Source organism: Streptomyces sp. NPDC020884 (genome assembly GCF_044333935.1).
Taxonomy (GTDB): Bacteria; Actinomycetota; Actinomycetes; order Streptomycetales; family Streptomycetaceae; genus Streptomyces.
Genome location: NZ_JBIRRY010000014.1, coordinates 1 through 57,671, shown reverse-complemented (window position 1 = coordinate 57,671; position 57,671 = coordinate 1). Strand labels below are relative to the sequence as shown.

At 69.5% G+C, this 57,671-nt stretch carries 49 protein-coding genes (1 of these 49 running past the window's edge); 32 read left to right on the top strand and 17 right to left on the bottom strand.

The features are described 5' to 3' along the window. The 6 genes from ACH4UK_RS34465 to ACH4UK_RS34440 all read right to left on the bottom strand — a co-directional run. On the bottom strand, positions 1-874 hold the 5' end (the start) of the coding sequence (locus tag ACH4UK_RS34465) for a ThuA domain-containing protein (protein WP_398362828.1). It extends 2,600 nt beyond the left edge of the window; the window shows 874 of its 3,474 coding nt (coding positions 1-874); it begins with the start codon at positions 872-874; its stop codon lies beyond the left edge, outside the window. A gap of 87 nt (positions 875-961) precedes the next feature. Next, positions 962-1,870: a sugar phosphate isomerase/epimerase family protein gene (locus ACH4UK_RS34460; protein ID WP_398362826.1), complete on the bottom strand. Its 909-nt coding sequence runs from the start codon at positions 1,868-1,870 to the stop codon at positions 962-964. Then, positions 1,867-3,102, bottom strand: a complete 1,236-nt coding sequence (locus tag ACH4UK_RS34455) for a substrate-binding domain-containing protein (RefSeq protein ID WP_398362824.1) — start codon at positions 3,100-3,102, stop codon at positions 1,867-1,869. Before ACH4UK_RS34455 ends, ACH4UK_RS34460 begins: the two co-directional genes overlap by 4 nt. Continuing rightward, positions 3,099-4,127 carry an ABC transporter permease gene (locus tag ACH4UK_RS34450; RefSeq protein WP_398362822.1) on the bottom strand — a complete coding sequence of 343 codons (1,029 nt, stop codon included), beginning with the start codon at positions 4,125-4,127 and terminating at the stop codon, positions 3,099-3,101. The genes ACH4UK_RS34455 and ACH4UK_RS34450 overlap by 4 nt, the downstream gene beginning before the upstream one ends. Next, positions 4,124-5,146, bottom strand: a complete 1,023-nt coding sequence (locus ACH4UK_RS34445; RefSeq protein WP_398363015.1) for an ABC transporter permease — start codon at positions 5,144-5,146, stop codon at positions 4,124-4,126. The genes ACH4UK_RS34450 and ACH4UK_RS34445 overlap by 4 nt, the downstream gene beginning before the upstream one ends. 62 nt (positions 5,147-5,208) lie before the next feature. Further along, positions 5,209-6,693, bottom strand: a complete 1,485-nt coding sequence (locus ACH4UK_RS34440; protein ID WP_398362821.1) for a sugar ABC transporter ATP-binding protein — start codon at positions 6,691-6,693, stop codon at positions 5,209-5,211. Positions 6,694-6,828: 135 nt separating this feature from the next. Here ACH4UK_RS34440 and ACH4UK_RS34435 point away from each other — a divergent pair, with 135 nt between their 5' ends. Beyond that, positions 6,829-8,061 carry an ROK family protein gene (locus tag ACH4UK_RS34435; protein WP_398362820.1) on the top strand — a complete coding sequence of 411 codons (1,233 nt, stop codon included), beginning with the start codon at positions 6,829-6,831 and terminating at the stop codon, positions 8,059-8,061. A gap of 323 nt (positions 8,062-8,384) precedes the next feature. Here ACH4UK_RS34435 and ACH4UK_RS34430 read toward each other — a convergent pair whose 3' ends face one another. The 7 genes from ACH4UK_RS34430 to asnB all read right to left on the bottom strand — a co-directional run bounded on the left by ACH4UK_RS34430 (position 8,385) and on the right by asnB (position 17,118). Further along, positions 8,385-10,289 carry a DNA/RNA helicase domain-containing protein gene (locus tag ACH4UK_RS34430; protein ID WP_398362818.1) on the bottom strand — a complete coding sequence of 635 codons (1,905 nt, stop codon included), beginning with the start codon at positions 10,287-10,289 and terminating at the stop codon, positions 8,385-8,387. A 201-nt stretch (positions 10,290-10,490) separates the two neighbouring features. Further along, entirely contained in the window at positions 10,491-11,405 is a 915-nt protein-coding gene (locus tag ACH4UK_RS34425; RefSeq protein ID WP_398362816.1) for a helix-turn-helix domain-containing protein, read from the bottom strand. Between the two features lie 102 nt (positions 11,406-11,507). After that, positions 11,508-12,287 carry a nucleotidyltransferase domain-containing protein gene (locus ACH4UK_RS34420; protein ID WP_398362814.1) on the bottom strand — a complete coding sequence of 260 codons (780 nt, stop codon included), beginning with the start codon at positions 12,285-12,287 and terminating at the stop codon, positions 11,508-11,510. 37 nt (positions 12,288-12,324) lie between these two features. Next, complete coding sequence (locus ACH4UK_RS34415) at positions 12,325-12,537, bottom strand: PqqD family protein (protein WP_398362812.1); 213 nt, start codon at positions 12,535-12,537, stop codon at positions 12,325-12,327. A gap of 122 nt (positions 12,538-12,659) precedes the next feature. Beyond that, complete coding sequence (locus tag ACH4UK_RS34410; protein WP_398362810.1) at positions 12,660-13,904, bottom strand: MFS transporter; 1,245 nt, start codon at positions 13,902-13,904, stop codon at positions 12,660-12,662. Then, positions 13,901-14,938, bottom strand: coding sequence for a diiron oxygenase (locus ACH4UK_RS34405; protein WP_398362809.1), 1,038 nt, complete (start codon positions 14,936-14,938; stop codon positions 13,901-13,903). The genes ACH4UK_RS34410 and ACH4UK_RS34405 overlap by 4 nt, the downstream gene beginning before the upstream one ends. An 11-nt stretch (positions 14,939-14,949) precedes the next feature. Beyond that, the gene (gene asnB / locus ACH4UK_RS34400) at positions 14,950-17,118 is read right to left on the bottom strand and encodes an asparagine synthase (glutamine-hydrolyzing) (protein ID WP_398362807.1); all 2,169 of its coding nucleotides are present in this window, start codon (positions 17,116-17,118) and stop codon (positions 14,950-14,952) included. A gap of 575 nt (positions 17,119-17,693) precedes the next feature. Between asnB and lanM the strand changes: the two genes are divergently transcribed. The 13 genes from lanM to ACH4UK_RS34335 all read left to right on the top strand — a co-directional run bounded on the left by lanM (position 17,694) and on the right by ACH4UK_RS34335 (position 35,871). Beyond that, positions 17,694-20,648, top strand: a complete 2,955-nt coding sequence (lanM, locus tag ACH4UK_RS34395) for a type 2 lanthipeptide synthetase LanM (RefSeq protein WP_398362805.1) — start codon at positions 17,694-17,696, stop codon at positions 20,646-20,648. Between the two features lie 686 nt (positions 20,649-21,334). Further along, a complete protein-coding gene (locus ACH4UK_RS34390; RefSeq protein ID WP_398362804.1) occupies positions 21,335-22,156 on the top strand; it encodes a methyltransferase domain-containing protein in 822 nt (273 codons plus the stop codon). 132 nt (positions 22,157-22,288) lie between these two features. Beyond that, complete coding sequence (locus tag ACH4UK_RS34385; protein WP_398362802.1) at positions 22,289-23,101, top strand: methyltransferase domain-containing protein; 813 nt, start codon at positions 22,289-22,291, stop codon at positions 23,099-23,101. A 20-nt stretch (positions 23,102-23,121) separates the two neighbouring features. Next, positions 23,122-24,255, top strand: a complete 1,134-nt coding sequence (locus ACH4UK_RS34380; protein WP_398362800.1) for a TauD/TfdA family dioxygenase — start codon at positions 23,122-23,124, stop codon at positions 24,253-24,255. 199 nt (positions 24,256-24,454) lie between these two features. After that, positions 24,455-25,237, top strand: coding sequence for a metallophosphoesterase (locus ACH4UK_RS34375; protein ID WP_398362798.1), 783 nt, complete (start codon positions 24,455-24,457; stop codon positions 25,235-25,237). Positions 25,238-25,373: 136 nt separating this feature from the next. Next, complete coding sequence (locus tag ACH4UK_RS34370; RefSeq protein WP_398362797.1) at positions 25,374-26,588, top strand: hypothetical protein; 1,215 nt, start codon at positions 25,374-25,376, stop codon at positions 26,586-26,588. Then, a complete protein-coding gene (locus tag ACH4UK_RS34365) occupies positions 26,585-28,450 on the top strand; it encodes an aminotransferase class I/II-fold pyridoxal phosphate-dependent enzyme (RefSeq protein ID WP_398362795.1) in 1,866 nt (621 codons plus the stop codon). Before ACH4UK_RS34370 ends, ACH4UK_RS34365 begins: the two co-directional genes overlap by 4 nt. 152 nt (positions 28,451-28,602) lie before the next feature. Continuing rightward, a complete protein-coding gene (locus ACH4UK_RS34360) occupies positions 28,603-29,547 on the top strand; it encodes a nucleoside-diphosphate kinase (protein ID WP_398362793.1) in 945 nt (314 codons plus the stop codon). After that, a complete protein-coding gene (locus ACH4UK_RS34355) occupies positions 29,540-30,499 on the top strand; it encodes a hypothetical protein (RefSeq protein WP_398362791.1) in 960 nt (319 codons plus the stop codon). The genes ACH4UK_RS34360 and ACH4UK_RS34355 overlap by 8 nt, the downstream gene beginning before the upstream one ends. A gap of 155 nt (positions 30,500-30,654) precedes the next feature. Next, entirely contained in the window at positions 30,655-32,253 is a 1,599-nt protein-coding gene (locus ACH4UK_RS34350; protein WP_398362789.1) for an isocitrate lyase/phosphoenolpyruvate mutase family protein, read from the top strand. Further along, entirely contained in the window at positions 32,250-33,368 is a 1,119-nt protein-coding gene (gene aepY, locus ACH4UK_RS34345) for a phosphonopyruvate decarboxylase (protein WP_398362787.1), read from the top strand. Before ACH4UK_RS34350 ends, aepY begins: the two co-directional genes overlap by 4 nt. Next, the gene (locus tag ACH4UK_RS34340; protein ID WP_398362785.1) at positions 33,365-34,477 is read left to right on the top strand and encodes a pyridoxal-phosphate-dependent aminotransferase family protein; all 1,113 of its coding nucleotides are present in this window, start codon (positions 33,365-33,367) and stop codon (positions 34,475-34,477) included. The genes aepY and ACH4UK_RS34340 overlap by 4 nt, the downstream gene beginning before the upstream one ends. 398 nt (positions 34,478-34,875) lie before the next feature. Further along, positions 34,876-35,871, top strand: coding sequence for a hypothetical protein (locus ACH4UK_RS34335; protein ID WP_398362783.1), 996 nt, complete (start codon positions 34,876-34,878; stop codon positions 35,869-35,871). 73 nt (positions 35,872-35,944) lie between these two features. On the opposite strand, the gene ACH4UK_RS34330 is transcribed toward ACH4UK_RS34335, so the two are convergent. The 4 genes from ACH4UK_RS34330 to ACH4UK_RS34315 all read right to left on the bottom strand — a co-directional run bounded on the left by ACH4UK_RS34330 (position 35,945) and on the right by ACH4UK_RS34315 (position 40,813). Then, positions 35,945-36,403, bottom strand: coding sequence for a nuclear transport factor 2 family protein (locus tag ACH4UK_RS34330; protein ID WP_398362781.1), 459 nt, complete (start codon positions 36,401-36,403; stop codon positions 35,945-35,947). A 10-nt stretch (positions 36,404-36,413) separates the two neighbouring features. Next, positions 36,414-37,385, bottom strand: coding sequence for an NAD-dependent epimerase/dehydratase family protein (locus tag ACH4UK_RS34325; RefSeq protein ID WP_398362779.1), 972 nt, complete (start codon positions 37,383-37,385; stop codon positions 36,414-36,416). 46 nt (positions 37,386-37,431) lie between these two features. Next, entirely contained in the window at positions 37,432-40,233 is a 2,802-nt protein-coding gene (locus ACH4UK_RS34320; RefSeq protein WP_398362777.1) for an AMP-binding protein, read from the bottom strand. 139 nt (positions 40,234-40,372) lie between these two features. Continuing rightward, the gene (locus tag ACH4UK_RS34315; RefSeq protein WP_398362775.1) at positions 40,373-40,813 is read right to left on the bottom strand and encodes a 4'-phosphopantetheinyl transferase family protein; all 441 of its coding nucleotides are present in this window, start codon (positions 40,811-40,813) and stop codon (positions 40,373-40,375) included. A gap of 735 nt (positions 40,814-41,548) precedes the next feature. On the opposite strand from ACH4UK_RS34315, the gene ACH4UK_RS34310 reads away from it, so the two are divergent. The 18 genes from ACH4UK_RS34310 to ACH4UK_RS34225 form a co-directional block, all read left to right on the top strand. Further along, positions 41,549-42,328: a response regulator transcription factor gene (locus ACH4UK_RS34310; RefSeq protein WP_398362773.1), complete on the top strand. Its 780-nt coding sequence runs from the start codon at positions 41,549-41,551 to the stop codon at positions 42,326-42,328. An 87-nt stretch (positions 42,329-42,415) separates the two neighbouring features. Then, positions 42,416-43,186, top strand: a complete 771-nt coding sequence (locus ACH4UK_RS34305; RefSeq protein WP_398362771.1) for a LuxR family transcriptional regulator — start codon at positions 42,416-42,418, stop codon at positions 43,184-43,186. A 307-nt stretch (positions 43,187-43,493) separates the two neighbouring features. After that, complete coding sequence (locus ACH4UK_RS34300; RefSeq protein WP_398362769.1) at positions 43,494-44,225, top strand: IclR family transcriptional regulator; 732 nt, start codon at positions 43,494-43,496, stop codon at positions 44,223-44,225. Positions 44,226-44,472: 247 nt separating this feature from the next. Then, positions 44,473-46,020, top strand: a complete 1,548-nt coding sequence (locus ACH4UK_RS34295) for an acyl-CoA carboxylase subunit beta (protein WP_398362767.1) — start codon at positions 44,473-44,475, stop codon at positions 46,018-46,020. 403 nt (positions 46,021-46,423) lie between these two features. Beyond that, complete coding sequence (locus tag ACH4UK_RS34290; RefSeq protein WP_398362766.1) at positions 46,424-47,194, top strand: thioesterase II family protein; 771 nt, start codon at positions 46,424-46,426, stop codon at positions 47,192-47,194. Between the two features lie 294 nt (positions 47,195-47,488). Beyond that, positions 47,489-47,740 (top strand): acyl carrier protein, encoded by a 252-nt coding sequence (locus ACH4UK_RS34285; protein ID WP_398362764.1) that lies wholly within the window; start codon positions 47,489-47,491, stop codon positions 47,738-47,740. Positions 47,741-47,779: 39 nt separating this feature from the next. Next, complete coding sequence (locus ACH4UK_RS34280; protein WP_398362763.1) at positions 47,780-49,036, top strand: beta-ketoacyl-[acyl-carrier-protein] synthase family protein; 1,257 nt, start codon at positions 47,780-47,782, stop codon at positions 49,034-49,036. Beyond that, positions 49,033-50,175 carry a beta-ketoacyl synthase N-terminal-like domain-containing protein gene (locus ACH4UK_RS34275; RefSeq protein ID WP_398362761.1) on the top strand — a complete coding sequence of 381 codons (1,143 nt, stop codon included), beginning with the start codon at positions 49,033-49,035 and terminating at the stop codon, positions 50,173-50,175. Before ACH4UK_RS34280 ends, ACH4UK_RS34275 begins: the two co-directional genes overlap by 4 nt. Continuing rightward, entirely contained in the window at positions 50,172-51,125 is a 954-nt protein-coding gene (locus ACH4UK_RS34270) for a beta-ketoacyl synthase N-terminal-like domain-containing protein (RefSeq protein WP_398362759.1), read from the top strand. The genes ACH4UK_RS34275 and ACH4UK_RS34270 overlap by 4 nt, the downstream gene beginning before the upstream one ends. Positions 51,126-51,130: 5 nt before the next feature. Next, the gene (locus ACH4UK_RS34265; RefSeq protein WP_398363013.1) at positions 51,131-51,991 is read left to right on the top strand and encodes an alpha/beta fold hydrolase; all 861 of its coding nucleotides are present in this window, start codon (positions 51,131-51,133) and stop codon (positions 51,989-51,991) included. 19 nt (positions 51,992-52,010) lie between these two features. After that, positions 52,011-53,012, top strand: a complete 1,002-nt coding sequence (locus ACH4UK_RS34260) for a hypothetical protein (RefSeq protein ID WP_398362757.1) — start codon at positions 52,011-52,013, stop codon at positions 53,010-53,012. 82 nt (positions 53,013-53,094) lie between these two features. Beyond that, on the top strand, positions 53,095-54,189 hold the full coding sequence (locus tag ACH4UK_RS34255; protein ID WP_398362755.1) for a beta-ketoacyl synthase N-terminal-like domain-containing protein: 1,095 nt from the start codon (positions 53,095-53,097) through the stop codon (positions 54,187-54,189). 57 nt (positions 54,190-54,246) lie between these two features. Further along, positions 54,247-54,522 carry an acyl carrier protein gene (locus ACH4UK_RS34250; RefSeq protein WP_398362753.1) on the top strand — a complete coding sequence of 92 codons (276 nt, stop codon included), beginning with the start codon at positions 54,247-54,249 and terminating at the stop codon, positions 54,520-54,522. Further along, positions 54,519-54,923, top strand: coding sequence for a 3-hydroxyacyl-ACP dehydratase FabZ family protein (locus tag ACH4UK_RS34245; protein ID WP_398362751.1), 405 nt, complete (start codon positions 54,519-54,521; stop codon positions 54,921-54,923). The genes ACH4UK_RS34250 and ACH4UK_RS34245 overlap by 4 nt, the downstream gene beginning before the upstream one ends. Further along, positions 54,920-55,426: a 3-hydroxyacyl-ACP dehydratase FabZ family protein gene (locus ACH4UK_RS34240; protein WP_398362750.1), complete on the top strand. Its 507-nt coding sequence runs from the start codon at positions 54,920-54,922 to the stop codon at positions 55,424-55,426. The genes ACH4UK_RS34245 and ACH4UK_RS34240 overlap by 4 nt, the downstream gene beginning before the upstream one ends. Positions 55,427-55,450: 24 nt before the next feature. Further along, positions 55,451-56,197, top strand: coding sequence for a 3-oxoacyl-[acyl-carrier-protein] reductase (gene fabG / locus ACH4UK_RS34235; protein WP_398363011.1), 747 nt, complete (start codon positions 55,451-55,453; stop codon positions 56,195-56,197). A 29-nt stretch (positions 56,198-56,226) separates the two neighbouring features. Next, positions 56,227-56,943 (top strand): 2-hydroxychromene-2-carboxylate isomerase, encoded by a 717-nt coding sequence (locus ACH4UK_RS34230; RefSeq protein WP_398362748.1) that lies wholly within the window; start codon positions 56,227-56,229, stop codon positions 56,941-56,943. 207 nt (positions 56,944-57,150) lie between these two features. Next, a partial coding sequence (locus ACH4UK_RS34225) for an AMP-binding protein (protein ID WP_398362746.1) occupies positions 57,151-57,671 on the top strand: 521 nt, incomplete at its 3' end.

The following is a 57,671-nucleotide window of genomic DNA, read 5'->3' as shown; positions in this document are numbered from 1 at the left end:
CGTCGTCGGCGATGTCCAGGGCCGCGGGGCCGGTGGTGTTCTCGTCCAGCGGGACCTTCTCGTAGTCGGCCCAGGTCGTCGGGCCGCAGTCCGCCTCGACCTTGCCGCCCGCGGTCTCGACGCCGCCCACCACGTGGTCACGGAACTGCGGGTCCGAGTAGCTGCCCGCGTCGTGGCCCATGGCGGTCGCCCATACGCTGCCGCCCTCGGCGTCGCGGCACCAGGAGATCGGGTGGTCGGCCCCCATGGCCTCGCTGCCCGGGTCGTACGTGGTCTCGTCGGCTGTGACCAGTACGTGCACATCGCCGCGCGGGTTCGGGTCGAAGTTGTACCACTCCTCCGTGCGTACCCAGCGGTCGGGAAGGTGCGAGGTGGAGGGGTGGACCCGGTCGGCGACCTTGGCGGTGCCCTGGAGACTGCCGGGCGAATGCGCGGGCATGTGGGCGCCGCCGTTGACGAGCTCGTCCCACCAGGGGAAGTCGTTCTCGATGCCCATGTCGAGCGTGTTGTGGACTGCCGCGATGCCGCCGCCGTTGTGCACGTATTCCTGCACGGCCTGGCGCTGGGCGTCGGTCTCCCAGACCATGCCGGAGGTCTGGACCATGGCGACCACGTCGTACTCGGCGAGGTCGGCGTCGTTGAAGACGGCTGCGTCCTCGCTCTTGGTCAGCTCCCATCCGCGGTCGGCGGCGACCTGGTCGAACATCGTGATGGCGGCCGGGATGGAGTCGTGCCGGTAGGCGCCCGGCGCGGTCTTGGTGAACAGGAGGACGTGGAAGCCTTCCGGATGGGCGCTGGCCGGTGTGGCCAGGCCGGCCACGAGGAGGGCGGAGCTGACTAAGCTCAGCACCCATCTCGTCGTCGTTGATCTCATGTGCGGCTCCTGCGGTCGTGGATCGGACGGGGGAAATCTGGGGGAATCCGGACTGGACGCGTGAGACATGAGCGACTGGCCGGCGTGTCAGGCCGACGGCGGGTGGGAGAAGGCCGGTCGGGCGGGGCGGCGTTCAGCCTTCCGGAGAAAGGCCAGGCCCCGGGTGGCGAGGGCGTCCTGGCTGGGGGCGAGCGGCCGCCACACGGAGGCGGCGACCGCGATGGTCGCGTTGTGCGCGGTGAACGACTCGATGCACAGCGGCCCTTGGTGGCCCTCGTCGTCCAAGGCGTCGAGGAAGCCCGGCCAGTCCAGATGGTCGTCCCCCGGTGCGCCCCGGTCGTTGGCGCACACCTGGACGTGGAAGATGCGGCCGGTGGCCCGGCGTACGGCGTCGGGCAGTGAGCGCTCCTCGATGTTCTGGTGGTACGTGTCGAGAGCGATGCCGATGGTGCCGGCGGGCAGCCCGTCCATCGCCGCCACCGTCTGGTCGACGGTGTTGAACAGGCTCGTCTCGTACCGGTTGAGCGGCTCGACGGCAATCCGGACGCCCGCCTCGGCGGCGTGCGCGACGACCGGCGCGATGTTCTCCCGCCACTGCTCGTACGCCGACGTCCGCTCGGCGTCGTCCATCTGCCAGGTGCGCCCGACGGCGGTGTAGACGGGGCCGGCGACGACCGGGGCACCGATCCGCGCGGCCGCGTCGACGCACTGCCGCAGATAGTCCTGGGTGGCGCGGACCACGGAGGGCCCGGCGCGGACGAGATCGCGTCCCGGTGGCATCACCGCGAGCACCGCGGCGGGCGTGAGGCCCTGGTCGCCCAGGAGCTCGGCTGCGGTGGCGGGCTGCCAGTCGCCGGGCTGCTCCAGCGGGATCTCGACGCAGTCGAAGCCCCACGCGGCCAGGCGCGGCAGCACTTCGGCGAGGGCCTTCTCGGTGACCGGCGAGTGCCAGATCCAGGGGTTGGCGCCGATCGCGCGCCGCGTGGCCGGACTCACTTGCCCCCCCAGTCACCGGGGTACCCGGGCAGCTTCTCGCAGCCGCAGGCGCCGTAGTGCAGGGGCGGCATGCCCTCCTTGTAGTACTGGTCGAAGTTGTCCTCGGTCACGACCGGCTGCGGCAGGGTCCACTGCTTCGGGACCTCCTGACCTTCCAGAACGCGCAGTGCGGCGATGACGGGCGTCCGCCACTGGAAGGTCGGGTACGCCGGTGCGATGGCGGTGAGGTCCTTGTCCTTCCATGCCTGGAGGAAGTCCTGCTGGTCCTCACCGGTGATCGGTGGCACGTCCTTGCCCGCGTCCTCGAATGCCTCGACGGCCGCGACGGCGGTGGCACCGGAGTCCATCCAGACCCCGTCGATCGTGCCGTGCCGGGCGAGTGCGTCGGCGACGATCGATTTGGTCTTCGAGGGGTCGCCGTCGGTGAACTTCACCTCGGCCACCTCGAGTCCGGCCTTGTCGAGGGCCTTCTCCGCGGCGGCCCACCGGTTCTCCAGGACGTCCACACCGGGCGAGATGCGCAGCGCGACGATCTTGCCACCCCGGTCCACCTTGTCGACCAGGAAGTCGGCTGCCGCGGCACCGTAGGCATAGCCACCGATGGGGCTGATGAAGGTGACCCCGCAGTCGGTCTGCACGCCCCGGTCGAAGACGATCACCGGTATCTTTCCGCAGGCCTCCTGCACCGCCGGAGTGAGGGTGGCGGTGGTGTTGGGCGAGACGATCAGCGCGTCGCAGTCCTGGCCCGACAGCTCCTGGATGTCCGAGATCTGCTTGTCGTCCTTGCCCTGCGCGTCCAGAACGGTGAAGTCCGTGATCTCCTCGTGCAGTTTCACCTCCGCCTTCATGTTTCTGAGCCCCACCTGCCGCCACGGGTTGAAGACGCCGGCGTTGGAGAAGCAGAGGTGGACGTCCTTGGCACCGCCCGCCTTGGCGTACTTCGACGTGTCGGTCATCTCCGGGTTCAGCATCTGCTCCCACGGCTTGTCCGCCGGTCCCTGAGGCGTCGCCCCGGCGAGCGCGAGCTGGCGCTCGTACGCCGCCGGGTCGAAGAACTTCGACTCCCCACCGGACTTCTGGGACTGCGCCGAGGCGGTGGCGCCGCCCGCCGCGTCGTCCTCCGGCACGTCGGACGAGCAGGACGACAGCAACGCCGCGGCCAGCAGGGCGGCGAGTGGGACGGCTGGACGGGCGTAGCGGCCGGATCGTGCGGTGCGAGGTGCGCGACTCATGAGGAGGTGCCTCCCGATGGTTGTGAACGGTGACGGCGTAAGCGCTTCAGTCCCGGCCGCCCGGTGGCTCCGAGACCGACGGCCGTGATGACGATGACGCCCTGGACGGTGGACTCCAGCGCGCCCGAGACGCCCTGGAGGTTGAGGAGTGTGAAAAGCGCCTGGAGGGAGAAGGCCCCGGCCATGGCGGCCACCACGGACCCGCGCCCGCCGCCGAGGAGGACCCCGCCGAGCACGACCGCGGTGATGGCCTCGAACTCCAGGCCGCGGCCGGCCTGGGCGGAGACACCGGAGAAGCCCGCGACCAGCACCGCCGCCAGGGCGGCGGCCGTGCCCGAGAGCACGAACGCGAGAGTGCGGACGCGGGGGACGCGAACGCCCGCGAGGTTCGCCGCGCGCTCGTTGTCCCCGGTGGCGAGGAGCGTGCGGCCGAAGTCGGAGCGCATCAGCCACACCGCTGCGGCGCCGACCACGACGCAGGCAGGCACGGCCCAGGGCAGCCAGCCGCCCGCGGTGCCACGGCCGAACTCTCTGAAGCTCTGGGGCAGTACGCCCTGCGGGGAGCCGCCGGTCCAGTAGAAGACGGCACCCTCGAGGATCAGCATCATGCCGAGGGTGGTGATGAAGGACGGCACCCGGAGCCTGGTGGTGATGAGCCCGTTCACCAGCCCCACCACCGCCCCGGCCGCCAGGAGACCGGCGGTGACGAGCAGCCAGGGGGCGTCCGGGTACGAGCCGTAGAACTCGGCCCCTACCACCACTCCGGCGGTCACCACCGCGCCGACGGAGAGGTCGAAGCCACCGGAGACGATGACGAGGTACTGGCCCGCGGCGAGGATCACCAGCGGTGCCGCGCGTTTGACGAAGGCGAGGAAACTGTCGGGCCCGTAGAAGCCGGGGTCGGTGATCGCCAGGGCGGCGAGCAGGACGACGAGGAGTCCGTAGACGGGAGCGCCGGTGCCCAGGCGGCGGACCGCCCGGACAGCGGTGTTCGGGGTGTGGGTCCCGGTCGTGGTGGCGGTCATGCGGACTGCTCCTGCCCCGGGGCGCCCGGCGCCCCGCCCTGTTTCGCCGGTCCCCGGCCACCGCGGCGCGGCCGTCCGGAGGCCCGGCCCCGGCGTGGCCGGGCGTAGAGGGCGACGGCGGCGATGATGACGACGCCGCGGACGACGTTCTTGAAGAACGGGTCGACGGAGAGCTGGTTGAAGATGCTGTCCAGCACGGAGAGGACCAGGACGCCGCCGAGGGTGCCGGCCACTCCGCCGCGTCCCCCGGCGAGCGCTGTGCCGCCGAGCACGACGGCGGCGATCGACTCCAGGTCGTAGCGGGCGTCCGTGCCCGCCCAGGGGGCGCCCGCGCCGAGCCGAGCGGCGAGGAACAGGGCGGCGGCCCCGACGCACAGCGAGCACAGGACGTGCGCGAGAACGACGGTGCGTCCGGTGCGGACGCCGGACAGCCGGGCGGCGTGCTCGTCGCCGCCGGTGGCGTACATGTGGTGGCCGACGCGGGTGCGCCGGGTGATCAGCCAGGCGACGACGGCGACCGCGATCAGCAGGAGCACGGAGACCGGCACGAAGCCGATGCGGTCGTAGCCCAACCGCCGGAAGGAGGCGGGGACATGGCCGGCAGGGCCGGTGTAGGTGTCCTCGATGTAGCCGCGCAGGATGAACGCCATGCCGAGCGTCGCGATGAACGCGTTGACCTTCAGCCCGGTGACGATCAGCCCGTTCGCGACGCCGACCGCGGCGGACAGCGCGAGGACCGCCAGGATCGCGGTGAGGACGCTGCCGCTCTCCATCATCTCCGCGGCGACCAGGGTCCCGAGGCTGACGAGGTACGCGACGGAGAGGTCGAGGGATCCGGTGACGATCACCACCGACTGGCCTACCGCGACCAGGCCCAGGGCGACCGAGTTCTGGAGGATGCCCGTGACGGTGGATCGCGTCATGAACTCGCCGCCGTCCGCGGTCACGACGATCCAGCCTATGAGGGTGACCGCGAGGGCGGCCAGCCACACGGCGACCACGGGGTCGCCGAGGCGCATGCGGCCCAGGGCGTTCGGCCTGCGGGGCGCGACCGGTGCCGCGGATCCGCCGGGGACGGCCGTCATGCGGCACTCCCCTCGATCCGGCCGGCGGTGTCCTCGGTCGCCAGCCGCATGACGTCCTCCTCGGTGGCGCCCGCAGGCAGTTCACCCACCAGCGCTCCCTCGGCCATCACCAGGATCCGGTCGCTCATCCCGATCAGCTCGGGCAGTTCGGAGGAGATGATGAGCACGGCCAGGCCCTCCCCGGCGAGTTCGCGCACGAGCGTGTGGATCGCGGACTTCGCGCCGACATCGACACCACGGGTCGGTTCGTCGAACAGCAGCACCCGGGGACGGGCGGCGAGCCATTTGGCGATGACCACCTTCTGCTGGTTGCCCCCGGAGAGGTAACGCACCTCCTGGTCCAGGCCGCGGGAGCGCAGCGCGACCCGCTCCAGTAAGCCGCCGACCTCCTGTCTTCCGACGCCCGACACGGCCCGGGTGACGAGCAGGGCGTTGTCGAGCACGGACTGACGCAGCGCCAGCCCCTCGGCCTTGCGGTCCTCGGTGACCAGCGCGATGCCGGCGCGGATCGCCTGCCGCGGACTGCCGGGCAGCAGCGGCCGGCCGGCCAAGGTCATCCGGCCGCGGGTGAAGGGCGCGGCGCCGAACAGGGCCCGCACCAGCGCGGTACGGCCCGAACCCTGCAGACCGGCGACCCCGGTGACCTCGCCGGCGCGCAAGGTCAGCCCGATGCCTGTGAGGCGCTCGTTGCCGGCGTCGGTGACGGTCAGGAGCGGTTCGCCGATCTCTCCGGGCTCGGCGCGGGGCGGGTAGTAGGAACCCAGTTCACGACCGACCATGGCCCGCACCACCTCGTCGGGTGTGGTCTCGGCGGTGGTGAGGGCGGCGACCTTGCGGCCGTCCTTCAGCACGGTGATGCGCTGGGAGAGGTCGAAGACCTCTCGCAGGCGGTGGCTGATGTAGAGAATGCCGATGCCGCGGGCGGCGAGCCGGCGGATCAGTGCGTACAGCCGCTCCACCTCGTGGTCGGCGAGGGGCGCGGTCGGTTCGTCCATGACCAGGACGCGAACCTCGGAGGCGGCCAGGGCCTTGACGATCTCCACCGTCTGCTGCCGGGCCACCGACAGCTCCTTGACCTGTGTACGGGGGTCGATCCCGGTCTCGTCCAGCTCGGCGAGCAACTCGGCGGTGCGCCGCTCCATGGCCCGCCTGTCGACCAGTCCCCGGCGCACCGGCTCACGGCCCAGGAAGACGTTCTCCGCGACCGTACGGTAGGGGAGGAGGGCGAACTCCTGATGGATGAGAGCGATTCCGGCGGCTTGTGCCTGTACGGGGTGGGCGAAGGAACGGGTGGTGCCGTCGAGGGTGATCGTGCCCTCGTCAGGGGCGTGTTCCCCGGCGAGCACCTTCATCAACGTGGACTTGCCCGCGCCGTTCTCTCCGACCAGGGCGTGGACCTCGCCCGGTTCCAGGTCGAGTGATACCCCGTGTAACACCCTCGCCCCGAGGAAGCTCTTCGAGACACTGCTCATCGTCAGCATGCTCGGCAGGATTGCGAGCCAACTTTGTCCTGTCAATAGATAAAGCAAGAATTGCTGCGACGAAATAACCATGGCTTTGCTTGGTCATCGAACAAAGTATGGTCCGCGATCGAGACGATCTCTAAAGTTGCTTTGGTGAATGCATCCTTCTTCTCGCCGCTGTCTTCGGACCACCGCTCCGCGTCGGGTTCGCCCGCCGGGCAGACGCCCGGCGAGGTGTTGGCGCTGATCGGTTCCGGCGTAGCCGTCACACGCGCCGAGATCGCCCGGCGTACCGGACTCGCCCGCTCCACCGTCTCCCAACGTGTCGATGTCCTCATCGCTCATGGCTTCGTCGACGAGGACACCGATGCGCCCTCTACCGGGGGCCGCCCACCGCGCCGACTCTCCCTGCGCATGCGCGACCACGCCGTCGCCGGTGTCGACATCGGGGCCTCGCACTGCCGAGTGGGGCTGCTGGACATCAGTGGCACCCTGCTCACGGTCTGCGAGGACCCGCTGACCATCGCGGACGGGCCCGAGGCGGTTCTCGGCCACGTCGAGCGGACCCTGCGCACGCTGCTCGAAGAAACCGACGGGACGGCGTCGCGGACGCTGCGGGCCATCGGCGTCGGCGTGCCCGGCCCGGTGGAGTTCTCGTCCGGGCGCCCGGTGGATCCGCCGATCATGCCGGGCTGGCACCACTACCCCATTCCCGAGTTCTTCGAGGAACGCTTCGGCGTCCGGGCACTGGTGGACAACGATGTGAACGTCATGGCCCTGGCCGAGCAACGCCGTGCCCTGCCCGACACTCTGCACCTGCTGTACCTGAAGGTCGGCACCGGCATCGGCTGCGGCATCGTCGCCGACGGCCGTATCCACCGGGGTGCGCAGGGGTCGGCCGGAGACATCGGGCACATCCGCGTCGGAGAGCGGGACGAGCCGTGCCGCTGCGGCAACTCCGGCTGCCTGGAGGCCATCGCGGGTGGTTCGGCCCTGGCCGAGCAGCTGCGCGATCTGGGGCTGGAGGCCGCGGGGAGCCTCGACATCGTGCAGCTGGTCAGGGAGGGCAACCGTGATGCCGTCAGGACGGTCCGGGAGGCCGGTCGCGCGGTCGGCGAGGTGCTGTCAGGGCTGGTGAACTTCTTCAACCCGGAGACGGTCGTCGTCGGCGGCGCCCTCGCCGCCGTGCACGACCAACTCCTCGCGGGCGTCCGCGAGGCGGTCTACCGCCGGTCCAACCCGCTGGCGACCGACGTCCTGCGGATCGAGCCGAGCCGGATCGGCGAGAACGCGGGCGCGATCGGCGCCGGCACCCTGGCGATCGAGCACGCGCTGTCCCCCGCTCAGGTCGACCGCGCCGTCACGGCGGACGCGACAGCGCTCTGAACGCGACGGACGGACGCTCGGGCGCGCGAACCCGACGACCGCCGTGGAGGACACGACGGGGTCAGGATGCGCGGATGCAGAATTCGATCGAGTGCGGGGAGAGTGACTGTAATGGTGGGGCCGCTCTTATCGATGGTGTAAGTGAACAATTCGGTGGACCGATTGATGAGGGCGATCACGGGCTTCCCGCCTGGAGTCCTCGCTCGCCCCGCGAAACAGGCCGACGCCGTGGAACGCCACGAAACCTTGTGGCGTGGAGTCGACGCTCACATCTCGTCCCGGCTCATCCGAGGTGACGGACCACTGCTTTCGCGATCACCGGATCACGCGGGAACGGCCACCCTGACCCCCGTCTCCGGGTGGACGAGTGAGCGCAGCTTCTCGCGGGTCTCGGGATCAGTGGAGTAGATCATCGTCCCGACCATCCCGCGGGTCAGCAGCACCTTGTACGTGTTGCGGATGAGACGGTGGACCTCGGCGTCCGGGGTCGCCCTGGTGAAGATCGGATCCTTCGAGGCGGTACGGTCCACCACCCACCGGTCGGTGCGCCACACCAGGTCAGGTCCCATGATCACGCCCGACCAGTCGTATTCGAAGCCCTGGGCGGTGTACACGCAGCCCACCTGGCCGAAACCGGCTGGATCGTTGGCCCAGAGCGGTGCCGACGGGGCACCGAACAGGGACCGGTCGCCGGGTACGTTCCAGGGCCGTGACCAGTCGCCGATGACGACGTCGCGAGGCAGCTCGGTCATCTCCGGTGTGATCTTCGTGGTCCACTTCCAGCAGTACCCGGCCGCCATGCGCGCGCTGTACTTCTTCCCCTCGCCCTCCTCGCGGCGGGCGACGAGGAAGTCCTCCAGCTCCTGCGGCCTGTCGGCGATGAGCAACTCCACCTTGCCGTCCGGCTTCCAGGCGGTCGGCTCGTCGCCCTCGAGGCCGAGCAGGTTCGCTACCCACCGCACATAGGCTTCGCTCCCGCCGCAACGGAACTGGCTGTCCAGTTCCACCACGACGCAGTCGAGGCCCTGCGCGGCGGCGGCGTCCTTGATCTGCTCCTTGGTGCCCATCTCGCCGGGGCGCACCACCTGGTGCTGGTCGAGGAGGAACACCGGCACCCGGGCCGCGTCGATCAGTTCCGCCACCTGCGGGCGGTCGGAGCGCAGTTCGGCCCTGGTGTAGCGGTTGGCGGACGTCCTGCGGAGCCGGTGGGCCTCGTCGCAGATGAGGACGTCGAGGTCGTTCGGCTCGGCCGCCATGAAGCTGTTGAAGTACTTGAACAGCTGCTGCACCTCGGGCTTCCGGGCGCCGGCCACCTTGCGCATCGTCTTGGTGAACGACGCCGAACCGGTCGCGTGCAGAGCGGTATCCCCGCGCCGGAACAGCTCGCCGAGGAGCGACAGCGCGATGACGCTCTTGCCGGAACCCGGGCCGCCGGTCACCACGACCACCTGTTTGTGGTTCGACCGCTTGGCCTTGCGCACCGCGGAGAGGACCAGTTCGTAGGCGATCCGCTGCTCGTCGAGGAGGACGAACTGCTCACGGTCCCGGACCTCGGCCGCCGCCACGGCCATCAGCTGCTTCGACGGGCGCGTCCGGCCCTGAGCGAGCAGGTCGGCGGCGCCCGCACCGGACTTGGGCGCGAGCCGCGAACGCAGGAAGTCGAGGAACGCCCCGCGCTGCTCGGCGGTGAACATGCGGCCCTGGAGGTCCTCGGGGACCTCACGCAGGGAACTGATCCCGAACTCCGTCGCGTTGTGCAGGAACGCCACCCCGGCCAGCGCCTCCGGCGTCCGCTCCAGCGCGCCGTTGAACGAGACCAGATAGGAGCAGTAACCGCGGACCTGCTCGATCGGGTTGAGGACCGGACGCGGGTAGGCGTCTATCCGGCAGAGGAGGGGGTTCTCCTCCTCGGCGAAGGCCTGACTCCACTGCTTGAGCTCGACCACGACGTACGACGGTTCCCCGGTCGACGGGTGCACCCCGGCGAGGAGCACATCGGCACGCTTGCTGGTCAGGGGGAGGGTGTACTCGATCAGCATCTCGACGTCGCCGAGTCCGGCATCGAGCAGCGCACCGGTGAGGGCGGGGATGCTGCGTTCCCAGGACCGCACCTCGGATGCTCCGGGCCGGTGGCCGTGCGCGTGCTGGAAGTTCTCCATCAGGTGCGCCGCCAGCGTCCCTTCGAGGTTGCGGGCGGCAACGGTCGCGGCGGACTCGCGGAACAGCAAGGAATGCCCCCAGGCAGCACGAAGTAGCTCGTGCGGGTGGGGGCGTGTCCTCTTCAGTCCGCTGTCGCGGAACGGAAGCCCGTCGGGCCGCAGATGATCTCGTACATTCTAGGACAGGGGCAGAGGGGAGAGGCCGGATCGGGCGGCAGAGGTTCCGGTCGGGCAGGCCCGCCCCGACCCCCGGCCCGCCTCGAACCCCCGTCAGCCCAACTGCCTCAGCAACGCGAGCCCGCTCTGGTCGAGTTGGTAGAAGACGCTCGCGCCGATGCGCTGCTTCCACACCAGTCCGCTGCCGGACAGCACGGCCAGGTGCTGCGAGACGGTGCTCTTCGCCAGCCCCAGGGACTCCGCCACGGCGGTGGTCGTCATCGGCAGTTCGAGGGCGCGCACCACCTGTGCGCGGCCCTTCCCCAGCAGCAGTGCGAGCCGGTCCTCGTCGCGGCCGCCGTCGGCTCCCGCTGTCAGGACCCGCAGGCGGCCGGTGGCCCGTGCCTGGTAGGACATGGCCACCCCGTCACGGTCCTCGACCAGCAGTCTCAGACCGCCGGAGAACACGGTGGGGACGAGGAGCAGCCGGGACTTCGTGATCGTCAGGTCCAGGTCCCGGTGGTAGGGCACGGTGAGGCGGGGTCTGGTCCACAGGACCCGGCCGCCCAGCTCGCCCAGCATCGCCTCGGGGCCCTCGACGGCGAGCGTGCGGCCCCGGAGTTGGATCTCCTCCTCCAGGGAGGCGCGGATGCGGTTCCAGTGGGGGGCGAGCGCGTAGTCCCAGTACCGGGTCAGCAGGGAGTAGAGGTGCCGTTCCTCCGGGCGGTTGCCCTTGGCGCGGCGCAGGTGGTCCAGTTCGGCTGCGAAGGTGCTCCGCGCGGGGTCGGGCAGGGGCACGAAGCCGGAGACCAGACGCGACAGCCCGGAGTCACGCAGCACCCCGGACAGGTCCCGGGCCAGCGCCGTCGGCATGGTGAGCCGCACCGCCCGCGCCCACTCCGTGTACGGCGCGGGAGTCTCGCCCCGGTAGCGGGCGAGGAGACCGATGCTGCCGAAGGTCTCCCACAGGGGGCTGAAGGTCAGACGAACGGTGCGCAGGGTGTCCTCGTCGACGTCGATCCTGATCACGACGCCGCGTACCGACCACGAGTTCGTAGCGCCACTTCGTCATCCCCTGTTCGTTACTCCGTGAGGTAGGTGTCCGGGACCCCGGCGCCCGGCCGTGCGCCGTCAGGAGACGTCCACCCGCATGGCGATGTCCTGGCACAGGGCGAGCACGTTCTTGATCCAGGGGAGCGGGTCGGAGCTGTCGTACGCCTGGAGGGTCTCCACCGCCCAGTACTCGTCGAAGGTGAGCACCCCGGGAGTGGCGGCCTTGAACCTGTTGGCCCGCCACTTGGGCTGGTGGCTGCCGAACTCCCCCTCGCCCTCGAGGAGGGCGTCGACGGCATGGCCGAAGGCCAGCCGGGCCGAGAGCACCGCGCTCTCCAGGTCGCCCGCCTCCATCTGGCCCAGCGCGTCCTCGACGTACGTGTCCGCCTCCCCGAGGGAGCGGGCGATGACGAACGAGCGGAACGCCGTCCCGGCGAGGCGGCCCCGCCGCTCCTCGATCCACGCGGTGCCGATCAGGGGAAGGCAGTGCACGAGACGGGCGAGGGTGAGTTCCTCGATGGGTGCGAGAACGTTCCCCGCGATGGTGCCCCGTTCGTACGCCTCCCACGAGACCTTGTCGAGCATCTGGTCGATCTGCGCGTCGCACCAGTACTTCACCTCCCACCGCTTCTCCTGCGCGTAGAAGACCTCGACGCTCAGGAACGGGGGATCCAGCGGCACCGGCGTGGCGTCGCTGGTCTCCGCGGTGTGGAGCGGGTTCGAGACGACGTAGATGTCGTAGTCGCTGCGCGGGTTGTGCCAGCCACGGGCGACGGAGCCGACGACGAACGCGGCCTGGGTTCCTTCGGGGATCAACTGCCGCTCCCGCAGCGGAGCCAGCCAGTCTTCCTCGGTCATATTCTCCATGCCGTACGCCTCTCTCCTGCAACGATTCTCACCATTCGACGATCCCCTGGTCGGCCAGGTCGCCGAGGAACTCCACGACGTCCGACAGCGCCTGCTTCTCGTCGATGCCGTACTCCTGGGCCACCTGCCGTGCCACGTCCAGGGTGGTCCGGCGGCCGTCCAGCGAGGCGAAGATGAACGCGGCGATGTCCTCGATGAGCAACGCCCGGTCCTCGTCCCCGATCAGGAAATCGTCCTTCATCCGGCGGATTCTGATCCCCAGCACCCGACGCGGCACGGAATCGCTTCGCTCGACGACCTCATCCATGGGGATTGTTCTCTCCTTATTCGCGACGTTTCCACAAGGGCTGGACGTGTCCGGTGTCAGACCCGAACCTCGCTCAGGTCGTGGAGCTTCCGCACGGTGCTCATGATGAGCACCAGCGGTGCCAACAGGAAGCCCGCGCATACCATCCACAGCGCGGGGCGCAGACCGAGCGCGGAGGCGAGCACACCGCTCAGGAGGGCTCCCAGGGGCAGTGCGCCCCAGGAGATGAAACGCACCGTCGCCATGACCCTGGAGAGGAGCTCCGGCGGTGACTCCACCTGCCGGTGCGTCCGGGTGATGATGCTGCCGATCACCACGGCCATTGCCACGGCGGCGTTGCCGCCGATGAAGTAGCCGATGCTGCCCAGCGTGGTCGTCATCGGAATCACCAGCGCCAGGACGCCGCCGACGATCCCGGAAACGATCATGGCACGCGCGGTGCCGAGCCGTGCCGAGAGCCGGGTCGCCACCATCGAACCGATCAGCGATCCGACTCCGTCCGCGGCGATCACGAGCCCCACCACGGTGGAGGACGCGCCCACCTCCCGCACCAGGTAGAGCGGGGTCAGCGCCATCAGGGCCGCGGTGAAGAAGTTGCTCACCGTCGCCCAGATCACGCACGGCCGCATCACGGGGTGCCGCATCACGAAGGCGCAGCCCTCGCGGATGAGCGCCGCCACCGGGACCTGCGGCAACGCCTTGGGCCTGCGCTCGGGAAGCGTCCACAGCACCACGGCCGACACCAGGTAGGTGACGCAGTCGATGACGAGAACGTTGACCGCGCCCACGAACTTGATGAGCAGTCCGCTCACGGACGGGGCGCCGGTCTGGGTGACCGCCTCGGTGCCCGAGATGAGGCTGTTGCGCGCGGTCAGTTCCTCCTTGGAGACCAGCGCCGGCAGGAAGGTGGAGTTGGCGATGTCGAAGAGCACGCTCGCCAGGCTCGTGATCAGGGCCGTCAGCAGCAGATGCTCGAACGTGAGCCGGTCCAGCCACCAGGCCACCGGGACGGAGCCCATGGCCACCAGGCGTACCAGGTCCATCGTCACCTGCAGGCCGCGCAGCGGCACCTTCTGCACGATGACTCCGGCCGGCAGCCCCAGGAAGAGCCAGGCGGCCTGACTCGCCGCGGCCAGCAGCGTCACCTGGAAGGTGGTGGCGTTCAGGTTGGTCAGCGCCACGAGCGGCAGGGCCACCGCCGTGATGTTCGTCCCGGTGCGGCTCACGGTGGAGGCGAACCAGAAGCGCCAGAACGTGCGGGAGTCGGTCCGGGCGCCCGTGGCGGCTGGGCTGGTCGTCATCCGGCGAGCTCCCTGGAGGCGTCGCTGAGCTTCTCGTACCCCGGTCCCAGCAGCTCGGCCTCCTCGAAGGCGGCGAGGGTGGGCTCGTCCCGCAGTGCTCCGACCTCGTTCAGATAGCGCGTCAGCTGGGACGCCGCGGCGGCGACACTGCTCCGGAGCCGGCCGGGCGGCCAGCTCTCGGTGATGGCCTGGTCGATCTCCTCACCGGTCAGACCGATGTCCCGCAGGTGACGGGCCGTCTGCGCGTAGTCGGGCTCCAGGAAAGCGTAGACGACCTCGGGGATCAGCGGACCGACGGCCTCCCGTTCGGTGCGCCCGAGCGCCGGCCACAGATGGGTGAGCAAGGACCTGAAGTACACGTGGTGGCGGCCCTCGTCCTCCGCGTGATCACGGATGATGTTGCGGACGGACAGCGGCAGTCTGTCGTCGCGCGGGATGTGGGACAGCATGCCCGAGATCAGGGTCTCGCTCACTATGGCGAACAACAGGCCCTCGACGCCCCGTACGTTGTGCGGCAGCCGACCCCGTATCTCATCGAGACGCAGCAGGAAGGCCGGGGGAGTACGGGCCCCTCGCAACGACCACTGCACGCGGGTCTCGACCTCGATCTCGCAGGCGAACTCGTGCGAGAACTGGGCATGCCAGGCCTCGTCCGTGACGATCTTGTACGCGTCCGACCTCATGCGGCCGGGAAGGAAGAGCCCCGAACGGCCCCGGCTGATCTTCGTGGCGACCGGGATGACCGCGAGGGTCTCCAGCTCCGTCGTGAACTCCAGGTAGTCGTAGAGCCGTTGGAGGAGCAGCCCCTTCACGACGGCGCTCCCCTTCGCCGCGACCAGGGGATGCCGCACCACCGGGTACAGCTCGGGCGGGAAGTACAGCTCCAGCTCGGCGGCGGCGAAGTGCCGGCGAGGTCGACGGCGCACGCTCGCCAGGTCGTCCCAGCGTTCGAAACGGCTCACGTACTCCGGACCGCGCGGGCGTTCGGTGGCCTCTCCACGGAGCAGCTGCTCCTCGAACCGTTGGACATACATGCGCGCTCCCGTTAGGCGACGAAGAGGACGAGCCGCTGGTCGACGAGCGTATCCAGCTCCTCCGCCACCGCATCGAGTCCCACGCCCGCCTCGCGGAGCACCGTGGCGAGCGTGGACGTCCCGTCGATCCGCTCCAGCACGCCGACGATCGGACTGTCCGCCTCGAGCACGAACTCGATCTGCCCGTCGTTCGCGAGATACCGGTCGCCACTGGCGTGCGACAGGAGCAGGAGCCCCTTGGCGGACACGGGGACCGCGTCCAGGTCGTAGCCGCGGGCCGGTTCGAAGATGTCCTGGGTATCGGCCACCGGGTCGCTGTGCACGCGGAGTTCCGGGCGCACCGGGCCCGCGTCCATCGACTCCAGCCGCGGCGCGGACGTCGCCATCTCGGCGAGCAGGCCCATGTTGACGATGCGCATCAGCAGTTCCACGGAGGGCGAATCGCTCGTCCCCTCCGCGAAGTCGCTCAGCCGTCGCCGGATGCCGTCGGCGTCCAGGAAGGCATCGGCGCCCGGGGCCGCCAGGGCGCGCTCGACCAGTTCGCCCCCGTTGCCGTTCATCAGCCGCACCAGCATGCCGTAGGCGTGGTGGGTGCCGTCTCCGTAGAAGAAGGCGACCTTGGGCCGTTCGGCTATCCGGCGCGGAACCCGCGAGCCAACGGCGTCGCGGAGGATCCGCTTGTCCCACAGGAGTCGGGGACGGAGGCGCTCGGGAATGGACGAGGTGAGTTCCACGATCCGGTGGTCGAGGAACGGCACACGGGCCTCGACGCCGCTGCCGGCCGCGGTCCGGTCCTCGTGCCAGACGTTGTACTGCTGGACCTTGCGGTACTCGGAGCGCACGTAGGAGGCGTAGAGGTCGCTCTCCCGTTCGGATCCCGGGGAGTTGAGCGCGTCGTCGGAGAGGAACGCCTCGCCCTCGCCCCACCAGTACCGCAGGCCGGGCATCCGGTCGAGCTGCGTGCTGCGGTTCATGCCGCGCAGTCCGGCGAGGAAGCCGGTCCAGTCGTCGCCCATGCCGTCGGAGTAGCCGCCGTTGAACTCGTCGCTGGCGGCGCCGAGCAGCATGCCGCGCAGCTCCGGCCGCACCTGACGGGCGAACCGGTGGAGCTCGTGCTTGTAGTACACCTCCGGCCCGACCATGGGGCTCTCGGTGAGCCAGACCAGGCGCCGCCACTCCTCGGGCGTGGGCGTGAGGCCGGGCTCGAAGAGGACCTGGTGGTTGGGGAGGTCCCACTGGCGGGCCAGCCAACTGGAGTGCTCCGCATCGCCGTTGGCGCGGGTGCCGCCGCTGAGGGCGGTGAACGTGTGGATCCCCTCCGCCTGCTGCCGCGCCAGGGCCAGGACGATCGAGGAGTCGATGCCCCCGGACAGGAAGAGGCCCAGCTCGGTGTCGGCGGTCGCGCAGTCCCGGACCGACTCCTCCAGCAGGTCGCCGTACCGCTCGATGAAACCCTCGACGCTGGTCGACTCGTCGGCCTCGGTGGGCAGTTCCCAGTAGCGGTGCCGCGTCGTCCTGCCGTCGCGGAGGTCCACCCGGAGCACCGTGGCGGCGGGCACGCTCTCCACGCCCTCGAACCAGGTGCACATCTGCTCCGCGCTGAACCGCGGGGCAGCGGAGACGGTGGGTACGGACAGGGCCCTGTCCCAGGCGAACCGGCGGGGGGTCGCGGGATCGGCGAAGAGGGCCTTGATCTCGGACGACAGCACAATCCGCTGGTCGGTGCGGTGGTAGTACAGGGGCTTGATGCCGAAACGGTCGCGCGCCAGGACGAGTTGTCCACGGGCCCGGTCCCAGAGGACGATCGCGAACATGCCGCGTACGTCGCGCAGGAAGTCCAGGCCGTGCTGGCGGTAGAGGTAGAGCAGGACCTCGCAGTCGGAACCGGTCTTCAGCCGTACGTCCGAAGGGAGCCCGGCGGCCAGTTCCTTGTGGTTGTACACCTCGCCGTTGGCGATCAGCACGAGGTTGCCGTCGTCGCTGACGAGCGGCTGGGTGCCGTCCTGCGGGTTCACCAGGGACAGCCGGGTGAAGGCGAGGCCTACCGGGCCGCTGCGCAGCAACTCCCGCTCGTCGGGGCCACGGTGGTGCAGCAGGTCGGCGAAGTTGTCGAGGAGGGCGTCATGCTCTGGACCGAGGTCCTGTCCGTCGATCCGGGCAAATCCTGCGAGTCCACACATGTGTAGTCCTTCAGCGGCGCGTCAACCGTTTGTCCGACTGGGGGTGGTAGGTGCGCCCGAAGAACGGGCGCACCTACCGACGGCCATGATCAGGCCGTGCCACGCAGAACGGTGCCCTGGGTGACGGTCTTCGCGGCGGGCTTCGTGTACTTGCGCATGGAAGTGCCTCTCTCTCGATGGAGTGCCGGCCTGGGTCCGGCGGCGTCGGTACCACCGTTTCCGTTCTCACCGGCGACTGGAGTCAACCACGGCGGCAGCGGCCACGACCAGATGTTTCGTCCATCACCGAATCGACTTTCCTTTTGTCCGGTTCGAACGTGGATTGCCAGGAGTGCGGCGACTGTTCCTCGTTTTCACGCGGCGTCAGAACGGCCCCCGCCATCGCGTGCGGTCCGTACTTGTCGCATGGAGTGAGGAGTTGTATAGATGGGCATTCTCCCGGGCGTGTGCGGCGTCCCCGGCCGAAGGCGTCGAATACCTGGTACGGCCTTTCTCCCGCGCCGATTCCGCCCGGACACCGGCGGTATGCGAAGGCCGTGCCCGCCCTTATGGAATCACTGCTTCCGGAGTGAAATGTGACGCACAGCCAGGACCCCTCGTCCTCGGGCACCACGCACGCGACCGGCGACCTCCATGACGTCTGGCACCGCCTTCCGGGCCGTGCCTGGCCGGGTGAGGCGGCCGACGAGGACCTGGCGCTCCTGGGGTGGATCGGTCCGCTCGCCGTCTCGGCACAGGAGAAACTGCGCCGACAGCTCGGTGAGGCGTGTTCCGGAACGCCCCTGCCGGAGCATTCCCGCGCGATTCACGCACTCCCTTCCGACCGTTTCCTGGCCATGGTGAAGCCGGTGCTGGTGGAGGAGCTGAAATCGGCAGCGGGGGACCCTGACTCCGACGGTCCGAACGGGTCGGACACGGGGGCCCGGGGTTTCGAGCGTTTCACCGCCTCGCTCCGTGACCCGGAGACCGCGGTCGCCCTGCTGCGGAGATATCCCGCGCTGGCCCGGGAACTCGTAGCGGAATTCGACCGCTGGGCCGCCTCGCGGCTGGAATTCATGACGCGCCTGGAGACTGACCTGCCCGTGCTCCGCGAGGAACTGGCGGTGACGGCGGCTTCCGCGGCCGATGTGGAAGACGTCGACTTCGGGGCGGGGGACTCCCACAACGAGGGAAGGGCGGTGGCCGTCGTCTCCTTCCGCGGGGGACTCAAGGTGGTCTACAAGCCCCGCTCCCTCGCCTGCGACGCGGCGTTCGCGGGATTCGTCGACTGGCTCGGCGACCGGGGCCTGACGCACCGACTGCGGCCGGCGCGCGTCCTCGACCGCGGCACCCACGGCTGGTCGGTGCACTACGCGCCGGCCCCGTGCCCCGATGACGACGCCCTGCGGCGCTTCTACTGGCGGCAGGGCGCCTTCCTCGCCGTGTTCCACCTGCTGCGCGGCTACGACATGCACTTCCAGAACCTGGTGGCGGTGGGTGAGGACCCCGTCTACTTCGACCTGGAGGCGCTCTTCCACGCGGAGTCCTCGGACCCCGGCTGGCTGGACGACGCGGAGGACGTGGTGGCGCGGCGGCTGCGCGACTCCGTGCTGGCGGTGGGCCTCCTGCCGCACCGGCTCGTGCGCACCGACGAACACGGCGTCCGCGCCATGGAGATGAGCGGTCTGGCCGGCGGTGCGGCGCCCGGTGAGTTCTGGGCCCACCCCCGCACCGAGTACCGCGATCCCGGTACCGACCGCATGACCCCGGTCCCCGCGTTCCACCCGGTCGAGGAGTACGGCAACCGCCCCACCGTCGAGGGCCGCCGCCACACCCCGGAGGAGATGGCCGACGAGCTGGTCGCGGGCTTCACCCACTGCTATCGCCTGCTGCTCGCGCAACGGCCGGCGCTGTCGCGGCCCGACGGACCGCTGGCGCGGTTCTCCGGGGTGCCCGTACGGGCGGTGCTGCGCGACACCTTCCAGTACCGCACCGTCCTCACCGAGTCCTGGGACCCGGCCCTGCTGATGGACCCGGACCGCCGCCACACCCACCTCGGGAGCCTCGCCCGGCACGACGCCGGGCACGCCGTCGAGGACAGCGAGTGGCGTCAGCTCGCGAGCGGCGACATACCCGCCTTCCGGACCGCCCCCGACAGCACCGACATCGCGGACCATCACGGGGTCCTGCGGCGGGACTTCTTCACACGCGCCGGCGCGGACGGTGTGCGGGAGCGCCTCGCGTCCTTCTCGGAGGAGGACCTGCGGGAGCAGATCTGGTTCGTCGAGACCTCGTTCACCACCCGCCAGGAGGGCGGCCACCTCTGCCTGCCGGCCTCCTCCGCGCCCGGTTCCACGGCCGGCGGGCTCGACCCGGACCTGGCCCTCTCCGCGGCCCGTGCCATCGGGGACCGGCTCTGCGACTCGGTGATCCGTGACGAGGAGGGACTCGTCGAGTGGCCGTCGCTCCGCATGGTGGCCGACCGCTACTGGCTCGTGGAATCCAGCGGGATGGGTCTGGGAGGCGGCGTCAGCGGTATCGCGCTCTTCCTCGCCGAGCTGGGACGGGCCACCGGGACGGACCGCTACCGGGCGCTGGCCCAGGACGTCCTCGCCGCCCTCCTGGACCCCGACGACATGCCCGAGCCGGAGGAACTGGCGGGCCTGGACATCGGGGCCTACGCCGAACTGGGCGGCGTGCTCCACCTCCTGACCCGGACGCAGGAGATCTGGGACGCCCCGGAACTCCTGCGGTCCGCCCACGGTCTCGTCCCGGCGTTCACCGTCGCCTTCGACACCCCGCAGCCCCTGGACGTGGCGACCGGGACGGCCGGGGCGGCGCTGGCCCTCGTCGCCCTCCAGCGGACCGACCCCGGCGCCGAGACCCTGGAGGCCGTCCGGGCCGCCGGCGCGACCCTCGCCGACATGGCGGAGTCGGCCGTCCCCGGATTCGCCCACGGACTGGCGGGCCGCGCCTACGCGCTCACCGCCGCCGCGAGCCTGACCGGCGACATGGAGCTGCTGGACCGGGCGGCCGAGGCGCGCAAACGCGTCGCCGGCGTGCGTCTCGACACCGGCTCCTGGTGCCGTGGCAACGCCGGTCTCGTCATGGCCGAGGCGGCCGGCCGCAGGCTCGCGGAGGACCTGAACCGCCGGCGCCCCCACGGGCTGGACCTCGTCGTGGCGGCCGCGGTCGGAGGAGTCCGCGACGACTCCCTCTGCCATGGCACCCTCGGCCTGGTCGAGGCCCTGCGGACCACCGCCGAGCACACGGGCGACGCGGAGTTGGCGCAGCTCGTACGCGACGTGTCGGCCGGCGTCGCCCGTCGGGTCCTCGCCGGCCGGGTGAGGACCGGCGTACCCCGGGGCACATGGACACCCGGACTCCTGGACGGGGCGGCGGGGATCGGGTACGGCCTCCTGAGGGCCGCGGCGCCGGACCGGGTGCCGAACGTCCTGCTGATGTCCACCCCCTCGACGGCCACCCGTGGGCGTCCGGGTGCGGGGTCCCCCGTCGGCGTACCCGCGAAGGGCGACCCGGACCCGGCCTGAGTGCGGGAATCCCGTCGCGGTCAAGGAGCCGGGCCGTGCCCGGTGATTCCGTTTGTGCAGATCAAGGTAAATCCGGCTGATCCGCCCGCCGATAGACACCGAAATCCGTGCCGTGCAGGAGGTATGGGCCGCAGCCTGCGCACACCTCGCATGACGATCAATCAGAACGAAGAAAGTCGAGATATCCGTCATCGGCGAAAAAAGGGAGGAGGTGTTCAAACCGTGCGGACTCAAATCCTCCGGAATCGACGGCAGCGAATCCTCTTGAGCCCTGCGGTACGGCTGGTGTAGCGTCACCAAAAGTTCTGCTAATCGTTATGTATGCGGGGGGAGTCGGGGAGTGGGACGCACGTCCTTTTCCGAAATCGCGAGCGATCAGCCGCTGCGAGGCAGGCCGGTGGACCCCCGCCGCAGCACGGAGCGCCGCACTCTGCGGGCCCCCTTCGACCAGGTGCGGATCGTACGGGCGGCAGGAGCGCGGGGTGCCGCATTCGGCGCCCGAGCCGGCTCCGACGCGGGCCGCGGCGAAGCCCTCGGCGCAGCGCCTTTCGGATCACCGGGTGATCGTCGTGCCGGGGTCATGGCGTCGGGCGGATTCGGACGCACCGTTGGATTCCGCTGACAAGCACCACTGACACAGACTGCTGCGCTGATCCGCAGCGCGACGCCATGGGGGGCATTTCATCGTGACATCCGAACCGCAGAGTGATGTGCCGGAAACGCGGGAAGCGCAGGAGACGATCGGGCAGCGGTTCAGTCGGCACGCCGCCCTGCGGTCCGAGAAGATCTACGGACACGGATACCAGGGTCCGGCCGGATTCGACGTCTTCTCGCGGTTGGCGGCGAGGATCTCCTGGGTTCCCGGCCTACGCGTTCTGGATGTCGGCGCCGGTCTCGGAGGCGACGCGTTCCGTATGGCCGACACGTTCGGCGCGGTGGTGACCGGGCTCGACGTCTCGCCGGACATGACCGAGATCTGCCGCCAGAGGGCTGCCGCCGGCGGGGTCGCGGGGGTCGAGTTCATCACCGGCGACGTGCGGACCGCGGACCTCCGCGAGGGTGCCTACGACGTCGTCTGGACCCGGGACTTCGGGATGTATCTGTCGCCGGACGACAAGTACCGCGTGTGGGAGCGCCTCGTCTCCTTGCTGCGACCGGGCGGACAGGTGCTGATCACCGACTACTGCACGGGCGCGGGCGCGGTGTCGGCCGCCTTCGAGCAGCATGTCCGTGACTGCGGCCACCATCTGCTCACGTTGGACGGGTACCGCCAGGTGCTGGAGTCGGCGAAGTTCACCGCCGTGGGGGTCGAGGACCGAACCGAGGAACTGCTCGCCTCGATGCGGGGCGAGCTCGCCCGGCTGGAGACCGATCGCCCGGAGTTCCTGACGGAGTTCACCGAGGACGAGTACCGGGCGCTCGTCGACCGGTGGCAGAAGAAGATCCGGTTCAGCTCGGACCACGAACTGGTCTGGATGGTCGCGACGGCGCGTGTCCCCGCGTCCTGAGCCGACAGGTCGGACGCACGGCCGCCGGCGGCGGACTCCGCAGCGATCCCGCGCGCGCTCTCGCCCCGGACCGGGCGCCACCCCCACCAGCCACCTCTGCGGGACCAACACCAGCCACCTCTAGGGAGGGCGATGTCGAACAACGTTTCCTCACGTCGGTCGGATGCAGGCCGGGAGTACGAGGGCAACCGATACGCGGTGCCGCACAACATCCTGCGGTCCGAGGCCATCTACGGGGAGGGTTTCCAGAGCTCCGGCGGCTTGGCCGCGTTCAAGGAAACGGTCCTGCCGGAACTGCCGCTGACCCCCGGCAACCGGCTGCTGGACGTCGGCTCCGGACTCGGCGGCGCGGCGTTCCACCTGGTCGCGGAGCATGCGGTGGAGGTCGTCGGGGTCGATCCCGCGGAACTCATGATCTCGATCACGGAGAGCCGCCGGTCGCTCATGGACCCCCTGGGACGTACGCGTTTCGTGCGCGGGGACGTCTTCTCGGACGCCCTGGAGCCCGGGTCCTTCGACGCGGTCTACAGCCAGGATTCGCTGCTCTTCGCGGCGGACAAGGTGAAGGTGCTCGCCCGGTGCGCCGAACTGCTCCGGCCCGGTGGGGCGATCGTCATCAACGACTTCTGCCGCGGCGGCAGCACGCCGGAGTTCGAGGAGTACGTCGAAAGCGCCGGGTACCACCTCGTCGCCGTCCCGTTCTATCCGGAGCTGTTGGCGCAGGCGGGCTTCACGGACGCCACGGGCAGGGACGTCAGTACGCACACCCGCCAACTGCTGCGGCGCGACCTGGACGCCTATCTGGCCCGAGCCGAGAGCGACCCCGCGATCGGCCACACGGATGTCGAGCATCTCGTGGACCGGTGGCACCGAAAGATCGGATTCATGGATGAGGGAGCGCTGACCCAGGGTCTGTTCCGCGCTGCCAAGCCGATATCGCACTAGATCGCATCAGGGAGACGACCATGACGACATCAGTCGAAGCACATCTGTCGATCGACTGGGATTCCGGCGAGACCGGGCGGTTCCACTGGATCTGGCTCCGGGACTCGTGCCTCTGTGAGACGTGCCGCAACGCATTCGCCAAACAGAAGTATTTCGACTCGGCGACGCTGCCGCTCGACATACGGCCGCGCACCGTGAAACGCAGCGTGGAGAGCGGACTGGAAATCGTCTGGGAGGACGGCCACGAGAGCCGTTACCCGGACTCCTGGCTGCGGGAGCACAGCACGCCGGTGACGCCGGGCCGTCCGGAACAGCGGTGGTCCCCGTGGGCGAGCGCCGAGGTCGTGGCGGACGGCACCTTCTCGCACGCCGACGTGATGGCCGACAACAAGGCTCTCGGCGGCGCACTGGAGCACCTGTTCCGCTACGGCCTCGTCGTGGTGCGGGGCACCGACGCCGAGCACGTCGACCCCGACCTGCTCTGCGCCCGCCTGGCCGGCTTCGTCGACCGGTCCTATTTCGGCGAGTACTTCGATCTGGAGGTCAAGCCCGACAGCCAGACCGACAGCGTGTCCTTCTCCACCCGCCAGCTGCCGCTGCACACGGACATCCCGTACTACAGCACGCCTCCGGACTACCAGTTCCTGTTCGGACTCGAGGTCAACGAGGTGGCCACCGCCAGCCAGGGCGGACGGACCCGGTTCGTGGACGGTCTGGCCGCGGCGCAGAGCCTGCGGGAACGGGATGCCGAGGCCTTCTCCGTGCTGGCCCGCACCGAGGTGATCTATCGGGCCGAGTACGGCGCGGCCGAGAAGATCTACCACAACCAGACGCCGATCATCCATCTGAACAGCGACGGGGACGTCACGCGGTTGGTGAACAACCCGACCAAGATGTTCTTCGACAACGTGCCGTTCGATGACCTGCCGGGCGTCTACCGGGCCTACAGCGGATTCAAGGCGCTGATGGACGAGGAGGGCCGGGCCTATCACCACTCCTGGCGGCAGGGCGACATGATCGTCTTCGACAACCGGCGAATCCTCCACGGCCGGGAGCAGTTCGACCAGTCCGGGATGCGGCGCAAGCTGCGCGGGGGCTACTTCAGCGAGGTGGAGCTGCGCGCTCGGGCCCGGTTCGCCGACGAAACGGTCTAGGCCCCGCCTCCGGATCGACGCCCCTCCTCAGCAACCCACTCGATGACAGAACGGTGGCTATGACCGAGTCCACATCTGCGTACGGTCTCGACCGTCCGAGGCCAGTCGCGGGCACCGGGGTGACCGGCTCTCCCGGACGTCGGTCCGTCGGGGCCGTGGCCCCGCGCAACGCCGGCGGTCCGGCCGCCGCCGGCGCGTCATGACGGTCCTGATCGGTCAGTTGAGCGACCCGCACGTGCAGGACCCGGACGTTGATCCGGAACCCCTGCGGCGGTTCGCCGACGCGCTCACCGCGATGGCGGCCGAGGTGGGCCCGGACGGCCGCCTGCTGGTCACCGGCGACCTCACCGCCGACGGCCGGCCCGCGCAGTACGCGGCCGTGGCACGGGCGATCGGGGCGGCGGGCCGCGCCGTGCACGTGCTCCCCGGGAACCACGACGACCGCACGCTGCTGGCCCGGTTCGTACCCGCCGGGCCGGGGGAGCGGCGCGTCGACCTGGGGTCGCGCATGCCGAGCCGCTGCGACTTCGGCGAGGTCGTGGTCCTCATGCTGGACTCGGCGGTCGCCGGCCACAGCCACGGTGAGCTGGGAGCCGATCAACTGCGCTGGCTGGACGAGCAGTTGGCGGCCGCTCCGGACACGATGCACGTGGTCGCGGTGCACCACCCGCCGTTCGCCATCGGGTTGGCCGGCATCGACCGTGCCGGACTCGCCGACGCCGGGGCGTTCGGTGAGGTGCTGCGCGGCCACGACCATGTGGGCCGCCTGCTCACCGGCCATGTGCACCGCGGGGTGATCACCGGTTTCGCCGGTGTCGTCGCGACCTCCTGCCCGTCCGTCTGGCGCAGTCTCCCGCTGGACCTCCGACCGGACGCCCCGCGTCGGCAGGGCCCCTTCCAAGACCTCGGCCTGCTGCATCTGGCGGACGCCGCGACCGTCGTCACCCACGTGGTGTCGGTGCCGGCGCGATCGGCGGGCTGAGGAGTGGACATGCGAAGCATCAGTTCGCGTAACCATGCGACCGGCGGCGTCCGCGCCGTGGTGTCGACCAGGGCCGAACTCCCGGAGTCCGCCGGCTCCGGGTGGCCGTTCACCGTGATGTATGGGAGGACGAATAATGGGGAAATTTGATCTCGCGCTGGTCGGACTCGGTCCGGCCGGGATCGGCCTGCTGGTGGCCGCAGCCCGCACCGGACGGCTGGAACCCCTGCTGGACGGTGGGGTGATCGCCTACGAGCAGCGCACCGAACAGCTCGGCGGCAAGCTCTCCGAGTACCAACTCGACGCCAACAGCCTCGCCAACGTGTTCCTGGAGAGCCTGGACGAGCCGGGGTCCGGCGAACTGCTGGCCGGTCTCGGTGACACCCCGGAGGCGGACGCCCTGCGAGAGTTGTCGGGCCAGTACCCGCCGCTCCCGCTGGCCGGGGCGTTCGCCGAACTGGTGGCACAGCGGGTGATCGAGGCGCTGGAGCGGCACCCGGCCTGCGAGGTGCGGATAGGCACGGCGGTCACGGCCGTCGACGTGACCGCTCCGGGAGAGATCACCGTGCACGACTCGTCGGGCGGGGCCGAGACGGTGCGCGCCGCCCTGATCTGCTGCGGCGGCGAGGAGTTCAGCGATTCCGGCCTGGTCGCGACGCTGGACACCCCCACCGTGCCCGGTCACGCCGTCTACATCGATCCGAACACGCTCGCCGACACGGAGCGGGTGACCGTGCTCGGCGGGTCACACACCGCCTGGGGCGTCGCGGCCCGTGCGCTCGCGGACCACCCCGGCGCACAGGTCACGCTGGTGCAGCACCGGATGCCGAAGCTCTACTTCGCCACCGTCGAGGAGGCGGACGCCGCGGGCTACTCCTTCGACCCGGAGAACGACGTCTGTCCGCTCAGCGGCCGGGTGTACCGCTACGGCGGGTTGCGAGGCCCGGCCCGAGCGCTGGCGGTGCGCACCCTGGCCGGTCCGGTGGACCGGCTGCGCGTGGTCGAGTTGCCGGGTGAGTGGAGCCTGGAGATGCTGCGCGACGTCGGGGCCATGCCGGCGGACGTCGTGGTGCCGTGCTTCGGCTACCGGGCGGCGCTGCCCGAGATCCGCATGGCCGGGCGCACGGTGGACCGGTCCACCGCCGACGACCTGGTCGGCACGCACGGAACCGACGCCGAGAGCAAGGTGGGACTGTTCGCCTACGGGATGGGCGCCGGGCCGCGCCCCAACCCGACGTCCGGTGGCGAGCCCTCCTACCGCGGGCGTCTGCACGGGGTCTGGGTCTACCAGCACGACGCCGGCGACGTGATGATGGACCGCCTCACGGGCTGGTTGGGCAAGCAGAGGTGAAGGGTTCGACACCGACCCGAGCGATCATCCTGGCCGCCGGGATGGGGCGGCGGCTGGGGCGGGGCTCGGACCAGGTGCCCAAGCCGCTCACCCCGATCGCCGGCGTGCCGATCGTGCACCGCAGCATGGCCGCGCTGGCCGCGGCCGGGGTGACCGAGGCCGTCGTGGTCACCGGGCACCTCGACGCCGTGGTGCGTGCCTCGCTCGGCGACCGGTTCGCCGGAATCAAGGTGCACTACCTCTACAACGAGCGCTACCACGAGACCGGGGACGCGTATTCGGTGTGGCTCGCGCGGGAGTGGTTCGACCGCAGTCTGTATCTGGTCGAGGGCGATATCGTGCTGCGCGAGGACGCGTTCGCCACGGTGCCGACCGCGCCGCGGGCCAACATCGTGTTCGCCGGTGAACCGGTGCGGCGCTTGGGCGGCACCGTGGTGAGGGCCGCCGCGGACGGCACCCTGGACCGGCTGTGCACCGATCGGGAGCAGGGGCCGGGCTTCTCGCCGGACGGGTGGCTCAAGACGAGCAATGTCTTCCTGCTCGACGCCGGGTATCTGCGGGACGGCTTCGCCCCCGCGCTCGACGCGTTGGTGACCACCGGTCCGGAAGGCCACCAGGCGTACTACGACTACGCGATCGTGGACAGCCTCGTGGCCGACCAGTGGGCGGTGTGCACCTGGGGCGTCGACGCGTGGTTCGAAGTGGACGATCCCGGCGACCGGTTGCAGGCGGAGTACCTGTTCAGCCCGCCGCGCCGGCAACGGGAACTGCTGGCCGGGTCGGGCGGCGCCTACTGGCGGTTCGACGTCCGCGATCACCGGTCGCTGCGGAATTCCGGCTTCCCGACACCGGAGATGTACGAGTCGCTCACCGCGCCCATCCGCGACCTGCTGGTCGGCTCCCCGGCGGACAAGGGCCTGTCGACGGAGCTGACGGCCTCGCTGTACGGGCTGCTCCCCGAGCAGGTGTGTGTGGCGAACTCCGTCGCCGAGCTGGTGGGTTCGCTGTGCGGGACGCGCGGTCCGATCGCGGTGTCGGAGCCCGGAGGTGAGGACTGTGAGGCCGCCGTCCGGTCCGCGCGGCTCGTGCCCTTCCCGCTGGAGCCGCCTCGGTTCGGGCTCGACGTGACCGCCTTCGCCGCGTTCGTACGCGAACAGGGGTGCTCGGTGGCCGTCGTCGGCTCTCCGGACAGCCGGACCGGCGTCGCCGTACCGCTGTCGGAGCTGCGCCGCCTGTGCGAGGCGTTGCCGGATGTCACCGTCCTGGTGGACGAGTCGTTCGTGGACTTCGCGAGGCCGCCCGCCGGCTCCCTGCTGCCCTTCCTGGGAGAGCACCCCAACCTGGTGGTGCTGAGGGAGCTGGGCGAGGTCCACGGTGTCGGCGGCATCCCGCTCGGGTTCGCGGCCACGGCCGACCCGGTCCGCGCGGACCGGTTGCGCGGTCGGCTGTCGGCCTCGCGGCTCGGCGGCCCGGCGGAGGAGTTCCTCCGCGTGCTGCCCCACTACGGCAAGGAGTTCCGCCGCGCGTGCGAGCGGGTGTCGTCCGACGCCCGCGCGCTCGCCGCGGGCCTGGCCGAACTCGGCCCGCTGACGGTCGTTCCGCCGGACGCGCATTTCGTGTTCGCCGCGCTGCCCGATGGCGTATCGGCCGACGTGGTCGCGGACGAGCTGTTCACCGCGGACCGGCTGCTGGTCGAGGCCTCCAGCGGCAAGTCGGCGGCAGACGGCCGGCCATGGCTGCGCATCACCAGCCGCGGCCGGGCGGCGGACGACCGACTGACGGGGGTGCTCGACGGCGTGCTCCGACGACTGGCGGCGGCATCGCGCGATGATGTGCGCCCACCCCCGGCGGAAGGCCGCTGATGGACCGGAGGACCCGACCACCCGACATGCGCGCGGCACGTCCCAGGAGATCGTGGGCGATACGTCGCTTTCGATGATATGAGATGGAGCCCGTACGCCTGCATCACTGTTCGCGCGGAGCGAGAAAGGCAGATCCAGAAATCGTGTCGATAGTGTGGGACGCTCTGACGCGGATACCGAAGAAGGCCGCGCTCTACGAGCGCGAGATCTACTTCCGCGAGGGTTTCGCGGACGCCGAACAGATCCTCGAAGACCGTTTCGATGAACTGATGCGCGCGACCGCGTTGATGATGCTCAAGCCGGACGGGCTGCTCACGGGCAAGCTGGCACCGATTCTGGATTTCCTCGCCGAACAGGGCTTCACGCCGGTCGCGGCTCAGCACATCGAGTTCACCCCGGTGCTCTGGCGGGAGATGTGGCGCTACCAGCTCACGTCCGCGACCCTCGATCGACTCGCGGTGACAGGACACGTGTACGCGACCGGGCCCTGTCTGCTGCTCGCCCTGCGGGACGACGCGCCGTCAGCGATTCCGGCGGCGGTCCGCCTCAGTGGACTGAAGGGGGCGTCGGATCCCGACACGCGGCGCCCCGACTCGCTGCGGGCCAGGCTGGAACTCACCAATCGCATTATCAATCACCTCCATGTCGCCGACGAGCCCGCCGATGTGCTGCGTGAGATCGGCCTTCTGCTGCCCCCCGCGGAACGCCGGCGGATGCTGCGCGCCGTCGCGGCCGGCTCGATGTCGGAGGATGACGGCGACCGTCTTCGCGAGGCAGTGGACCGTGAGGTCGACAAGCTCTACACATTGGATGTGGAGGGCCCGCTGGCCCGGCTCTATCCGGAGGTCAGGGCGAGCGCCGCCCGGGATACCGCGTCCGCCGAGACGGCCTCCCGCGTCCTTGCGCGAATGGAGCGGATCAGCCAGGGGCTGATCGTGCCGTGGCGTGCGTTCTGCGCGGATATCGAGTTCCTGGGCATAGACGTGACCGACTGGGATCTCGCCGTGCTCGGCAGCGTCTGCGTGGCCAGCGACGATCCGGGCGCGACCAAGGTGATCGACAATCCGGAAGCGGGGCTCTGGGGGAACCATGGGTGACAGCGTGCTGGATGAAGCCGACTGGCGTGCCCTGACGATGTCACCGCACAAGCGGGAGCTCTTCACCGAGGACCTCTACTTCCGGGAGACGTGGGAGGACCTGACCCAGGTGGCCGGCGAGCGGGCCGCCGAGGTGCTGGGGCCGTTGGCCCTGCTGGCCTTCAAGCCGGACGGGGTGGTCGGGCGGCGCATGCGGCGCACGGTGACCTTCCTCGAGGAGGAGGGGTTCGAACTCGTCGGGTTCGAGCGGCTGCGCTACAACCGGCACTCGATGCGCGAGCTCTGGCGGTACGACTGGAACCTGTACACCACGGATCGGCTGGCTCTCTCGTCGCTGATGCACGCCGCCACCGACACGTTCCTGCTCCTGCTCCGCGACACCGCCTACACCGGGGTGGCGCCGGGGACGGTTCGACTGGCGGACCTGAAGGGCTCGGTGCTCCACCCCTGGGGGCCGCGGCACCTGAGGTCCGTGCTCCGGGCCCCGAACAAGGTCATCAAGTTCTGCCACGTCGCCGATGAGCCGGCGGACCTCGTGCGGGAACTCGGGATCTTCCTCGACCGTGAGGCCAGACGAGAGCTGTTCCGCGGCGCCGAGGAGGCGGACGCGGGCAAGGTCGCCGCGTCGCTCCTGCACGAGATCGGCCGGCTCGAGGCCGCCACGGTCGAGCACGGGTTCGACATCGAGGAGACCTTGGGGCGGCTGACGGGCCAAGGGCGGCTCTCCGCGGACGGCGAGGCGCGCATCCGGGAGGTCATGGCGGGCGGATCGCGCATGTCCTTCGACGCGTTGGCATCGACGATGCCTCCTGTCACGGACGATCTGGCGTTGTGGGACTTCGTGCTGGTGGCCAGCTGGGTCACGCCCCTCGAACGTGCGGGGCACGCCGGAGTGCTGCCGGCTCCCACCGCTGCCGACTGGCGCGGTCATCACGCACAGGGGCCCGGATGACCGCTGCCTGACGACGCGACGGAGCCATGGATCGACCGGTGGATCGCGACCGGATCCGGGGGTGCAGCCCCGGAATCGCCTTCGCCGTCCACCGCCAAGGGGATCAGCCAATGGCGACTGACCCCGCCTTCTCATTCCACCCAAGGAGTATCCCCATGACGGAGGCAGTTACGAGGGCATCGGAGGGCGTCGCAGGCGACACCTCCCTCCGCGGCTTGTTCGAGAGGCCAGGAGTGGTCCGGATCGCCGGCGCCCACAACCCGCTGGGTGCGCGACTCGCGGAGAGAGCCGGATTCGACGGCGTGTGGTCCAGCGGACTGGAGGTGTCCGCCTCCCAGGGAGTCCCGGACACCGACATCCTCACGATGAGTGAACTCCTGTCCGTGGCAGGCTCGTTGGCCGCCGCGGTGCGTGTTCCGGTCGTGGCGGACTGCGACGCCGGGTACGGCAACGCCCACAACGTGATGAACATGATCCGCCGTTACGAGGCGGCCGGCATCTCCGCGGTCTCCATCGAGGACAAGCGGTTCCCCAAGGTCAACAGCTTCATACCGGGGCGTCAGGAACTGGCGCCGATAGGGGAGTTCTGCGGAAAGCTGGCCGCCGCGAAGGCTGCGCAGCGCGGCTCCGAACTGATGGTGATCGCCCGGATCGAGGCGCTGATCGCCGGCTGGGGCATGGAGGAGGCGCTGCGACGCGGCGAGGCGTACGCCGAGGCGGGCGCCGACGCGGTGCTCATCCACGCCAAGGGGTCGTCCCCCGAACCCATCCTGGAGTTCCTCGGCCGGTGGCGGCTCCCGGTGCCGGTCGTGGTCGTGCCGACCACCTATCACACCATCACCGCCGCCGAGCTGGGCGAGGCCGGTGCGAAGATGGTGATCTACGCCAACCACGGCCTGCGGGCCGGGATCACCGCCGTCAGCGGAGCCTTCGAGGCGATCCTGCGTGAGGGGCGGACCACCGGCATCGAGGAGCACATCGCTCCGCTGGCCACGGTCTTCGACCTACAGGGCATGTCCGTGCAGAAACAGCACGAGAAGCTCTACATCACCCCCTACGGCACCACCCCCCGGGCCTTCATGGTGCCCGGCGAGCAGCAGCAGACCGGCTTCGACGAACGAACGGACGTCCTGGTCCGCCAGGCTGCCGAACTCCGTCGCAGCGGGGTGGAGCAGGTCTCCGTCTACGCCGCCGACCAGCCCCCTGCTCGCGAACTGCAGGACGTCGACGTGGTCTCCGGAATCGGCACGGACGCCGCGGCCTGGGTGCTGAGCACGCCCGGGAACCACCCGGGATCCACCCTGGTCCTGCCCGGCGACGTCTTCCTCGAGGCCGGACCGCTGCGCCAGCTCGCCGCGAACGAGTCGGACGTCGCGGTCCTGGTCGACGTGTCGACGCGGTCCGCTGCGGCCCGTCGCCCCGACGCGGCCGGAGTCTCCCTGAGCTCGAGCAGCCGCGGCGGCCGCAGACTCACCGCGGGAAGCAGCGTGGTCACCGGCTTCGGCGGCGACGATGTCGAGGCGGAGTTCACCGGCGCCGCGGTCTTCTCCGCACGGGGCTTCGCCGCCCTGGTGGGCGCGGCCGAGAAGCGCCGGGCCGAGGGATCGACGGCGACGATCGTCGAGCTGCTGACCGACGTCCTGCTCGGCGGGCTCCAGGTCCACGCGATCGAGGTCGCCTCCGGCTGGACCGAACTGCGCACCGCCGACGACCTCCGGTACGTCGGCGAGGCCATGGGTGGGGCCGAGATATGACCGACACGGTCAGCCGGCTGCAGGCCGCGGAACTGGTCACCCTGCTCCGCGACCGGGGATTCGGCCCGTTCACCGGGGTCCCGTGCTCGTTCCTGGGGCCGGTGATCAGCTGCCTCGAGGCCGAGCACCCGCAGGACTACCTGGTGGCGGCCAACGAAGGGGAGGCCGTCGCGCTCGCGGCGGGCGCCCGGCTGGCGGGCCGCCGTCCCGTGGTCATCCTGCAGAACTCGGGCCTGGGCAACACGGTGAACCCGCTCACCTCGCTCTGCCACACGCTGCGGTTGCCGGTGCTGCTGCTGGTGACCTGGCGGGGGCGGCCGTCCACCACCGACGAACCGCAGCACGAGGTGATGGGGCGGATCACCCCCGAGCTGCTCACCCTCATGGACGTCCGCAACGAGCTGCTGCCGTCCGACCCGGCCGTGCTGGCCGAGAGGCTGACGGCGGCCGAGGAGCACATGGCCGCCACCGGCCTGCCGTTCGCCTTCGTCGTCCCCAAGGGCTCCATCGCCCCGTACGCTTCGGAGCCGTCGCAGGAGACGTCCGGCCGGATGCTTCGGGCCGAGGCCATCGGGCACGTCGTCCGCGCCATGGACCCCGACGGCTGTCTGATCGCGACCACCGGCAAGACGGCCCGGGAGCTGGAGCGGGACTGGGACCGCCCACGCAACCTCTATGTCGTCGGCTCCATGGGCTGCGCCTCCAGCGTCGCCCTGGGCGTGGCGCTGTACTCGGGGCAGCGCAGTGTCGTCGTCCTGGACGGCGACGGAGCGGCGCTGATGCGCCTCGAGGCGATGGCCACCATCGGTCGCCAGGCTCCGGCGAACCTGCTCCATGTCCTGCTGGACAACGAGTCCTACGAGTCCACCGGCGGTCAGCCCAGCGGCTCCGGCACCGTGGACTTCGCCGCCCTCGCGGTCGCCTGCGGCTACTCGGGCGCGTACGACGTATCGGAGCCGGACGAGCTGACCCGAGCGGTCGCCGACTGCCGGTCACGGCCCGGCCCACGGCTCATCCGGGTCCGGATCGCGCCGGGCTCCCATCCGGGGCTCGGACGCCCCTCCCTTCAGCCACCCGCTTCGGCGGCCCGATTCATGGAGTCGATAGCCCGATGAAAGAGGCCACGCCTGCCGGATCCGACCGCCTGGTGCTGATGAACCCCGGCCCGGTGATGACCGACCACCGCGTCAGGGAAGCCCTGGCCGGACCCGATCTGTGCCACCGGGAGCCCGAGTTCGCGGACCTGATGGGCCGGGTGCGGCAACGGACCACCCGGCTCTGCGCCGGCGACGCCCGGCACACCTCGGTGATCCTCACCGGATCGGGCACCTCCGCGGTGGAGGCCGCGATCAGCTCGGTGGTCCCCCGGGACGGCGGGCTCCTGGTGATCGACAACGGCCACTACGGGGAGCGGTTCCAGCACATCGCCGTCGCCCACGGGATCCGGACCCACCATCTGCGGCTGGGCTGGGAGGCGCCGGTCGACCTGGACGAGGTCGACCGGCTGCTCGGCGCGGACAGCACGCTGACCCATGTCGGCGTCGTGCACCACGAGACCAGCACCGGTCGGCTCAACGATGTCGCCGCCATCTCCCGGATCGCCCATGCCAGGGGCCGCCAGGTGATCGTGGACGCGGTGAGCAGCGTCGGCGCCGACGCCATCTCGCTGGCCGACGACGAGGTGGACTGGCTGGCCGGATCCTCCAACAAGTGTGTCGAGGGGGCTCCCGGGCTCAGCTTCGTCAGCGGTCGCCGCGCGGCCTTCGAAGCGCTGGAGGACCTTCCCCGGCGGAGCTTCTCCCTCGATCTGCACCGCCACTACGTGGCCCAGGAGAAGGCGCTCGCGCCCGCGTTCACCCCTGGCGTTCCCGCCTTCTACGCCTTCGACATCGCGCTCGGACTGGCCCTGGAGGAGGGGCGCGAGGCACGGCACGCCCGCTATCTCGCCCTGGCTCAGCAGCTGCGTACCGGCCTGGCGGAACTCGGGCTGGAGATCATGCTCGCCCCGGAGGAGAGGTCGGTCTGCCTCACCGCGATCCGCATCCCCGAGGGGCGGACCTACGAGTGGCTGCATCACGGGATGCGCGCGAGCGGATTCGTCATCTACAGCGCCCAGGAGCAGTTGAAGAACCGCATCTTCCGGTTGTCGACCATGGGATGCATGACCAGCCGTGACATCGCCGACTTCCTGAGCGGCCTGCGACGGCTTCTTCACCCGTCCTGATCGCGAGGCACCCTCTGTGCCGGACGCCGCTCTCGGCGCGCAGCGCCGTGGCCGTGCCGGTCCCGGCCGCCCAGTCGGCCGGGACCCGCGCGAGCTCGAGGTGCTCCGCCTCGTCGAACAAGCGTGCCTGGCCTGCCAGTTCACGGAAATCGCCGGAGGGGCCCCGGCCTGAAACGCCGACATGTTGGTGTGTCACATCACTGTCGTAATAGTCCCGTTGTGTGGCTTACGGTGGGAAGAAGCGCTCGTCACTGGCGACATACTGGAGTGGCTGCGCTCGGCAGGCCCCGAGGGCAGGGGCAAACTCCGTCCGGAGACGGCGTGGAAGGGACTCCACGGCGGACGTACGAGGTCGGGAGCTGCCCCGGGCTGTTCCTGAAGACGAAGGGCACATCCACGTGGAACGCTGGGACCGGGTCGGACGGCGGGCAGGATACGGGGCGGCCCTGGCACTGTCGCCGTATTTGGTGATCAAGGTCTTCTGGGTCATCGGTTCCCTCTTCGGAGTCATCCCCGTCGCGGACGGATACACCCTGATCGGCTGGGTGCTGCTCAACGCGGTGACCATCGGAATGGCCGCGGTCGGTACCGTGCTCGCGCTGGCTCTGGTGCGTCCCTGGGGTATGCGCATTCCGGGGCGGCCGGTGGTCTTCTGCGCCTGGACGGGATCCGGGTTCCTGGTGTCGATCCTTCCGTACGCCGTGCTCAGCACGCTGTTCGGAGCGGCCGGGGGATCGTCGGACGACGGCGGGAGCGAAGGGGCGGTGATGCCCGGCTGGATGGGCGCCCTGCTCCAGTTCAGCTTCATGGGCATGGGGCTGGGTCTCGCCCTCGCGCTCCCCGGCTATCTGCGACGGCGCTGGCCGGAGGTCTTCGAGGGAGGCACCCGGGGCGCTGCCCGCGCGCCGTGGCCGACCCTGGCCGCGGCGGCCGTCGGTGTGGTCTGGATGTACTGGGCGGTCGGCGGCACCCTGGGAATCGACCACCCGCAGGAGCGGCACATCGACGGCTATCTGCTCAACGGGCTGGGCGGGCTCTGGGCGATCGTCGGCTCCGCTGCCCTCTGGATGCTCGTGCGGGGGCGTCCCGGCCGCGTGCCCCACCAGCTGCTTCTGGCCCTCGCCTGGCTCGGATCGGGCTCGCTGTTCGCCTGGAGCGGCTGGAAGTTGCCGCTGACGCTGTTCATGGCACTGGACCACCCCGGCGACATCATCCCGCCGGAGAATCTCGCGGTCGCGGCGGTGCTGCACCTCGTCGCCGTCGTGGCGGGGGCCGGCATGCTGAGGACGCTGATCGGCCTGTGCCGGAGCGCGCCGGTCGCGCCCGCCGGGCCGGACCTCGCCGAACGTCATCCCCAGAGCGAGCAGCCGAGGACGCTGAAGCGGGCCGACTGAAGCCGCCCGAAGGCAGCTGGATCCGGATCCGACCGGTGCCGGCCCGCCCCGGCGTGCGGAGCGGGCCGGAGGGTCAGCTCTCGATCAGCCGGTGGAAGAGGACCGTGTCGAAGACGTCCTCCATGCGGGTGGCCCTGCCTTCCGACAGGGTCCAGGAGTGCACGAACTTCAGCCGCTCGGTGCGGCCGCTCGCCGAGGTGACGTCCCGGAAGCCGAAGACGACGACGCGGTCACCGGACTCGATGAACTCCTGCGGATACAACCGCATGCCGCCGAGCACCGTGGGGACCGTGGCCAGGAAGTCCGTGACCCCCTGGTGACCGACCTTGGTGCCGCCCAGGCCGTACGTCGCCATTCCCTCGGGGTGGACCCATTGCACATCCGGCGCGAGGACGTTCAGCAGCGCCGCCGCGTCCCGCCTCAGGAACGCGTCGTAGGCCGTGTGGATCAGCGTCAGGTTGGCCGAGAGCTCGGTGTCCCGCGGGGTGTCGGGGTGCTGCTGATCGAGGCGGTCCTGCTGGTGGGTGGGCACGGGATTCTCCTCAGTTGCCGGTACGGGGGGCGAGGTGGCCGGGGAAGTGGGCCTCCAGGGTGGAGCGGATGCCGTCCTGCCAGCCCACGGTGCACGGGCCCGTCAACGCGTGCCGCAGGGTGGGGTCGAACTGATAGGTCTCACGGGTCACCGGGCTCGGCACGAGGCGTGCTTCGACACCGGTCAGCTTCTCCATCAGGCGTACGCAGTCGGTGATGCCGACCGCTTCGTCGCCTCCCCAGTTCACGAGCGTCGCCGGCGTCGCGGCGGCCCGCCACAGGTACGGGACCTGGGCGACCAGGTCGTCGCTGTGCAGCAACGAGCACCAGTTCTGTCCCTCCAGGGGGACGGGGATGGGCTCGCCCGCGAGCATGCGCTTGAAGTACAGCATCGGCACGCCGCCGTAACCCCCGGGCCCATAGGCGATGTTGAGCCGGGCGATGGTCGTGGGCAGGCCCAGCACCTGTGCGAACGCCCGCACCGCGCCCTCGGTCGCCAGCTTGGACACGGGGTAGGCCGGCAGCCAGTCGGCGGCTCCGTCGACCGGATCGTCCTCCTGGTAGCGGTGCTCCAGGGACTGCCGGGCGTAGACGGCGCCGGTCGAGACGTAGAGGAACGCCTCGGCCTGACGGCAGTGCGTCATCAGCCGGCCCGTCGCGACCGAGTTCACCTCGATGGCCGCGTTGAAGTCGCCGTCGTCACCGCGCCGTACGGCGGAGTGGATGACATGGGTGAAGTCGTCGGGAAGGCCCCGCAGGGTCGCGTCCGTCGGATCGTCCATGTCCCAGGGCCAGGTGACGATGGACTTGTCTATGAGCTCCTGTTCCACTCCCGGCGTGCCGAACCGCCCCAGGCACCAGACCTCGTTGTGTTCCGCCAGCGCCTCGGCCACCGGGCGGGCGACCTGCCCGGTGCCTCCGGTGACGAGGATCTTCTTGCCCTTCGGCGTGAGTGGAGCCTCATCGTCTCGATGCAACCGCATGGTGTTTCCCCGTTGTGTCGTCTGATTCGGATGGTGCGTGTGTGTGTCAGCGGTCCCGGTGCTGCCCGGAAGAGGGGAGAGAGCTGCCGCGATCGGCGTCGGGGTTCTCCATCGCCCGGTCGAGTTCACGGCGCAACGTCGCCTGGAACGACGCGACATGCTGCGGGCCCATCAGGGTGTAGTGCGCACCGTCGACCTCGATGTAGCGGTTGGGGCCGGTCGTGTGCCCGTCCCAGCGGCGCAGTTCGTCGTCGAGCCACGCCTGTTTGGTGCCCCGCAGCGGATTCGCGTAGAAGACGGTCATGGAGGGCACCGTGCCGCTCGGTTCGTAGGAACGCCCCAGATCGGTGATGCTGTTGGCCAGGTTGGCCCAGTTCTCGAGCTTCCGGGCGTCCAGATCGAGTGCGTCGAGCCGCTCCGGCGGCGCGGCGGCCATGAGCCGGCGGATCATCTCCCCGGGCGGCAGGTCGCGCAGACGGTGCGGCAGTTCCCGCGCGTCCGTTTCGTCGATCAGCCCCAGGAAGAAGGCGAGATTGGTTGCGGTCTCCGTATGGTCCAGTTCTTCCATTCGGTACTTTATGTGGGGCGGCAGATTGATGCTGCCGACGAAATCCACCCGTTCCCCCCGCGATCGGAGCATCTTGGCGATCTCGAAGGCAACGGCAGCGCCGAAGGAATAGCCGGCGATCGCGTAGGGGCCGTGCGGTTGCCGGTCCTGTATGGCGCCGACATAGGTCTCGACCATTTCCTCGAAACTGGTGAAGGGCTTCTCGCCCTCGTTGAAACCCCGGGCGCGCAGCGCGTAGAAGGGCCGGTCGTCCACGAAGTATTTCGCGAGGTTGACGAAGACCAATACCTCTCCGACGCCGGGATGGACACAGAAGATCGGCGTTTTGGCTCCACCGGTCTGCAGGGGGACGATCGGGTCGTACGTTCTGGTTCCCGGCAAAGGCTTCTCGGTCACATGGGCCGCCAGCGCGCGGACGGTCGGCGCGGTCAGCAGCGTAATGACCTCCAGATCGCCGACGCCGAGCCGCTGGGCGACTTTTCCGCGCAGGCGGAGGATGTCGAGGGAGGTGCCGCCCAGGTCGAAGAAGTTCGCGGTGGCGCTGATGGTTGCGGTGGGGACGCCGAATATCTCGGCGTAGATGCGCGCAAGCGTCTCCTCGGTCTCGCCCTCGGGCGCGGTGAAGCCGCCGAGCATCCGCAGACGGAGGGCGGCGACGGCGTCGCGCTGCTCGTCGTAGTCCCCCGAATCCAGCCTCCGGCGCATCAGGGAGCGCTGGTTCTTGCCCAGGCTGGTCTTGGGGAAGGCCGCCTTCGGCAGCGGCAGGACGAGCGAGGGGCGGAGGCCCCAGTTGCTGACGAGGGTCGTGCGCAGGGAGGTCATCACCCGGAAGAGCGCGCCCTCGTCCCCCGGCGGGACGTCCGGGTGGAAGGCGATCACCAGGTCCTCGGTGTCGCTGCCCTCGGGGCGGACGGGAAACGCCGCCACATAGGACCCGGACACTCCGTCCAGTTGCTCCAGGACGGTCTCCAGCTCGTGGCTGAAGTAGTTCACACCGTTGACGATGATGCTGTCCTTGCTGCGGCCCACGAGGCTCAGCCTGCCCTCGTCGAGACGCCCGAGGTCTCCGCTGCGGAACCATCCGTCGGCGGTGAAGGCCTCCCGGGTGGCCTGCGCGTCGGCATAGTAGCCACGGGTGATCATGGGGCCGCTGAACTGCAGCTCGCCCACTTCCCCCGGCGGCAGCGGCCGGTCGTCGGGGCCGGCGATCCTGATCCCCAGTCCGGTGACCGGGGTGCCGAGGTCGGCGAACTCGCCGCCCCGGTCGGCATCGGGGAAGGCCCCGGAGGAGTAGACGCTGCCGGCGCAGGTCTCCGTCATGCCGAAGGCGGGCCACAGGGTGTGACGTCCCAGGCCGAACTCCGCGAACCGATCGAGGAAGGTCTCCCCGGTCGCCCGGACCACGGCCTCGCCGCCGCTGATGATCTGCCGCACCGCGGACAGGTCCAGCCGCTCCCCGGAGGCCCTCAGCTCGTCCGCCGCGGAATTGAGCAGCCCCAGGAGGAAGTTGGGGGTGAAGGACATCGTCACGCGATGGCGTGACAGAAGCCGGAGGAACTCCGGCGGATCCGCCAGGACGAGCTGCGCTCGGGCGTGCAGCTGATCGCTGCCGTAGGCGAGGGGGAGCAGGTGGCACTCCAGCAGGGCGGCCACGTGGTCGAAGGAGATCCAGTTCAGCGTGGTGTCGTCGGCCGTGATCCGGTGGTGGCTGTTCTTGCCCGCCATCGAGGACAGCAGATTGGCGTGGCTGAGCATGACCGCCTTGGAGTTCCCGGTCGAACCCGAGGTCAGCATGAGGAGGGCGGTGTCCTCGGGGGCGGCGGTGTGGGGCTTGGCCCGCTCGGGCGCGTGGAGCTGGTCGAAGGAGACGCTGACCAGGGACGGCACCGGCGGGAGCTCGGCGGCTACCGACGCGGTCGTGATGACGAGAGGTTCGTCCAGGAGCCGGTGCACATGCCGCAGAGCGGCCTCCCACCGCCGCGGATCTCCCTCCGTGCGCGCCATCGGGCAGGGCACGAAGCCGCCCAGGACGCACGCCCAGAACGCGGGGAGGAACTCCTGCGGGCGCTCCAGGATCAGGACCACGTTGTCCCGGGGTTCGAGTCCCTGGGCGCGCAGCCCGGTCAGCACCCGAAGGGCCTCGTCCAGCAGCTCGGGATAGCTCTGCCGGTGGGACCCGCCGTCGTTCCCGGTGGCGCAGTACCGAAGACCCGACTCGGGATGGTGCTGTGCGGCGTCGAGCAGCAGATCGACGGCGGTCCGCGGTGATGTGGCGCTCATGGTGGCCTCCGTCGCCCCAGGTGAGGGGCGGGTCTGGGGGATTCGGTCGGCTTCGGGGAAGGGCGTACCGCAGATCGGTGTGTGCTCCCGGGTGGCGGGCGCGGTGTGACGGCGGCTCAGGGCCCGCGGGCGGGGCGGTCTAGCGAGGATGGACGCCGATGTTCCGGCTCGAGCCGTGGGGGAGAGCGACCGAGGCGTGCCACCCCGGGGGCACCGCCACGTCGGAGACCACCCAGGCGGAGGGAGCGCCCAGGGCGTCCGTGGTCAACTCGACGGGGCCCGGGGCGGCCGGGTACGTCTCCAGTTCGCAGAGCGCGGTGGTGATGCCGACGCCGACGGCCTTGAGCACGGCCTCCTTGCGCGTCCAGCAGCGCAGGAAGGAGTCCGTGCGCTGAGGCTCGGGCGCGGGGAGTACCACCTCGCGCTCGGCCGGCGTGAGCACCTTGTCCATCAGCTCCAGTACGCGCACGCCGCGCACGGCTTCGACGTCGACCCCCACCTGGAAGCGGGAGACCGCCAGCATGCCCAGCCCGCCGCTGTGGGTGATGGAGAGATGCAGGCGCTGACCGGCGTGGGGCATGAGGACGGCGGGCGGGCCGTGGTCCGGCGCCCCGCATCCGGGGCACGGGGCACGGCCCAGGGGAACCTCGGCGGGCGCAATCCGCAGTATCTCGGCCAGGATGCGACGAACGGTCGCCCGGCAAGTTATGTACTCCGCGGCGACTTTGGCGGAATTTGTTCGTTCAACTCTTTCAGTTTCAACCAAACTGAGGAGTTCCAGGTCCTGTGGCGCGAACGTGCCGATGGAAATGGGCCACCACCAGACGTGGGTGGGTGTGCCCGTGTCAAGAGATGTGGCCGATGTTGCCAGTGAGGTTTGAACCGGAGTGGTGGTCACCTGCCCAAGGTAGGCAGGAAAGTGTCCGCCGAGGCCACCGATTGGCCTCAACTGGACAGCCAGGGCACCGCTACATGATAGGAGAGACACGCTAGGTGGCCGAAACAGCAAGCGGAACCACCGTTTCCGGTGTGCCGGTGCAGCTTGCTGACATCTTTGGCGGAGTGGGCGGACGACTCGTCGAGAATTCCGTTCACGTTTTGGCCGCTTGATAGACACCGCTCTTAGTTGACTGAATCTGTTCATTTGATCTACTGTCACCGTGGCTGAGTTGCCGTGCTACCTGCCGCCTCTGTCCTGTTTCCTTGCTGATTGTCTCGAATATGAGAATCGTTAAGAACGGGAACAAAGTGATGACAGTTCGCATAGCAATGTGCAATAGGGGGCGGCCTGATGGCTGGACGGGGGATACAAGAAGTGGACGTGGTCAGAGACCGGCTCGATCCGGACATGAGGGACAGCGAGGAGCTCGTAGAGCACGCTGCCCGATTGGAACAGGCGCTGCTTCAAGCGAGAGCGCTGATCGAGTCCACGGTGTCGATGCACCGGGAGCGTTTGGTGTTCCCGTCGTCCGTCGCGCTGACGCAAAGGGCGCAACTGGACGACGTGCTGGAGCAGGTGGTGGGGCAGGGCAGGTTCTCGATCGCCATCGCCCTCACCGGCATCGGCCAGTTCACCGACTCGGTGATCGGCTTACTGGGTCGCCATCGCTGCAGGGCCACCGTGCGGGTGTTGTGCACGGGGGAAGTAGCCAAGGCGTCCGCAGATCGTTTGCGTAGACTTGTCGGACTCGGCATCGAAGTGCGGGTGTCCGAGAACGAGTTGAGGGGCATCGTGGTCGTCGACGCCGCCGCGGCCCTCGTCTATCCGCATGGCCAGGAGGTCGGCGGGCGGCTCGCCATGGTGAACGACGCCGCCGCCGTACGCGCCATCGAACTGCTCTTCGCGGGAACCTGGGCCGCGGGCCGTGAGCTCGTCGAGCACCTGGGCCTCAGCCCGCGACTCCGCACCGACCTCGCCCGGGACATCCTGGAGAGGCTTCGCGCCGGCCATACCGACGAGACGGCGGCCCGCGAGATCAACGTGTCGCTCCGTACGTACCGGAGGCACGTCGCCGAGATCATGAGAGAGCTCGACGCCCACTCCCGTTTCCAAGCCGGAGTGCGAGCCGTCGAGTTCGGTCTGCTTTCTGCCTGAATCCGTTTGATCCGGTGCTCTTCGGGAGCTCCGCGCCTTCGGCGACTCACGGATGGAAAAGGGAACCAGGGGGAGGAGTGGAGATACGTGTCAGATCCGCGTGAAGACGAACTGGAACAGGCACTGCTCGCGGTCAAGGCGCTCATCGAGTCGTCCGTCACGATTCATCGCGATCTCGGTGTCCAGGAGCGGCTCATCAGCTCGGTGGACAGTAGTTACAACGTCGTGCTCGAAGCCGCTCAAGGGCTGATCAACAGTGCCACCACCAGCATCGAGATCGTCCATGCGCGTCCGGTGAGCACGACGGAGCGGGCCGTCCGGAGATCGGACCGGGCCGAACAGGAACTGCTTCAGGGGGCGTCCGCCGACGTATCGGTGCGGCTCCTGACCACCCCCGCCCTGCTGGACGAGGAGTTCGTCCGCGAACAGATGGGCAAGGAGCGGCCGGTGGAGATCCGGGTGGCGCGGATGCCTCCGCTGCAGGCGCTCATCATCGACGGCAACGCCGGTCTCGTGGTGGCCGAGTCCGCGGTCGGGCGGCGGTCTTCGCTGATCAGAGTGCCCGAGGTGCTGCACGCCCTGAGCGTGCTCTTCCGGAACGTCTGGAGCGATGCGCTGCCCGCGGGCGAACGGCTGATCTTCGGCGACCGGGAGCGTGCCGCACTGGCCCGACGGATCCTGGCCGCTCTCCAGGCAGGGGTGACGGACGAGGTCGCCGCCCGCGAGATGATGGTCTCGGTCCGTACGTACCGGCGCCATGTCGCGGAGATCATGTCGCTCCTCGGTGCGAACTCCCGATTCCAGGCCGGCGCTCGGGCGGCCGAGCTGAACCTGCTGCCGCCCGCGAACGGAGGCTAACTCCTGCCAGGGATTACGGGAGAGTGCTCCGCGCCCGGAAAGAGCGTTTCCCTCCCTGTGCGCCGGGTGCGCCCGGAATCCATGTGATTCCCCTGTTCCTCCGGGCAATTCCGCCGCTGGCATCTTGCTGCACCTGGTATTGCGAACCCTCTCCGGCTTCCCTTGTATGGGGCAGAGAGCGGGATATCCGGAGGCAGGGGAATCCTCTCCCTCCGGGTAATTCACTCTCGTGGAGGGCGCACCCAGTGGAAGATGAACTCTCCATGAAACGTGTACCAGTTCTGGGGCTGATGAGATGAGTTTCGCCATGCAACCGCGTCCGGTGAGCGGCGTCGGTGTCCTGGACAAGGCCTCCGCGATCCTGAGCATGATCGAACGGCATCCGGCCACGCTTTCGCAACTGGTCGCGTTCAGCGGTCTGCCCCGGCCCACTGTGCACCGTATCGCCGTCGCCCTGGAGCGGCTCGATCTGCTCGCTCGGGACATCCAGGGCCGCTTCGTGCTGGGACACCGGCTGGGACACATGTCCGTCGGGGCCCAGCGCGACCGGCTGGTTCAGGTCGCCGACGAGGTGCTGGCGGATCTGAGTCTCCGTACGGGGATGGTCGCCCGGCTGCACCGGCGCCGCGACAACCTGCACATCTGTATCGCCTCGTCGAAGGACGCCGTCACCGGTGTGGAGTCGCTGCCGGTCGGCACGGCGCGCCCGGCGAAGGCGGGCCCCATCGCCCAGACCCTGCTGGCCTGGGAGGACCCGGAGGATCTGTACGAGGGACTGCGGGACGCCCGGTTCAACGCCGCCCAGTTGTCCCTGGTGCGTCAGCGGGGATGGGCGTACGGCCCCGACGGCTCCGAGTCCGGCCTGGTCCTGGCGGTGCCCGTCTGGGGAGGGGAGAACCGGGTGGTGGCCGCGCTGGTGCTGGCCGGATCGCAGATCCGCATGCCCGACGTGCCGACCCGTGCGCTCCGGGGAACGGCGATCGACGCGGCCACCGAACTGGGCGACGCCCTCCCGCATCCCGGGCGCAGTGTCGCCTGAGCGATCCCCCGCCCCTGCCGGGGTGAAGCCGCTCCGAGGACGGCCGGCGTACCGGGCGGGAGTGGCACGTTCCTGACACCGGCATAGGTGGGAGGCTCCCGCAGCCGGAAGGATCGGTTCGATCCGCAGCCGGCCGGATGCATGCCCAGGGCCGAGAAGCCGACGCGGTCAGGGGCGCCCGCTGCCGGAGAGGAGTTCGGCGTCCCGGTGCGACAGCTGACAGCCAGAAGACTCTCGGGGGTTGGACATGACCATGCACAAGCGGGTTGCCGAACTGGCGCAGATCCAGGGCGACGTTCGAGAAGGCGTGGCCACCGCCACCGCGGCGCAGCACGCCAAGGGCAAGCTGACGGCGCGGGAGCGCCTGGAGCTGCTGTTCGACGAACGCAGTTTCACCGAGGTGGAGCCCCTGCGGCGGCACCGGGCGACCGGCTTCGGGCTGGAGGACAGACGACCGCACACCGATGGGGTGGTCACCGGGTGGGGCACGGTCGACGGCCGTACGGTATTTGCTTACGCGCATGACTTCCGCATCTTCGGCGGCGCGTTGGGCGAGGCGCATGCCATGAAGATCCACAAGGTCATGGACATGGCGCTGGCAGCCGGTGCGCCGCTGGTCTCACTGAACGACGGCGCCGGTGCCCGTATTCAGGAAGGCGTTTCCGCGCTGGCCGGATACGGCGGAATCTTCCAGCGCAACACCAAGGCATCGGGCGTCATCCCGCAGATCTCGGTGATGCTGGGTCCGTGCGCGGGCGGCGCGGCCTACAGTCCGGCACTCACGGATTTCGTCTTCATGGTCCGGGAAACATCCCAGATGTTCATCACCGGGCCGGACGTGGTGCGTACGGTGACCGGCGAGGAGATCACGCAGAACGGACTCGGCGGCGCCGATGTGCACGCCCAGAAATCCGGCGTCGCGCACTTCGCGTACGACGACGAGGAGACATGCATAGCCGAGGTCAGATTCTTGATCTCGATGCTCCCGTCGAACAATTGCGAGACGCCGCCGAGCGTTCCCTCGTCCGACCCCGTCGACCGACGCAGTGACCGGCTTCTGAGCATGGTTCCGCTGGACGGCCGCCATCCCTATGACATGCGCCAGGTCATCGAGGAAATCGTCGACGACGGTGAGCACATGGAGATTCATGAGGGCTGGGCCACCAGCGTCATGACCACGCTGGCCCGGCTCGACGGCGAAGTCGTCGGGATAGTCGCCAACCAGCCCAATGCCCTGGCCGGCGTGCTGGACATTCACTCGTCGGACAAGGCGGCGCGTTTTGTGCAGCTCTGCGACGCCTTCAATATCCCCTTGGTCACGCTGGTCGACGTCCCCGGATTCCTGCCGGGCGTGGAGCAGGAGCACGGCGGAATCATCCGGCACGGCGCCAAGCTCGTCTACGCGTATTGCAATGCGACCGTCCCGCGGGTCTCGGTGGTGCTGCGCAAGGCGTACGGGGGCGCCTACATCGTCATGGACTCCCGCTCCATCGGGTCCGACCTGTCCTTCGCCTGGCCGTCCAACGAGATCGCCGTGATGGGAGCCGAGGGAGCCGCCAATGTGGTGTTCCGGCGGCAGATCGCGGCCTCGGACGACCCGGACGCCTTGCGGGAGCAGATGGTCAAGGAGTACCAGGCCGAGTTGATGCACCCCTACTACGCGGCCGAACGGGGCCTGGTCGACGACGTCATCGATCCGGCCGACACCCGTGCCACGCTGATCCGCTCCCTCGCCATGCTGCGTTCCAAGCGCGCCCCGCTGCCGCAGCGCAAGCACGGCAACCCTCCGATGTAGCAGAACTCGGCCGGTCGCTGCGTTCCGCGGAAGGAACCTCTGCTCAGGGCGGCCCCGGCCGGAGAAAACGCTGGCAGCTTCCTGTACGGAAGTTGCCAGCCCTCGGTCCGCCCGGCGGAGAATGGTGCCGCAGCCGGGACTCGGTATCACTGAAGTGACGCTGCGTCGGAAAGCTGTGCCCTGAGAGCTGTCAGGCAGCGCTGACGCTCCTGGACGCCGAGTTTCCGTGCCGCGCCCCTCTCCGTCGACAGGGGTGGCCATGAACTCCGGTGGAGGTAGTCATCCCCCGTCTCCCCACCGGTGCCTCCCCGGGCACGCCCCCGCAGACCACGGTGCGGAGGCGTGCCCGGAAGGAGAGACGGGACTTCGCCCCGCCCGCGTGGTTCAGCAAGGAGGAGTGGCCATGACCACGACGAGCATCGCCGGGACCAGCTGGTTCCGACGCCATCGGCCCGCGGGGGAGACCCGCCTCCAGCTGGTGTGTCTGCCGCACGCCGGCGGGGCCGCGACCTTCTTCCACGGCTGGGGCGGGGCGGTCGGCGATGGCGTGGAGGTGCTGGCCGCCCGCTATCCCGGGCGGCAGGAGCGGATCGCCGAGCCCTGCCTCACCGATATGACGGAACTGGCCGACGCGGTGGCCGGGGCGCTGATCCCGCTGCTCGATCACCCCGTCGCCCTGTTCGGCCACAGCATGGGCGCCTCGCTCGCGTACGAGGTGGCGCTGCGTCTGGAGCGCCACCCGAACGCCCGGTTGACGGGACTCTTCGTCTCGTCCCGCGAGGCTCCGCACCGGACCACTCCCAAGACCCTCCACCTGGGCTCCGACGCGTCGGTGTTCGAGGAGGTGGAACGGCTCGGCGGCGCCGACATGGCCCTGCCCGACGATCCCGCCGTGCGGGAGATGGTGCTGCCGGCGCTCCGTGCCGACTTCGAGATCGCCGGCACATACCGGGCATCCGAACCCCTTCCGCTGCGCTGCCCCGTCGTCGCCTATGCGGGCGACCAGGATCCCGGTGTGAGTGAAAGGGATATGAGGCTTTGGTCGGAAGTGGCCGGCCACGAGTTCGATCTTCGGATGATGCCCGGTGGACATTTCTATCTGGTCGCCGAGCAGCAGTCCCTTCAGAGGGACATCTCCCGGCGGCTCAACGGTTCATGGTTGGCATCTTCCTGACGTTCTGCGCACCGGCCCCGGCGTGCCGTCACCGCTGTCACCTGCGGAAACGACAGGAATTCGGCCATCTCGTGCCACCCTGCGGACCTTGTCTGGGTGACAATTCGGTTCTAGTGTTCATCAAGAGCGGCTCGCGGGAATGCGAGCCGACCTGGCCCGAGAAGAAGGCCGGAGCGGACGCTCTTCTCCCACTCCCCTTTTGCGGTGCTACCCGCCGGGCCCACTCCGATGCCCCACAGGCTCGGACATCACATCAATTGCCCTCCTTAGCATGCATCGAGAGGTTCCATCATCATGGCTACTCCCACTGTTGAGCACGCGGCGAAGATCCGGGAAATCGTCTGCGAGATCCTCGAGCTCGAGGAGGACGAAGTCACCGAGACGAGCCTCTTCCGTGAGGACCACGACGCCGACTCGCTGCGTGCGATCGAGATCCTGGCCTCCCTGGAAAAGGAGTTCAAGGTCGTCATCGACCAGTCCGAGCTGGCTCGCATGGTCAACCTCAAGGGTGTCAACGAGGTCGTCGCCGAGTCCGCCGGCTGGTAGTTCATTCCGCTGTTCAAGCCGAGACTGGTTGGGGTTTCGATGACGACTCTCGTACGTGACGGTTCTACTACCACGGCGCACCGGGTGGTTCTTACCGGATTCGGCGTTTTCTCCAGCATCGGAGTGGGCGCCACCGAGTTCGCCGAGGGGCTTCGTTCCGGACGGAGCGGAGCGAAGCCGATCACCGCCTTCGACACCAAGGGGTTTGCTCACGCCAACGGTTGCGAAATCGTCGACTTCGAACCTGAGAAGTGGATTCGCAACCTGGACGTGGACGAGCTCGGCCGCGCCAGCCAGTTCTCGGTGGCAGCGGCTCGTATGGCCATCGAGGACGCGGACCTCGATGTGGAGGTCCTGCGTCAGCAGCGCGGACTCATCTCGATCGGCACCACCGACGGGGAGTCCTTCGATCTGGACAACCTGGTGGAGAGCCAGATCAAGCACGGTCCGGAGCAGATGGACTCCACCATCGCGCGCCGGGTGCGGGCCGGCCGGCTCTCCGCCGCCATCGCCCACGAGTTCGAGCTGACGGACGTCGAGGCGGTGACGATCCCGACCGCCTGCGCCGCGGGCAACTACGCGATCGGCTACGGCTTCGACGCCGTCCGCACCGGCGAGGTCGACTTCGCCCTGTGCGGTGGCGCGGACGCCATGTGCCGCAAGACCTTCGCCGGCTTCTACCGGCTGGGCACCATCGCACCGGAGCTCTGCCAGCCCTTCGACGCCGACCGCAAGGGCATCCTCACCGGCGAGGGCGCCGGCGTACTGGTGCTGGAGAGCCTCGAGTCGGCCCTGGCCCGCGGCGCCCGCATCTACGCGGAGGTCCTCGGCTACGGGCTCAACTGCGACGCCTACCACCAGGTGGCGCCGAACCAGGCGAGCGTGGGCCGGTGCATGGAACTGGCCCTGGAGAACGCCGGGATCAAGCCGGAAGAGGTCGATCTGATCTCGGCCCACGGCACCGGCACCAAGGCGAACGACGTGACCGAGGCCCGTGCGATCCGGGAGGTGTACGGGGAATCCACCCCGCGCACGATCTCGATCAAGTCGATGCTCGGCCACACCATGGGCGCCGCGAGCGCCCTGGCCGCCATCGCCTGCTCCCTCGCGATCGTCCACCGCTTCATCCCGCCGACGATCAACCACAACGCGACCGATCCGGAGTGCGAGGTCGACTGCGTGCCCAACGAGGCCGTCGAGGCCGACCTGAGGGTCGTGCAGAACAACGGCCTGGCCTTCGGCGGCAACAACGCCATCGTGATCCTCGGCAAGTACGAGGGCGAGGGCCAGCGATGAGCCGATGGCCGGTCACCGGCATGGGGGCTGTCGCCAGTGTCGGCCGGAACACCGACGAGGTGTTCCGGAACCTCTGCCAGGGCGTCAGCGGCGTCAGCGAGCTGCGGGGGTTCAACCGCGACTGGTACAACGCCGACCGGCTGTACGAGGTCGACAACCGGCCGGCGCCGGGTGTCGACGTCACCGGCCGGGCCTCCGACCTGCTGATCGACGCGATCGGGCAGGCGCTGCGGGACGCGGGACTTCCCGAGGACCTTCGCGGGATACCGGTGCTCATCGGCACCGGGCTGCGGGAACTGCGCTCGCTGGAGCTGTGGTGGCGCGAGCAGCAGGACTTCGACGCGACGCGCATGCACTTCGGCACCGCGCTGCGCGAACGCTTCGGAGCCGATGACACGACCACCATCTCCAACGCCTGCTCGGCCTCGCTCTACTCCCTGGCCCTGGGGGTCGACCTGCTCGAGTTCCAGGACGTCGACACCGTGGTGGTGGCGGGGGTCGACGTCGTCACCGAGAGCATGTTCGGGCTCTCGGACCGGCTTCAACTCGACCCTCCGGAGAAGCTCCAGCCGTTCGCCCTGAACCGGAAGGGCACGGTCATGGGGGAGGGCGCCGCGGCGATCGTGCTCCGCCGTGAGCCCGGTCCCGGCGACAACGCCGTGCGCGGCTGGGTCCGGGGCGTCGGAGTCAACTGCGACGCGTTCCACGCCACCGCACCCGATCCCGAGGGCATCGCCCTGGCGATCAGGGACGCCCACTCCCGGGCGGGGGTGAAGCCCGAGGACGTGGAACTGGTCATGGTGCACGGCACGGGCACCCCCCTCAACGACGCCGCCGAGGCCACCGCGCTCGCCGAGGTGTACGGAGAGCATGTCGCCAAGCCCCTGATGACGGGGGTCAAGTCGATGACCGGGCACACCTCGGGCGGCTCCGGTGTGCTGAACGTCGTGGTGGCCCTGCGCGCGATGCGCGACAACCGGGTGCCCCCGATCACCGGGCTGGACGAAGTCGCCCCGGAGGCCGCGGGGTTCCGGCTGGTCAGCGATGGGGCGGTGGACTCGAACGTGACCTTGACACAGGTCGATGCCTTCGGCTTCGGCGGCATCAACGCCGTGGCCGTACTGGAGGGTGCGAGATGAATGCCGTCGTGAGCGGTGTCGGCCTGGCTCTGCCCGGGGTCACGGCCCCGAAGGACCTGATCGGGATCATTCCGGCCGACGCGCCCCCGGTCGACCCGGCCGCGCGCATCGGCAAGAAGGGGTTGCGCTACAAGGACCGGGCGACCCAACTGGCGCTGTGCTGTGCGGACGAGGCGCTGCGGGACGCCGGACTGCTGGACGGGACCGGTCTCACCGTGCCCGGCGAGACGGTCGCGGTCCTGGTCGCCTCCAACTTCGGGAACGTGGACACGGTCTGCAAGGTCGTCGACATCATCGCCGAGGACGGAGCCACCGGCGGCATCAGTCCGATGGACACGCCCAACGCCTCCAGCAACGTGATCGCCTCGACACTGGCGATCAAGTACGGGCTGCGCGGTCCCAACCTGATGATGTGCAACGGTCCGACCTCCGGGCTGGACGCGGTCCGCTGGGCCGCGGCCCTCATCGCCGCGGGCCGGGCCGACCGGGCCCTGGTGCTGGGTGTGGAGCCGGACAACGAGATGGTCCGCCGGCTCACCGGCGCGTCCCGGGTCGTGGACGGCGCCGCCGCGGTGGTGCTCGAAAGCGCTGACGCGGCAGCCGGCCGCGGTGCCGTCGCCCGTGCGGTGGTGACGTCGAGCGTCCGGACCGGCGGCGTGACGGAGAGCCTGGAGCGGCTCGCCGGCCCGGCGCGGACGGCGCCCGCGGCGTGGTTCGGCCCCGGCGGCGGCGAGGGTCTGGGGTCGGCCGTTCTCCGGCCGGACACCGAGCACCACGACCTGGCCGGAGTCTGGGGCGAGAGCTCGTCCGTCCTGGGCGTCGCCCAGTGCGTGGGCGCGGTGGGCTGGTTCGCGGCCGGCGGCACGGGACCGGTCTACGCCCTCGCCGGACGAAACGGCGACGACGCGTGCGCGGGAGTGTCGATGCTCGAGCCCAGACAGGTCCGGTGAACGAGATGGTCGCGGACAACGGATCTGCGGAATCCGCCGACGAGGCGTCCGCCGCTTCTCCCGTTCCCCTCAAGCTGATGCGACGCTCGTCCGGCGGGGAGGCGACTCGCAAGGCTCTGCTCCTGCACGGGCTGGCGAGCAGTTCCACGGTCTGGAACGGACTGTGGCCCCAGCTCCCGGAAGGCCTCGAGACCTGGGCGGCCGACCTGCCGTGGCGGGGGGACCATGTGCTCCCGTGGGGGCGGGCGGCCGAGCGCTCCGACTGGATCGCCGCCTGCCTCGACCAGGTGCCGGGCGGCCCCGACCTGGTGATAGCGCACTCCTTCTCGGCCAACCGGCTGCTCGACCACCTGAGCCGGGAGACGGCCGCGGGGCGGGACCCGCTCCGGCAGCACGGGATCAAGGGCATCGTTCTGGTCTCGCCGTTCTACCGGCGCTCTCCCGACGATTTCACCTGGGATTCCGTGTCGCAGACGCAGCGTGTCTTCCTCCAGATCATGGAGGAGGGGATCCGCACCCATTCCGAGCGGCGCATCCCCCCGGCCACGCTCCGCTACATGGCGGACCGCATGTGCGAGCGGGTCGGCGCGTACGGATGCCAGCGGTTCTTCGAGTTCTACCTCGGTACGCCGTGGCTGAACACCGAGAAGATCGATGTGCCCTGTCTCGTCGTCGCGGGCGCCCAGGACTTCACCGCGACGGAGAGCGAGTACCTCGCCGCCGACCTGCACGAAGCCGAACTGCGACTGATACCCGATTGCGGCCACTACCCGATGGCCGAGCATTCGGAGCTCTTCTCGACCCTGGTCGACGAATTTCTCGAAAAGATCCCGGTGCGGGGCCTCGGCGCCGGAATCGGCATATGAACAGCAATAGGAGCGCGTGATGTCGGAAACCTCTGTGAAGAACCTGCTGAACGAGTCGACCACGGTCGTCCTCACCCCCGGATACGAAGGTGCCAACATCGGCACCATCATCGGCTTCAAGCACGTCAACTACCTGGTCGAGAAGGCCGTCATCGAGCACTTCCGCCGCAGCGGCCTGCCGGTCGGGCGGCTGTACGAGGAGAACGGGCTCGGTTTCGACATCACCGACATCGACTCCAGGCTCCAGACGGCCCTGGTGGTGGACGACGAGGCGTCGATCGAAGTCATTCCGAAGACCGCGGACGGGGCTTCCGAGCTGTCGTTCAAGGTCGTCATCACCGTCGAGCGCGACGGCGAGCCGAAGAAGGCCGTCACCTCCAAGGTGAAGGCCGTCCTGCGGTACGACGAGAACGACGTACGGATGACCCGCCGGCTGCCCGCGCCGGACGGCCTGGACCAGTTCGTCACCGCCCGCATCGGTGGTGCGGAGCCCGGCGCCGCCGTGCCGGCCGTCGCCGAGGAGCTGATATCGGGCGGTTCCGCGGAGACAGACGCCGTCCTGGAGCAGCTGGTGGCCGGGGAGAACGCGTACGGCTGGAAGTTCCGCATCCCCTACCCGTTCGTGCACTTCTTCGACCGGCTGCAGATGTCCGGCTATCTGCGTCTGATGGAAGAGGCCAAGCACCGGTTCGTGGACGCCCGGGGCATCTCCATCCGCAAGCTCCTCGACGAGCACAACTGGATCCCCGCGGTGACGCACTCCCGGGTGACCCTCCTCGACGAGGCGCTGCTCGAGGAGGACCTCTATGTCGTCTACACCGTCCAGGACGTGTTCAAGAACCTCCTCTACACCTCCCGCCTGGACACCTACGTGGTCCGGGACGGGCGTCTGGTGCAGACCTCGACGGGCACCATCACGCACGCCTACGGCGTGGTCGAGAACGGCAACGCGGGCCGACTGGTCACGTTCGACGACCGCATTCTGAAGGCGTTCAACAACCTCCAGGACAGCACTTCCTGACGATTCGGCAACACAGGCGCGACGGACCCTTGTCGACGCGCGCGTTCATCTCTGGCTTTCGAAACGGTGGAGTGATTCGGCTGTGAGCAGTGTGGCCCCAGTGGCACGTGGTCCCGTCATCACGAAATGGTCGGTGGTATCGCCGTACGGTATAGGCCAGGATGCGTACGTCGAGGGGATGCGGGAAGGCCGGGACACGGCGGCGTCCCCGGCCTCGGACACCTGGACCGGCCCGGACGAGAAGGCGTGCCTGATACCCGGGTTCGTCATCAAGGACGTGCTCGGGCGCAAGGGGACCCGGTCCATGGACCGGGTGACCGGCATGGCGGTGGCGACCGTACGGGAGCTGATCGCGGACTCCGAGGGAGTCGCCGACGACGGAGCCGATGTCGCGCTCGTCCTGGGGACCACCACCGGCAGCGCACAGAGCATGATGGACATCACCCGGGACACGCTGGTCCACGAGAAGCCGTTCTACATCGACCCCTCGCACATCCCCAACGCGATCATGAACTGCCCGGCGGGCCAGTGCGCCATCTGGTACGGCCTGAAGGGGCCGAACACCACGGTGGCGGCCGGGCGCTCCTCGGGGCTGCTCGCGCTCAACTACGCACGTCGCCTCCTCGCCTCCGGCCGGGCCAGGACCGTGCTGTGCGGGGCCGCCGAGGAGTACTCCTCCGCCCGCTCCTGGCTCGAGTGGCACACCCGGGGCTCGGACGAGTCGGGCGTGGTGCTGGGCGAGGGGTGCGCGGTGGTGAGCCTGCGGCCCGCGGAGACCGTCGGCGAAGGAGAGGGGCTGGCCGAGGTGCTGGCCATCGAGGCCGGCGTCGCCGGGCCGGCGGGTGCCGCCGATGCTCTGACGGCCACGGTGCGGCGTGCGCTGCGGCGGGCCGGTGTGGACGGCGACGACGTGTGGGCGGTGTCCCCATCGAGCCCGGCCGGGGCGCTGGGGGAGCAGGAGAGCAAGGCCCTGAACGCCCTGTTCGGCGACCACGCGGTGCGGTGGGTGCCGCAGCCCGCCTCGATCGGGGACACGGCGGCCGCCTCGGCGGCGTTCCAGCTGGTGTCCGCGCTGACCGCGGCGCAGGACGACGAACGGGCACGCGGCCGGATCGCGGTGGTGACGTCCGTCGACCGTGACGGTGCGCTCGCCTGTGCCCTTCTGCGCATGCTCTGACCTCCCCTGCGGCCCGGCCGCGCGGGCATTTGTCGATCACGGATGAAAGGAACACCCATGTCTGTCACTCAGTCCGATGCCGCCGAGAAGGCCGTCCTGGACAAGGACGAACTCCGGGCGATCGTGGCGGAAATCCTCGATCTGGACGTCTCGGATGTCTCCGACGACGCCAACTTCATGGAAGACCTGGAAGTGGACTCGCTGATGGCCCTGGAGGTCGTCGTCGTCCTGGAGAAGCGGTTCGGCATCAAGTTCGCCGAGGCCGAGCTCCGTCGGATCACCTCGCTCCAGGAGGCGTACGACATGGTCACGGGGAAGCTCCGGGCCCAGTGAGGACATCGGCCGCGGCCAGCCCGGTACGCGCCGACGCGGAGGTCGTCCGGATCGACCGGGACCGCGCCGATCCGAGCATCGAGGTCCGGTTCCGCATCGAGCCCGACGAGCCGGTGTTCGCCGGTCACTATCCCGACTTCCCCATCTTTCCCGGTGTGTGCGTGGTCGAGTGCGCACACCGGGCGGCGCTCGCGGCGGTCCCGGTGGCCGGGGCCGCGCTGTCGCTCGTGGCTCTGGAGTCGGCGCGGTTCACCGGACCGGTCATGCCGGGGGACGTCCTGACCGTGCGGGCGGACTGGATCGCCTGCGAGGGCGGTTGGAAGTACCGGGCGACGGCGTCCACCGTGCGCGGGGAGTCCGCCAAGGTCAAGCTGCGCTACCGCACCGAGGAGACCTCGTGATCGACGCGGCGGGAATCAAGAGCATGCTGCCGCATCGGTATCCGATGCTGCTCGTGGACCGGGTGCTGGAGCTGGTGCCGGGCGACCGGCTCACCGCGCTCAAAGCGGTCACCTGCAACGAACCGTGGTACCGGGACCTGCCGGAAGGAGCGCGGACGGAGCAGTTCGCCTACCCGCAGACCCTGCTGGTGGAGTCCTGGGGACAGGCCGCCGGCCTGCTGGCCGTGCACGACGCGGAGTTGGGCGAGGGCGCCGCCGGTCAGGTCATGCTCGCCGGCGCGATGTCGGGTGTGGAGTTCCTGCGCCCCGTCTACCCGGGTGACGTCCTGGTGCACCAGGTGCGGCTCTACCGGGCGCTGACCGACACCGTGATCTTCGACGGCGAGACGCTCGTCGACGGTGAGCCCGCGATGACGTTCTCGCGGATGGTCATGGCGTTCCGGCCCGCGGAACAACTGCGGCCGGCCGGGACCCCCGTGGCCGATCCATCCGCAGTCCCGTAGCGAATCCAGGAGGAAAGACAAGTGGTGGAGAGCAAGCAGTCCAAGGTGGCGCTGGTCAGCGGCGGATCCCGGGGAATCGGGCGTGAGGTCGTGCTCAGGCTGGCCCGGGACGGCTATGACATCGGCTTCTGCTACCGCTCCAACGAGCAGGCGGCCAAGAACCTGGAGAAGGAGGTCGCGGAGCTGGGAAGCAGGACGTTCGCCTTCCGGGCCGACGTCTCCGACGGTGATGCGGTCCGAGCCTTCGTGGCGGAGACCGAGAACGCTCTCGGCGGCATCGACGCGGCGGTGACGTCGGCCGGTATCACCGCCGACAACCCGCTGCTGATGATGTCGGACGCCGACTGGCACAAGGTCATCCAGACCAACCTCGACGGCGTCTACAACGTCTGCCGTTCGGTGATCTTCGAGATGATGAAGCGCAAGGCCGGCTCCATCGTCAACATCTCCTCCGTCGCCGGGGTCTACGGCAACGCCACCCAGACCAACTACGCCGCTTCCAAGGCCGGCATCATCGGCTTCTCCCGATCGCTCGCCAAAGAGGTGGGACGGTACGGGATCCGGGCCAATGTCGTCGCGCCGGGGTTCATCGAGACCGATATGACGGCGGACCTGAGCGACCAGGTGAAGAAGCGCGCCATCGACTCCATCCCGCTGCGTCGCCTCGGCCGGGCCGAGGAAGTCGCCGACCTGGTCTCCTACCTGGTCGACGACCGCTCGTCGTATGTCACCGGAGCCGTCCTCCAGATCGACGGCGGCATCATCATCTGACCCCTCACAGCGAAAGAAGGAGCACCGTCGTGCCCAAACCCAAGAAGCCGCCGCGCTGGTATTTCTCGCTGCGCAGCCCCTACTCCTGGTTCGCCTACCTGGATCTGATGGAACGCTACCCGGATGTCGCGGACGGCGTTGAGTGGATTCCCTTCTGGGAGCCCGACGAGATCACCCAGGGGCTGCTGGACGAGGCCGACGTGGAGCTTCCCATCGTCGCGATGTCCAGGGCGAAAAACTTCTACATTCTGCAGGACCTGTCGCGCATATCCAAGGCCCGTGGCCTGAAGATGACGGTGCCGATAGACAAGGAACCGAACTGGGAGGTGTCGCACCTGGCCTATCTCGCCGCTCAGGAGGCGGGCCTCGGCAGGGAGTTCGTCGGTCTGGCCTACCGGGCGCGCTGGCAGGACGGGCGCGATATCAGCAAGCGCGAGACGATGGCCGACATCGCTGTCGAACTGGGTCTTCCCCCCGAGCTGCTGTCCCATGCGTCGGACGACCCGGGGATGCGGAAGAAGGGGCTCGACTGCCTCGTCTCCTCCTACAAGGACGGGCTGTTCGGCGTTCCGTTCTTCGTGCACGGACGGGAGAAGTTCTGGGGCGCGGACCGTCTCACCCCGTACGTCGCGGCCTTCCGGGGCACGACCCCGCAGGAAGTGGAGAAGTCCTGGCAGGACCATGACGAGCTCCCCCTCTTCTCCGAGGCCGGCGGAGATACTGGGCACGCAGGCGGTTGCGGCTGAACAACCCCGCTCCATACGGGGATTGATGCGTGCGACGGTCGGGGCGGGACGGAATCCCTGAAGTTCTCCTTCATTCGGGGATGACGCCGCCCCGGCCGCTTGTCTTCCCACGGGCCGTGGTCACACCCTGTCGCCGGGAATCACCTTCACCTGTCTGTCATCTTTCTGCCAGGCCATCCACGCCATGCTCATTCGAGGTGCTCAGTCATGTCCGATCAGGTTCAACCGATCACCCTGCCGGAGCTGTTCGAGGCACAGGTCGCGAGGGTTCCGCAGCACATCGCCGTCACGTTCGGCGATGTCTCGATCTCCTACGCCGAACTGAACGCCCGCTCCAACCGGCTGGCGCGGATGCTCATCCAGCGTGGCGTCGGACCTGAGCAGTTCGTGGCCGTTTCGCTGCCTCGCTCCGAGCGTCTTCTGGTGGCGATCCTCGCGGTGCTGAAGGCCGGCGCGGCCTATGTGCCGGTGGACCCGGGATATCCCGAGGAGCGGATCGCCTATCTGCTGGAGGATTCGGCTCCCGCCTATGTGCTGGACGACGCGGCCCTGGCCGAGGACGTGAGCGGATTCTCGGCATCGGACGTCCTCCCCCAGGAGCGGCTGGGGCCGCTGACCGAGCAGAGCGCCGCGTATGTGATTTATACGTCGGGTTCGACGGGGCGGCCCAAGGGTGTGGTGGTTCCGCAGGGGAATGTGGTGCGGTTGTTCTCGGCGACCGATGGGTT

Excerpts from the sequence above, each read along its gene's own strand:
- ACH4UK_RS34260 (WP_398362757.1), top strand. The coding sequence starts at position 52,011 with ATGTCGGAAACCTCTGTGAAGAACCTGCTGAACGAGTCGACCACGGTC.
- ACH4UK_RS34385 (WP_398362802.1), top strand. The coding sequence starts at position 22,289 with ATGTCGAACAACGTTTCCTCACGTCGGTCGGATGCAGGCCGGGAGTAC.
- ACH4UK_RS34265 (WP_398363013.1), top strand. The coding sequence starts at position 51,131 with ATGGTCGCGGACAACGGATCTGCGGAATCCGCCGACGAGGCGTCCGCC.
- ACH4UK_RS34450 (WP_398362822.1), bottom strand. The coding sequence starts at position 4,127 with ATGACCGCCACCACGACCGGGACCCACACCCCGAACACCGCTGTCCGG.
- ACH4UK_RS34415 (WP_398362812.1), bottom strand. The coding sequence starts at position 12,537 with ATGAAGGACGATTTCCTGATCGGGGACGAGGACCGGGCGTTGCTCATC.
- ACH4UK_RS34250 (WP_398362753.1), top strand. The coding sequence starts at position 54,247 with ATGTCTGTCACTCAGTCCGATGCCGCCGAGAAGGCCGTCCTGGACAAG.
- ACH4UK_RS34410 (WP_398362810.1), bottom strand. The coding sequence starts at position 13,904 with ATGACGACCAGCCCAGCCGCCACGGGCGCCCGGACCGACTCCCGCACG.
- ACH4UK_RS34440 (WP_398362821.1), bottom strand. The coding sequence starts at position 6,693 with ATGCTGACGATGAGCAGTGTCTCGAAGAGCTTCCTCGGGGCGAGGGTG.
- ACH4UK_RS34350 (WP_398362789.1), top strand. The coding sequence starts at position 30,655 with ATGACGGAGGCAGTTACGAGGGCATCGGAGGGCGTCGCAGGCGACACC.
- ACH4UK_RS34300 (WP_398362769.1), top strand. The coding sequence starts at position 43,494 with ATGCAACCGCGTCCGGTGAGCGGCGTCGGTGTCCTGGACAAGGCCTCC.
- ACH4UK_RS34270 (WP_398362759.1), top strand. The coding sequence starts at position 50,172 with ATGAATGCCGTCGTGAGCGGTGTCGGCCTGGCTCTGCCCGGGGTCACG.
- ACH4UK_RS34275 (WP_398362761.1), top strand. The coding sequence starts at position 49,033 with ATGAGCCGATGGCCGGTCACCGGCATGGGGGCTGTCGCCAGTGTCGGC.
- ACH4UK_RS34420 (WP_398362814.1), bottom strand. The coding sequence starts at position 12,287 with ATGACCGAGGAAGACTGGCTGGCTCCGCTGCGGGAGCGGCAGTTGATC.
- asnB (WP_398362807.1), bottom strand. The coding sequence starts at position 17,118 with ATGTGTGGACTCGCAGGATTTGCCCGGATCGACGGACAGGACCTCGGT.
- ACH4UK_RS34445 (WP_398363015.1), bottom strand. The coding sequence starts at position 5,146 with ATGCGCCTCGGCGACCCCGTGGTCGCCGTGTGGCTGGCCGCCCTCGCG.
- ACH4UK_RS34320 (WP_398362777.1), bottom strand. The coding sequence starts at position 40,233 with ATGAGCGCCACATCACCGCGGACCGCCGTCGATCTGCTGCTCGACGCC.
- ACH4UK_RS34315 (WP_398362775.1), bottom strand. The coding sequence starts at position 40,813 with ATGCCCCACGCCGGTCAGCGCCTGCATCTCTCCATCACCCACAGCGGC.
- ACH4UK_RS34375 (WP_398362798.1), top strand. The coding sequence starts at position 24,455 with ATGACGGTCCTGATCGGTCAGTTGAGCGACCCGCACGTGCAGGACCCG.
- ACH4UK_RS34370 (WP_398362797.1), top strand. The coding sequence starts at position 25,374 with ATGGGGAAATTTGATCTCGCGCTGGTCGGACTCGGTCCGGCCGGGATC.
- ACH4UK_RS34295 (WP_398362767.1), top strand. The coding sequence starts at position 44,473 with ATGACCATGCACAAGCGGGTTGCCGAACTGGCGCAGATCCAGGGCGAC.
- ACH4UK_RS34280 (WP_398362763.1), top strand. The coding sequence starts at position 47,780 with ATGACGACTCTCGTACGTGACGGTTCTACTACCACGGCGCACCGGGTG.
- ACH4UK_RS34380 (WP_398362800.1), top strand. The coding sequence starts at position 23,122 with ATGACGACATCAGTCGAAGCACATCTGTCGATCGACTGGGATTCCGGC.
- ACH4UK_RS34325 (WP_398362779.1), bottom strand. The coding sequence starts at position 37,385 with ATGCGGTTGCATCGAGACGATGAGGCTCCACTCACGCCGAAGGGCAAG.
- ACH4UK_RS34340 (WP_398362785.1), top strand. The coding sequence starts at position 33,365 with ATGAAAGAGGCCACGCCTGCCGGATCCGACCGCCTGGTGCTGATGAAC.
- ACH4UK_RS34285 (WP_398362764.1), top strand. The coding sequence starts at position 47,489 with ATGGCTACTCCCACTGTTGAGCACGCGGCGAAGATCCGGGAAATCGTC.
- ACH4UK_RS34290 (WP_398362766.1), top strand. The coding sequence starts at position 46,424 with ATGACCACGACGAGCATCGCCGGGACCAGCTGGTTCCGACGCCATCGG.
- aepY (WP_398362787.1), top strand. The coding sequence starts at position 32,250 with ATGACCGACACGGTCAGCCGGCTGCAGGCCGCGGAACTGGTCACCCTG.
- ACH4UK_RS34455 (WP_398362824.1), bottom strand. The coding sequence starts at position 3,102 with ATGAGTCGCGCACCTCGCACCGCACGATCCGGCCGCTACGCCCGTCCA.
- ACH4UK_RS34405 (WP_398362809.1), bottom strand. The coding sequence starts at position 14,938 with ATGTATGTCCAACGGTTCGAGGAGCAGCTGCTCCGTGGAGAGGCCACC.
- ACH4UK_RS34355 (WP_398362791.1), top strand. The coding sequence starts at position 29,540 with ATGGGTGACAGCGTGCTGGATGAAGCCGACTGGCGTGCCCTGACGATG.